The following is a 56314-nucleotide window of genomic DNA, read 5'->3' on the forward strand; positions in this document are numbered from 1 at the left end:
GACGCGCCGCGGCCGCTGGCCGGCGACCGCCGCGAGGGCCCGCGCGCCGACACGCCGCGCAGCCGCCGCGAGGACCTGGCGGAGGATCTGGCCGAGGACCTGCGCGCCGACATGCGAGCCGCCGCTCCCGCCGAGGCGGATGCGGACGAGGCCGGCGCCAAGGGCGGCGGCAGGCTGTTTTCCGCCGGTGGCCGCCGCGCCGTGATGCTGGCCGCCGCCGCCGTCATCATCGCCGTCGGCGCCCTGCAGATCTTCAAGCTGGTCTCGCCGGGTGACCGCGACGTTGCGGCGCTCGCCTCTCCGCCGGCCATCGAGACGACGGCCGAGGCCCCCGCCGCCATCGCCGCCGACAAGCCGGCTGCGCAGATCGCGAGCGCCGAGGTGCTGGCGCGCGCGGCAACCGAGACATCGCCACCGAACGAGACGCCCGCTGCCCGTAGCGCCATGCCGCAGGCCGAGGCGCCCGCCGACGCGGACAGGCCGGCGGCGGCGGACGGCAGCGGCATTGCCGGCGAGCCGACGCCCGATTTCGCCTTCGCGCCTCCCGCACTGTCGGGCGACGGGTTTTCGGCCGCGCCCGGCGCGCTTGCCGCGCCGCTTCCCGGGTCGCAATTCCAGGCGCCGGGCAGCGCTCCGGCCTCGCTCGACATCGCGGCGCTGCCGCCCGCTTCGGTGCCGGGCGCTGCCATCGGCGGCATCCCCGCGGAAGCCGGCCCGATCGCGCTGCGCCAGGCGGCGGCCAGCGGCGATCCGGCCGCGCTCTTCGCCATCGCCGTCAACTACACGGAAGGCACCGGCGTGCAGCCGGACCTGAAACTGGCTGCCAGCTACTATCGCAAGGCCGCCGATGCAGGCCTTGCCCCCGCCCAGTACCGTCTCGGCAGCCTCTACGAGAAGGGGCGCGGGGTGGAGAAGAACCTGGAGACGGCGCGCGACTGGTATCGCCGCGCCGCCGAGCAGGGCAACGCCAAGGCCGCGCACAACCTCGCCGTGCTCTATGCCGAGGGACCGTCCGGCACGCCGGAGTTCAACGACGCCGCCTACTGGTTCAAGAAGGCCGCCAATTTCGGCCTGGCCGACAGCCAGTACAATCTCGGCATCCTCTATGCCCGGGGGCTCGGCCTCGAGAAGAACCTGGTGGAAAGCTACAAGTGGTTCGCCCTTGCCGCGCGCCAGGGCGACCGGGACGCCGGCAACAAGCGCGACGAACTGGCCAACATGCTCTCGCGCGAGCAACTGGCCGAGGCGCGCATCGCCGTCGAGACCTGGAAGGAAGCGCCCCGCGCCATGTCGGCCAACCAGGTGGAGTTCAACCCGGCCTGGAGCGTGCCGGCGGAGACCGAGGCCCCGCGCGCCAGCGTTGCGGCCGACCCGCGCGAACTGGTGATGAGCGTGCAGAAGCTGCTGGCCGAGCGGGGCTACGATCCGGGCACGCCGGACGGCCAGGCCGGACCGCGCACCCGAGAGGCGGTGCGCGCGTTCCAGGAGGCCAGCGGCCTGCCGGTGACCGGCACGATCTCGCCGGAACTGGTGAAGGCGCTGGCCGGGGAATCGATCTGATCCGGCACCTCCCGCCGCATCCAGGCGGGAGACCGGACGGGGACGGGAAAGGGTGCGGCGCGCTTTTGCCCGTTTCACGTTGACACAAGGGAAGGTCGCAGGCTTTATCCTCTGGAAAAGCATGGGCTTCCGGGGGGCTGCGCGTTTGCCTGCCACGGGCAGCGGACGCAGCGGGTCATTTCGTCAATCTTCACGCCGCCGGTCGGGGACGGGCGGCCAATCCGCCGGTGTGCCGTGCAAGTTTACCTGCCCATCGCCGAATTGCCGATCAACATGTTCATGGTGTTCGGGATGGGCGGCGCCGTGGGGTTCCTGTCGGGCCTGTTCGGCATCGGCGGCGGCTTCCTGCTCACCCCGCTGCTGATCTTCTCAGGCATACCGCCGGCCATCTCCGTCGCCACCGTCGCCAGCCAGATCGTCGCCTCGTCGACCTCCGGGGTCGTCGCCTATTGGCGGCGCCAGATGATCGACTTCAAGCTCGCCTGGGTGCTGCTGATCGGCGGTGTGCTGGGCTCGGCGTTCGGCGTCTGGCTGTTCGGCATCCTGCAGACGGTCGGCCAGCTCGACCTTGTCATCTCGCTGTCCTACGTCACCTTCCTCAGCACCATCGGCGGGCTGATGCTGTTCGAGTCGCTGCGCGCCATGGCCCGGCGGCGCTCGGGCGCCATCGTGACGGCGCGCCGGCCCGGCCAGCACAACTGGGTGCACGGCCTGCCGCTGAAGATGCGGTTCTACCGCTCGCGCCTCTATGTCAGCGTCATCCCGATCATCGGGCTCGGCGCGATCATCGGCTTCCTCGGCGCGGTGCTCGGCATCGGCGGCGGCTTCATGATGGTGCCGGCGCTGATCTATCTTCTGCGGGTGCCGACCAACATCGTCATCGGCACCTCGCTGCTGCAGGTCCTGGTGACCATGGCGGCGGCGACCGTGCTGCATGCGATGTCGACCCAGTCGGTCGATATCGTGCTGGCCTTGCTGCTGATGGTCGGCGGCGTCATCGGCGCCCAGTTCGGCGCGCGCATGGGCCAGAAGCTGCGCGGCGACCAGTTGCGCCTGCTGCTGGCGCTGCTGGTGCTGAGCGTCGGTGTCCGCTTCGCGGTGAACCTGCTGGTCGAGCCCGACGAGCTCTATGCGGTCGATGCGGCCCCGATCCTGGAGCCGGCGAAATGACCGGCCGCCGCCTCGCCCTGCCGCGCTTCGTCCTGCGCCTGGTTCCTGCGCTTGCAGTGCTGGCGGCGGCGCTGGCGCTGGCGGGCGGCGCCGTGCGGGCGGAGAGCCTGGTCTCGGCCCTGTCGGCCGATGTGGTGCGCATCGAGTCCAACTATACCGGTACCAACATCGTCGTCTTCGGCGAGATCGCCCGCGACGCGGCGACCGTCGGCCGGCCGGATGCCTACGACATCGCGGTGATCGTCTCCGGTCCGGAAACCGATGTCACGACCCGCCGCAAGGGGCGCTTTCTCGGCATCTGGGTGAACCGGGATTCGGAGGTCTTCGCCGACGTGCCGAGCTTCCTCGCCGTGCACACGACCCGGCCCGCCCATGAACTGGCGCCGCGTCCGCTGCTGGAGGAGCACCGCATCGGCCTGCGCTACCTCAACCTGCGGATCGCGCGCGCCTCCAATGTGCCGATCGGCGACCGCAGCAATTTCCGCGCCGCCTTCCTGCGCCTGCGCCTTGCCAGCGGGCTTTATGCGGAACGCTATGGCGTCATCGATTTCCTGAGCGAGTCGCTGTTCCGCACGTCGGTGCCGCTGCCGGCCAACATCCCGGTCGGCGACTACAGGGTGACGGTCTATCTGCTGCAGGGCGGTACCCTGCTGGCCGAGCAGGAACTGCCGCTGCGCGTCGCCAAGACCGGCTTCGAGCAGCACACCCACTGGTTCGCGCACCAGTATTCGGCGGCCTACGGCCTGCTGGCCGTGCTGCTGGCGGTGTTCACCGGCTGGCTGGCCGGAGTGATCTTCCGCCGCGATTGACGCGTATCCGCAGACAGGTGCCTTGAGCATATTCTCGTCGTTCAGGTCTTTCCACCTGATCGATAAGAAAGCGCTCTAGGGCAACGCGAATGTGCGGAGGCGAACGTGGCAGGGAGCAAACCCGATCTCACCCGCTTTGCGGCCCAGCCAGGTCCGGCCGTCGCCGTGCGGCTCGGCTATGCCGGGCTGCTCCCCTTCGTCTTCGGGGCCGCCTATCTCGGCCTTTCGGCCATTCCGGGCACCGAACTCCCGTTCGCCCGGACGGTCGCCTACGCCACCGCTGTCTATGGCGCGGTCATCCTGTCGTTTCTCGGCGGAGTGCGCTGGGGGATCGCAATGGCGGGGCGTCAGCGCGGCATGCGGGAATTCGCATATTCCGTGCTGCCGTCGCTGGTGGGATGGGTCGCCGCCCTGCTGCCGCCGGTGGTGGCGATGGCGGTGCTGGCAGGCGGCTTCCTGATGCAGGGGGGCGGAGACCAGAGAGCCGCGGCCAAAGGGGCACTGCCGCTATGGTACGCCGCCTTGCGACGGCGGCTGAGCGTGGCGGTGACGCTGTCCCTGCTGGTCGCGGCTGCCGGCCTGCTGCTCGGCGGCATTGCGTAACCGCTCAGTCGGCGACGAGGCGGGTGGCGGTGAAGGGGTAGAGCCGGCCTTCGCCGAGCATGAAGACCGAGAATTCGCGGGCCGGGAAATACGGCCCCCAAGCCTCGTCGAGGACGTTGAGGCCGCCGGTGAAGACGCCGAAGGCGGGCAGCACCAGCCGGGTGCCGTCGGTGGCGAAGCACGGCCGGCGCACGCTGCGGCCATAGCGGCGGATGCGGGCGGCCGGGTGCAGATGTCCGGCGATCTCGCCCAGCGGCGAGTCGCCGTGAGGTTCGTGGCGGAAGACAAGCCCGCCGAGCGCGACCTCGTCCACCGTCTCGCCGCACAGGCCGACCGGGGCGATGGGGTCGTGATTGCCGGTCACCCAGATCCACTCCCGCCCGAGCTGCAATGTCGTCAGCATCGCCCGGTAGGCGACCGGAAGCCGGTCGGAGCCTTCCCGGTCGTGGAAGCTGTCGCCGAGGGCGATCACCCGCGTCGGCTGGAAGGCATCGATGGCCTCGGCCAGTTTTTCCAGCGTCGCGGCCGTGTCGTAGGGGGGAAGCATCAGCCCCTTGCGGGCGAAGGAGGAGCCTTTCTCGAAGTGCAGATCGGCGACGACGAGCGTGTGCTCGTCCGGCCACCACATGGCACCGCTGTCGTGAAGGCCGACGATTTCGCCCGCGATGGAGATGTCGTGACACACGGGTGCAAAGCGTCGCGCTTCGTTGCGGGCAAGAAACGGCCTCACTCCATAGCCTCCTTGACCAGATCGCCAGCGGCCCCTGCGAGAAGCGCTTCCTGCGCCTCGCCGAACACGGGTTCCTTGCCGATCTCCAGCATCACCGGAACGGCAAGCGGCGAAACCCGCGCAAGCGGAGTATGCGCGATTCGCCCCCGAATTCGGGCAAGAAGTTCGCCCAATCTGGAGATATCCAGAAGTCCTGTCGCCGCGTCCGCGAAGGTCGCCTGCAGCAGGATGTGGTCCGGCTCGTGCCGACGCAGCACGTCATAGATCAGATCGGCGGAGACCGTAACCTGCCGGCCGCTCTTTTCCTGGCCCGGATGGCGCCGCTCGATCAGCCCGGCGATCACCGCGCAGGTGCGGAAGGTGCGCTTCATCAGGCTCGATTCCGCCAGCCAGGCGTCGAGATCGTCGCCCAGCATGTCCTCGTCGAAAAGCTGGTCGAGCGACAATTGGCCGCGTGCGATCAGGGCGTCGAGATCGGCCAGCCCCCACACGGCCAGCGCGTAGTCATTGGCGACGAACCCCATGGGTTGGGCGCCGATCCGCTCCAGCCGCCGGGTCAGCAGCATGCCGAGCGTCTGGTGGGCGAGCCGCCCCTCGAACGGATAGCAGACGAGATAGTGCTTGTCCGCGCGCGGGAAGGTCTCGACCAGCAGCCCGTAGGGCTGCGGCAGGGCCGAGCGCAGCTTCTGGATCTCCAGCCACTCGCGCACCTGGTCCGGCAACTCCCGCCAGCTCGCCGGGTCGGCGAGCATCGCCCGCACCCCGGCGGCGAGATAGGTGGAGAGCGGAAACTTGCCGCCCTGGTAGGACGGGATCTTCGGCGCCTCGGCGCGGGCGCGCGAGACATAGGCCTCGTTCTCGCGCAGGCCCTCGAAACGCAGGATCTCGCCGGCGAAGAGGAAGGTGTCGCCGAGGGCGAGCTGTTCGACGAACCATTCCTCGATCTCGCCGAGCATGCGCCCGCCGCGGCCGATCGGCGTGCGCCGGCCTTCCGACTTCGAGCGCACCAGGCGGACCTTGAGCATCGGCGCCTCGACGATGGTGCCGACATTGAGCCGGTATTGCTGGGCGACCTTGGGGTGCGACAGGCGAAAGCGCCCGTCCGGCTGCCGCTTCAGCCTTGCGTAGCGGTCATAGGTCCTGAGCGCATAGCCGCCGGTGGCGACGAAATCGACCACCTGCTCGAAGCGCTCCCAGGAAAGGTCGCGATAGGTCTCGGCCGAGCGGATCTCGTCGAACAGCTCCAGCGGGTCGAACGGGCCGGCGCAGGCGCAGCCGAGCACGTGCTGGGCAAGCACGTCGAGCGCGCCCTTGCGCAAGGGGGGCGTGTCCTGCTTGCCGGCGCGCGAGGCATCGAGCGCGGCCTTGCACTCCAGCACCTCGAACCGGTTGGCCGGCACCAGGATGGCGCGCGAGGGCTCGTCCATGCGGTGATTGGCGCGGCCGATGCGCTGGGCAAGGCGGCTTGCCCCCTTGGGCGCGCCGACATTGATGACGAGATCGACATCGCCCCAGTCGATGCCAAGGTCGAGCGAGGAGGTGCAGACGATGGCGCGCAGGGCGCCGGAGGCCATCGCCGCCTCGACCTTGCGCCGCTGGCCGACATCGAGCGAGCCGTGATGCAGGGCGATCGGCAGGTTGTCCTCGTTGGCGTGCCACAGCGCCTGGAACAGCATTTCCGCCTGCGAGCGCGTGTTGACGAAGACCAGCGAGGTCCGGTGCCGCGCGATGATCCGGTAGATGTCGGGCACCGCATGGCGGGCCGAGTGTCCCGACCAGGGCAGCCGCTCGTCGCTGTCGAGGATGGTGATGTCGGGCTCGGCCCCGCCCGCCACCGTGACGAGGTCGGAGAGCGCGCGGGGCGCGCCCTCGCGCTGCGGCACCAGCCAGGCGCGCAGGTCGTCCGGCTCGGCAACGGTCGCCGACAGGCCGATTGAGCGCAGGGACGGGGCGATCCGGCGCAGCGCCGCAAGCCCGAGGGCAAGCAGGTCGCCGCGCTTGGAGGTGACCAGCGCATGCAATTCGTCGAGGATCACCGTGTCGACGCTAGCCAGTATCTCGCGCCCCTGCGCATCCGACAGCAGCAGAGCGATCTGCTCCGGCGTCGTCAGCAGGATGTCGGGCGGGACCTGTTTCTGCCGCTGCCGCTTGTGCGCGGGCGTGTCGCCGGTGCGGGTCTCGATGCGGATGTCGAGGCCGATCCCGGCGACGGGAGCCTCCAGGTTGCGGGCGATATCCACCGCCAGCGCCTTCAGCGGCGAGATATAGAGCGTGTGGACGCCTTGCCGCGCGCCGGCCGAGCCGGGCTTGCGGCGCGGGCGCTGCGACAGGGCGACGAGGCTGGGCAGGAAGCCGGCCAGCGTCTTGCCGGCGCCGGTCGGGGCGATCAGGAGCACCGAGTGCCGCGTGCGCGCGGTTTCCAGAAGCTCGAGCTGATGCGCGCGCGGGCTCCAGCCGCGGCTTTCGAACCAGCGGGAGAAACGTTCCGGCAGCAGGGGCGGCGCGGTGGCATCCATCGGCTTCAGAGATAGTTGTTCCGTGTCTGTTCGTCGAGCCACGATCCATTCCCAACCGGCCCGAACGCCCCTACATAGGAAAGATGATGCGTGAGGCTTCCTCTTCCGCCGGGACCGCCGGTGGCGACGTGCTGACCCTGACGGCGGAAGGGCTCTACTGTCCGGCCGGCGGGTTTCACATCGACCCGGTGCGTCCCGTCGAGCGCGCGCTGGTGACCCATGGCCATGCCGACCATGCGCGCCCGGGCAATGGCGCCGTCTTGGCCTCGCGCGAGACGCTGGACATCATGGCGATCCGCTATGGCGAGGACTTCGCCGGCAGGCGCCAGCAAGCCCGGCCGGGCGAGGTCCTGCGCATCGGCGAGGTGCGCGTCTCCTTTCATCCGGCCGGCCATGTGCTCGGCTCCATGCAGGTGAGGATCGAGACGGCGCAGGGCATGCGCACCGTCGTCTCCGGCGACTACAAGCGCCAGGCCGACCCGACCTGCGCCCCCTTCGAACTGCTGGCCTGCGAGGTCTTCGTCACCGAGGCGACCTTCGGCCTGCCGGTGTTCCGTCATCCGCCGGCCGCCGAGGAGATCGGCAAGCTGCTGAAGAGCCTGTCGCTGTTTCCGGAGCGGACGCATCTCGTCGGCGCCTATTCGCTGGGCAAGGCGCAGCGGGTGATTGCCGAACTGCGCGCTGCCGGTTACGGGCGCACGATCTACCTGCACGGGGCGCTGGAGCGGCTTTGTGCCTATTATCAGGCGCAAGGGATCGACCTCGGCAGCCTCGAGCCGGTCGGGCGGCAGGCGAAGGAACTGGCCGGAGAGATCGTGCTGTGCCCGCCGGGGCAGCTTGCCGACCGCTGGGCCCGGCGCTTCGGCGACCCGGTGACGGCGGTGGCCAGCGGCTGGGTGCGGGTGCGGGCGCGCGCCCGCCAGCGCGGCGCCGAACTGCCGCTGGTGATCTCCGATCATGCGGACTGGGACGGCCTGCGGGAGACGGTGGCGCAGACCGGGGCCGGCGAGATATGGGTTACGCATGGCGCCGAGGACGCTCTCGTCCACTGGTGCCGGCAGCAGGGGCTGGCCGCCCGTCCGCTCAACCTCCTCGGCTATGGCGACGAGGGCGATGCGGCGGAGCCGGCAGGCAAGGGCAAGGCGGCGGAAACGGCCGCCGGGATCGGGAGCGAGACATGAGCGAAGAGCAGCGGGAACCGGACGGTCTGGCGGAGCCGGACGAGGGTTACGACGAGGATCTTCTCGATCTGTTCGACGACTATCGCGAGTCCTTCGAGGACTACGACGCGGAAGGGGTGGCCGACTGCTTCGCCTATCCGGCGGTGATCTGGCAGTTCGGCAAGGGCAATGTCTTCCAGGACGAGGAGGAACTGCTCGAGAATATCGAGACGCTGTTCGCCGCGCTGGAAAAGGAAGGGGTGGTGACCTCGGCCTTCGACATTCTCTCCGCCCATGTGGAGGGCGATGCCGCCATGGCGACGCTCACCTGGACCCAGTCGGACGCCGACGGCGAGCCGGTGATCGAGTTCACCTGCCACTACCATCTGATCTATGACGGCGATGCCTGGCGCATCGCCATGATCGTCAACGAGCCCTGAGGCGCTCCGGCGAGGGACGATGCAGCGTTTCGCCGCCCTGCTGGACAGGCTGTCCTTCGAGCCGCGCCGGTCCGCCAAGCTCGCGCTGATGGCGGACTATTTCCGCAGCGAGAGCGATCCGGCGCGGGGCCTGGCGCTCGCCGCGCTGACCGGCGGTCTCAGCTTCCGCCATGCCAAGCCGGCGATGCTGCGGGCGCTGGTGGCCGAGCGGGTCGATCCGCATCTGTTCGAGCTCTCCTACGACTTCGTCGGCGACCTTTCGGAGACCATCGCGCTGATCTGGCCGGCGGCGGAAGGTGGGGAGATCGCGCCGCCGGAATTGCCCGAGGTGGTGCAGCGGCTGCAGCAGGCCGGGCGCGGCGAGGCGCCCGGCATGATCGCCGGATGGCTCGATGCGCTCGACGAGACCGGCCGCTGGGCGCTGCTGAAGCTGGTGACCGGGGGCCTGCGCGTCGGCGTCTCCGCGCGCCTTGCCAAGACGGCGGTCGCCGCGCTCGGCCCATTGCAGGCGGACGATATCGAACAGGTCTGGCATGGGATGTCGCCGCCCTATGACGGCCTGTTCGCCTGGGCGCTGGGCGAGGGGGAGCCGCCGCAAACCGACGATCCGGTGCCGTTCCGCCCGGCGATGCTGGCGCATCCGCTGGAGCCGCGCGACATCGAGGCGCTGGATACGGCCGACTTCGCAGCCGAGTGGAAATGGGACGGCATCCGCGTGCAGGCCGCCGCGTCGAAGGGGCAGGACGGGCGCCTGCGCCGGCGGCTCTACAGCCGGACGGGCGACGACATTTCGGCCGCCTTTCCGGATCTGGTGGAGACGCTCGACTTCGATGCCGCGCTCGACGGCGAACTGCTGGTGGTGATCGACGGCATCGCCCAGAGCTTCAACGCCCTGCAGCAGCGCCTCAACCGCAAGACCGTCTCGGCGAAGCTGATGCGCGAACTGCCGGCGGCGATCCGGGCCTATGATCTGCTGGCGCTCGGCGGCGAAGATCTGCGCGAGCGGCCCTTCCGCGAGCGCCGGGCGCTGCTGGAGCGGTTTCTCGGGCAACTTGACCATCCGCGCATCGATCTGTCGCCGCTGGTGCCCTCGCCGGACTGGGAGGCATTGGCCAAAGCCCGCGAGGCGCCGGCCGACCATCACGAGGGCGAGGATGCGGCGGCGATCGAAGGCCTGATGCTGAAGCGCTGGGACGCAGCCTATGTGCCGGGCCGGCCCAAGGGCCAGTGGTACAAGTGGAAGCGCGACCCCTTCCGCGTCGATGCGGTGCTGATGTATGCGCAGCGCGGCCACGGCAAGCGTTCCTCCTATTATTCCGACTACACGTTCGGGGTCTGGCGGGAGGGGGAGGAGGGGGCCGAGCTCGTGCCGGTCGGCAAGGCCTATTTCGGCTTCACCGACGAGGAACTGCTGGAGATCGACCGCTTCGTGCGCCAGAACACGATCAACCGCTTCGGCCCGGTGCGCGAGGTTCGCCACGAGCCGCAGGCGGGGCTGGTGATCGAGGTCGCCTTCGAAGGGCTCAACCGCCCCCCCCGCCACAAGTCCGGCCTGGCGATGCGCTTTCCCCGCGTGGCGCGGCTGCGCTGGGACAAGCCGCCGGCGGAAGCCGACCGGATCGAGACGCTGCTGGCCCTGCTGCCGCAGGACGAGGTCTCTGCCGCAACTTGATATTCCCGCGGCGTGGCCCGAGGTCACTTGATTGCCGGACCGTCCCGTCGCAGGGTGCCTCGCAACGAGTCCCGAGCGAGGTCCGCAGCGCATGCAACGTGTCATCGACTATTACTACACCCACGCCTCTCCCTGGGCCTATCTGGGCCACACGACCTTTCTGGAGATGGCGGACAGGCTCGGCCATGCGGTGCGCTTTCGGCCGGTGTCGCTGGCTGCCGTCTTTCCCGAGAGCGGCGGCCTGCCGCTGGCCCGGCGCCACCCGATGCGACAGGCCTACCGGCTCATCGAACTGCAGCGCTGGCGCGCCCATCGCAAGCTGCCGCTGACGCTGCAGCCGGCGTATTTTCCGGTCAACCCGGAGCTAGCCGACAGGATTGCCGTGGCGCTGGCCGTCGATGGCGGGCCGGTTGCCGCCTATTCGCAGGCCGCGTTCGAAGCGCTGTGGGTGAACGAGAAGGACATTGCCGAGGAAGCGGTGCATGTCGAGATTCTCGCCGGCCTCGGGCTCGATCCGGAGCGGGTGATCGGCCAGGCGGGCGAGAAGACGACCGTCGAGCGCTATGAAGCGCACCATGCCCAGGCCCTTGCCGAGGGCGTGTTCGGGTCGCCGAGCTATGTGCTGAACGGCGAAGTGTTCTGGGGACAGGACCGGCTGGGCCTGCTGGAGGAGGCCCTGGAGAGCGGCCGGCCGCCCTTCGAACTGCCGTGATCGCGCGGCCTGCTGCCGCGCTTTCGCCATGCCGGTCCGCTACCACGCTACTCGGTTCCGACCCGCGGAGAGCGATATGAAGAGGATAGCATTCTGCCTGGCATTCGGTTTCGCCGTCAGTCCTCTTGTGGCGCTGGCGCAGTCCGGTGACCGGCCCGATGTCGACCCCGACCGCTACGTGCTGTCGCCGGCCGGCGACAGCTTCCTGCGGCTCGACCGCCAGAGCGGGCGCATCGCCCAATGCCTCAAGCGCGAGGAGGGCTGGCGCTGCGTTCTGGTGCCCGATGCCCAGATCGTTCTGGAACAGGAGATCGCGCGCCTGTCCGACGAGGTGGCGAGCCTGCGCGCGGAAAACCGGCGCCTGGCCGAAAAGGCCGGCGAGCCGGCGCTGGAGGAGGGCAAGCCACGCGCGGCCCCCGGCGGCAGCGGCAGACACGCCCTGACCCCGGAGGAGGAGAAGGAGATCGACCGGGCGATGGACTTCACCGAACGGGCGATGCGCCGCTTCTTCGGGCTGATGAAGACCCTGCGCGAGGAATATGACAGCTTCGCCCGATGAAGCGGCCGCGGAGGCGGCCGCGCCATCGTCGGGCCGTCATCTCTTCATCGCGTCCTTGACGATGGCGCCGCGCACCTGATCCTCGAGCCGGACGGCCCGCCGCGTCTTCAGGCTCATGGTCAGCGCGACCACGTCGCAGATCAGTGCCAGCCGGTTTGTGCGCGCCTCGAACAGATAGTGGCGGAACGAGAAGGTCGAGGCCGCCGCGCCGGTGACCCCGCTGAGCGTCATCACCGTGTCGCCGAGCTTCAGCGGGCTGGTCCAGACGAGCTTCATCTCGACGGCGACGCGGCCGAGGTCGCGCGCCTCGAGCCAGGCCTCGGTCATCGGCGTGCGGTTCCACAGATGCGGGGCGGCCTCGCTGAAGCAGGCGAGGGCAAAGGCGTCCTCGGCGCGTCCGTCCGGCCCGATATGGCGCGGCAGAACCGTCGCCCGATGGGTGAGGGCGCCGCCGGCGGCCTCGACCTGGCGGGCGGTGAGCGAGGTCGCCTCGGGCGTCGTCGCCAGGCCGCGCGGCAGGGCGGCATCGGGCATCGGCGCGGCGGCGGCGTCGAAGCGTTTGCGCAACTCGCGCGCCATCTGGTCTGATGGAGCATAGCCGTCGACCGCGGTTGCCGCGAGGGCACCGTCGATGGTGCGCCGCAATTCGTGCACCACCGTGAGCATGTAGGGGCCATCGAAGGCAATGTGGCTGGTCATGACCAGCGTGTCGCCGGAATAGAGTTCTGCGTGATAGCGCACATGCCGGGCGCGGCGGACGCCGGCGAGCGCGTCGCTCAAGCCCGTCAGCAGGCGAAACTGGCGGTCGGCCTCATCGAAGCGCGCCAGGTAGAACTGGACGTTGAGATGGTCGTTCTCATCGCATTCCCAGCAGTTCACGAAAGAAAACAATGTCTCGAAGGCAGGCATGATCGGCTCCTCGGGAGCATGTGGGACTGGATGGAAAGGGGTCAGGCCAGGGCAAGGCTGCGGACGAGGAAGTCCTCGACCGCCCGGTTGCTCGCCCGGGCGATCTCCAGATCGAAATGCTGGAAGACGTGGCAGCCTCCCGGATGGACGGCGAGTTCGGCCGGGTTGCCGGCCGCCGTCCAGCGGGCCTGCATGAACAGCGTGTCGTCGAGCAGGGGATCGGCGCTGCCGACGACGAAATGCGCCGGCATCAGCCCGGACAGATCGGCGAGCAGCGGCGAGATGTCGGGATCCGCCGGGTCGTCGCCCTGCGCCAGATAGTGGCGGACGAACATCTTCAGGTCGCGGGTGTTGAGCACCAGCTTGTCGTCGCCCCAGGCGCGGGCGCTCGGTGTCAGCCGCAGGTCGAAGCAGCCGCAGGCGAACACGGCGGCACCGAAGCGCGAGGGCAGGCCGGTGTGTCCGCGCAGCCGCAGCAGCACGGTGGCGGCAAGGTGCGCGCCGGCCGATTCGCCGCCGATGGCAAAGCGGTTGCCGCCGAACAGCTTTTCTCCCTCGCGCAGCAGCCAGGCCGCCGCCGCCTCGCAGTCGTCCGGCCCTTGCGGATAGGGGTGCTCCGGCGCCAGCCGGTAGTCGCAGGAGACGGCGGTGAGGCCCGTCGCCTCGGCGATCTCGGCAAGGCGCGGGTCCTGCTCGTCGGCCGCGCCCAAGGTCCAGCCGCCGCCATGCAGGTGCAGATAGGCGCCGGTGGACGGACGCGTCCTCGGCTCCAGGATGCGCAGGCGCACCTCGCCATGGGGACCGGGAATCGCGATGTCGCGCGCATGCGGCGAGCGGGGCGGCCGCGGGAAGGGGCCAAGCCCTTCCGCCCGTCGTTCGCGGATCACCGAGGGCGGGTAGGACCATTGGTCCGGCAACAGGCTCAGGCGCCGCAGCAGGTCGCGGTTGAAGGCCCGCGTCTGCTCGGAGACCTCTCCGAAGGGCGTGGTGCAAGATTGGTCTGCGGCCATGTCGCCTGGCGCCCCGTCTGCCTGTCGTGCCTGAAGGAAGATTCCAACGCGCAGGCTACTGGCATGACACCCCCCTGCCAAGCCCCAACCCGTTAAAGCCATTGATCTATCGGCAGGTCCGACGAGAGAGGGGGCGGCTACCGCCGATTTGCCCGCCTTGCGTGCGACAGGCACTGACTGCATACTCCGTCCCCGTGGTGAGGCAGGCGGAACCATGCGGCAGAGCTATCGCAACCCGACCTTTGAAACCTGGACCTTCGAGGACGACGGGCTCGACCTGCGCCAGCGCATGGGGCGGCTGATGGTGGCGACCACGGGACAGCGCTTCTACGGCATCGGCCGCAGCCTCGGAGCCTGGCTGGCCGAGCAGAATGCCCGCGACGGCGAGCTGTCGGTGTTTCTCCGGCACACCTCGGCCTCTCTGACCATCCAGGAGAACGCCGATCCGGACGTGCAGGCCGACCTGCTCGACGCCTTGGCGCGCCTTGCCCCGGAGGATGCCGGCTGGCGTCACCGCTCGGAAGGACCCGACGACATGCCGGCGCATGTGAAGACCATGCTGACCGGCGTCAGCCTGCGGGTGCCGGTGGTGGCCGGGCGGCTGGACCTCGGCACCTGGCAGGAGGTCTATCTGGTGGAGCACCGGCGCGACAGCCAGCAGCGCAGCCTGACGCTGCGCTACCTGGGCACCTGAGCCGGCTCCGCCGTCAACCGTCCGCGAACTTGCGGCAAGCCTCGACCAGGGCCGCGACGATGCCCGGCTCGCTGGCCGCGTGGCCCGCATCCTCGATGATCTTCAATTCCGCCTCGGGCCAGACGGCGGCAAGGTCGACGGCATTCTTCGCCGGCGTCACCACGTCATGCCGGCCGTGCACGATGACCGCCGGAATATGGCGGATCCGCCCGACATCGCGCAGCAACTGGTCGTCATGGGTCAGGAAGCCGCCATTGACGAAGTAATGCGTCTCGATGCGGGCGAAGGCATGGGCATAGTGCGGTTCGGAGAAGGCCGCCTCGCGCGCCGGGTCGCGCAGGACCGAGAGGGTGGAGCCCTCCCAGCGGGCCCAGCGTGTCGCCGCCTCGAATTGCATCGCCTCGTCCGGACCGGTGAGGCGCCGGTGATAGGCGGAGATCATGTCGTTGCGCTCGTCCTCGGGGATCAGATCGCGGAACGGCGCGAACAGGTCCGGATAGAGCCAGCTTGCGCCCTCCTGGTAGAACCACAGCAATTCCGCCCTGCGGAGCAGGAAGATGCCGCGCAGAACCAGCGAGGTGACCCGCTCGGGATGGGTCTGCGCATAGGCGAGTGCCAGCGTCGATCCCCAGGAGCCGCCGAACACCTGCCAGCGGTCGATGCCCAGATGCTCGCGCAGCTTCTCGATATCGGCGACGAGATCCCAGGTGGTGTTCTCGCGCAGCTCCGAATGCGGCGTCGAACGGCCGCAGCCGCGCTGGTCGAACAGGACGATCCGGTAGCGGGAGGGATCGTGAAAGCGGCGCATGATCTCGCCTGCGCCCCCACCGGGCCCGCCATGCAGCATCACCACGGGGATGCCCTGCGGATTGCCGCATTCCTCGAAATACAGCGTGTGCAGCTCGCTGACGGCAAGCTGTCCGGTGCGATAGGGGTCGATGGGCGGAAAAAGCGCGTCGGTCATGGTCGGGTCCGTCTGCACGGGTCGTGTGGGGAGGGGAAGGTAGCGCGAAGTCCTGCGGCTGTCGCCTGTGGCATGGGGTGGCCTCGGCACTGTCCCCCGGAACTCGCCGGGGCGCTGGAGCTTACGGCGCGCCGTCAAGCATTCCCGGGCGGCCGGCGGGCTTGCGGAACTCCTCCACCATCGCCTGGACGTGGCGCGAGGGGGCGGGGGTGAGCAGGCTGACGAGGATGGTGACCGCGAAGCCGACCGGCAGGCCGAAGATCGCCGCCGACGTGTTGCGGATGCCGAACCACTCGGCCATGCCGCCATATTGCGTCAGCACCAGATAGGCGAGCGTCAGGCCGAACCCGGCGAGCATGCCGCTGACCGCGCCCGCCGCCGTGCAGCGCTTCCACCAGATGCCGAGCACCAGGGCCGGGAAGAACCCGGCGGCGGCCAGCGAGAAGGCCCAGGCGACCATCGACAGCAGGTCCGAGGGGCGGCTCGCGGCAAGGACGGCTGCCAGGGTGGCGGATGCCAGCAGGAACAGGCGAGCGACCAGCAGGCGGCGGCTCGCCGGGGCGCGGGCATCGACCACCCGGTAATAGACGTCGTGGCCGAGCGCGTTGCCGATCGCCAGCAGCAGCCCGTTGGCGGTGGACAAGGTGGCGGCCAGCGCGCCGGCGGCGACGAGCCCGGCGATCACATAGGGCAGCCCGGCGATCTCCGGCAGCGCCAGCACGATGACGTCGCGGTCGATGGCAAGGTCGCCGAGGCGCAGCACGCCGGTGTTCTCCGGCATGGCGGCGCAGGCCTCGCGCACCGCCGCCGCCGAGGCTGCGGCGCGGCCGCAGATCTCGACAAGCCCGAGCCGGCCATAGCTGTAGATCCAGTCGGGCAGCGCCTGCAGGCCGGCGCCGATGACATTCTGGTAGACCTCCAGCTTGGCGAAGGCCGCATAGGCCGGCGCGGTCAGATAGAGCAGGAGGATGAAGCCGAGGCTCCAGCCGGCGGAACGGCGGGCATCGCGCACGCTCGACGTGGTGAGGAAGCGCATCAGCAGATGCGGCAGGGAGGCGGTGCCGATCATCAGGCAGACGATGAGGGCGGTGAAGTTCAGCCGGTCGAGCGCCTCTCCCGGCACGAGGTGCCGCACCAGCGTGGCGGGATCGGCAAGGCCGCTGGCGAGCATCTGCTGTTCCAGCGCGGCGATCCGCGCCAGCGCCTCGCCATAGGCGAACTGGACCACCGGCACGCCGAAATGCTGGGCGGACAGGATCGCCACCGGCAGCATGAAGGCAATGATCAGCACCAGATACTGGGCGGCCTGGGTCCAGGTGACCGACCGCATGCCGCCGAGCAGCGAGCACACCAGCACCGTGCCGAGGCCGACATAGACGCCGGTCTCGAAGGAGATGCCGAGGAAGCGCGAGGCGATCAGGCCGGTGGCATAGAACTGCGCCACCACATAGGTGAAGGAACAGGCGAACAGCACGACGACGCCGGTGAGCCGTGCCGCGTGGCCGCCGAAGCGCGCCGCCAGGAAGTCGGGAATGGTGAAGGCGCCGAACTTGCGCAGATAGGGCGCGATGAGCACGGCGATGAGGACGAAGCCGCCGACCCAGCCGAGCAGGTAGGCGAGGCCGTCGAAGCCGAGCATGTAGAGCGTGCCGGCAAGGCCGATGAACGAGGCGCCGCTCATCCAGTCGGCGGCGGTCGCCATGCCGTTGTAGAGCGCGGGAACCTGGCGCCCCGCCACATAGTAGTCGGCAACGTGCACCGTGCGGCTGGCGACAGCGATGCCGGCATAGAGCGCAAGGGTCGCGGTCACCAGCAGGAAGCCGATGATCGGGCCGGGGACGCCGATCTGCTCCAGGACGATCAGCCCGGCGATGAAGACGGCCAGCAGGGCGGCAATGATCCCGTAGAGCTGCCCGGCATGGCTTGCGAACTTGTCCGTCCTCACCGGATATCCTCCCCGGCGTCGAACGGTTCGGGCTCGGCAACGCCTCCCTCGCGGTCGAGGCGTTCCTGGCGGAAAATGAACCAGACGGTCAGCAGCAGGACGAGGAGGAGCGAGCCTTGCGCCGCCATGAAATAGCCGAGCGGAAAGCCGGCGATGACCACGGCGTTGAGGCGGTCGGCAAAGGCGGGCACGACGAGAACGAGAACCGCGAGCAGGACGATCGTGACGGCCGCAAGGCCGACCGTGCGCCGCCAGCGGCGCGCCGGCAGGTCCCTTGCCTGCTTTCCGTATCCGATCATTCGAGCCCTCCGGCGCCGCGACAGGCGTTCGCTTCTGGATATGCGATTCGTGGGGCGGCCGGTATGGGCGCCCCGACATCTTGCAGGATTGCCCGTGGACCGCAAAAGCGCCAGCGGCAAACGCTGTTTGCAGGTGTCCGCAACCGTCGCTTGATGCGGAGCGGGCCTGTGGCGATAATGTCCGTGAATGCCGGTCAGCCGCAGGCGCCGGTCGGGGGGAGCGGTGCCGCGATCTCGCTGGAGGAAAGTGGCGCGCCCATCGGGTCGAGGAGGGCCTGACGGGGGCGATGCACGATGACTCGCGGTCAGCGTTTATGGAGGAAACCGGCGTGCCGGACAACGCGACGTATCACTTCGTGGTTGCGGACGATCATCCCTTGTTTCGCGGCGCGCTGCGCCAGACCATCGAGCTTCTGTATCCCGGAGCGGGGATCGCCGAGGTGGGAACGCTCGAGGATGCGGCCGCCGAACTCGAACGCCACGGCGAGGTCGACCTGCTGCTGCTTGACCTCGCGATGCCGGGCATGCGCGGATTTTCCGGGCTGATGTACCTGCGCGCGCAATACCAGAGCGTGCCCGTGGTCGTCGTCTCCGCCAGCGAGGATGCGGGAACGATCCGCCGCTGCATGGAACTGGGCGCGTCCGGGTTCATCCCGAAATCGCTCGGCATCGAGGTGATCCGCGAGGCGGTGTCGCAGGTGATGGCCGGCGGAAGCTGGACGCCGCCCGACGTGGATCTCGGTGAGGCCGACAGCGAGGCCAGCGCCATGGCGCAGCGCCTGTCGACCCTGACGCCGCAGCAGGTCCGTGTGCTGATGATGCTCTCCGAAGGGCTGCTGAACAAGCAGATCGCCTATGAACTCGCCGTCTCCGAGGCGACGGTAAAGGCGCATGTCTCGGCGATCCTGCAGAAGCTCGGCGTCGAAAGCCGGACGCAGGCGGTTATTGCGGCGGCCAAGATCGAGCAGGGACAGTGGCTGACGGCGGAGGCGCGGTGACGGGTCCGGCAGGGCAATCCTGGCGGGGCGGGCCGCAGTTCAGGGCGTGACGCGGGCCCTGGGACTCGGATAGCCGACCCCGCCCTGATGGCCGTAGCTCTTCTGATGGCAGTCGCTGCAGGCGGAGATCACGTCCATCGCCATCGGCGATCCGTTCGGCGAGACCGCCATGTAGAACCAGTCGTCGGTTTGCGGCGAGCGGCCCGCCTCGACCTTTTCCATCAGGAAGAGTGGTCCGGGCTGGGTGCGGCCCTGCTCGTCGATGGCGAAGGATTCCAGGGCAAGCAAGCTGCCGGCGGGCATGACCACACCCGTTTCCTTGAACTGCAGGTATTCGTCCGCGCCGATCTCGTTCACATAGGTGACGAGCAGGCGCTCGCCGTGAAAGCCGGACGCGGCCGGATAGGCGCTGGCGGGGACCCAGGACCGGTAGGTTTCGACATAGTCGGCAGGGATCCAGCGCTTGTCGCCCTGCCGGTAGCCTTCGAGCAGGGCGTCCTTGAGACAGTCATAGACATCGGCCAACTCCTCCGGGCTCAGAGCCCGTCCGGCCTTGCCCGCCTCGCAGGCCGCCTGCGCGGCCGCGCCGGCCAAGAGCAGGGCCGTTGCAGCGAGCAGGGGCGTCAGCAGTCTCGTCATCTGGGTCTTCCTCATGCGTTCCCGGGGGGGCGGACCGGGGCCCCTGGTGCCGGGCCGGGAGCAACCTGCAGCCACAATATCGGCGTGGATGAGGCAAGCCTTTGCACGGATGCAGGAGCGCGGGCGTGACGCGGATCACTCGGCGGCGGCCGGACGCCCGGCGCTGCGCACGCGAGACAGAAAGGCCCTGAGGGCCGCCGGCTTCACCGGCTTGTTGAGCATCTCGATGTCCTTGCCCGCCGCTTCCGCGCGCACGCCCTGGCTCCGGTCGGCGGTGACCAGTAGGGCCGGGATCTCGATGCCGAAGCGCCAGCGAAGCTGCACGACGGCTTCGACGCCCGTGCCCTCGTCCAGGTGATAGTCGACGACCAGCACGTCGGGCCGCTCGCCCGCCTCGAAGGTCTTGCGGGCGGCCTCGCGCGCGTCGAGCGCCGTCGTCACCTTGCAGCCCCAGCCGGTGAGCAGCACCCGCATGCCGTCGAGGATCTGCGGCTCGTTGTCGATCGCCAGCACATGCAGCCCCTGGAGCGGAGCGTTCTGCGGGGCGGGAGCAGGGTGGGACGCCAGTGCGGGAACGGTGGCGGCCATCGGCAGTTCGATGGAGAAGCGCGAGCCGCGCCCGGCATCGGACACCAGCGCCACCGGATGGTCGAGCACCCGCGCGATGCGCTCGACGATCGACAGGCCGAGACCGAGGCCGCGTGCCTCGCGGGCGCCGTCGTCGAGCCGGTGAAACTCCATGAAGATCAGCTTCTGCTTCGATTGCGGAATGCCGATGCCGGTGTCGAACACCTCCAGTACCACCTTGCCGCGCCGGCGCCTGACGCCCACCAGCACCTTGCCGCTGCGGGTGTATTTGATCGCGTTTGAGATGAGGTTCTGGAGCAGCCGGCGCAGCAGCCGGCGGTCGGAGCGGACGCTGAGGCTGGTCGGAAGGACCACGAGGCGCAGGTTCTTCTCCTCCGCCACCGGCTCGAATTCGGTGCGCAGCGGGCTGAGGATTTCCTCCAGCCGGAAGACCGTGATCTCCGGCTTCAGGGCGCCGGTGTCGAGACGCGAGATGTCGAGCACAGCGCCGATGATCTCCTCCACCGATTCCAGCGAGGCGCCGACATTCTGAACGAGATGCTTGAGTTCGCCTTCCGTGAAGCGCTCCGTCAGGCTGGAGGCATAGAGCCGGGCGGCGTTGAGCGGCTGCAGGATGTCGTGGCCGGCGGCGGCGAGGAAGCGGGTCTTGCCGATATTGGCTTCCTCGGCCAGCGCCTTCGCCTGGGTCAGTTCCTCGTTGACGCGGGTGAGTTCGAGCGTGCGCTCGCGCACCCGCCGCTCCAGCGTCTCGTTGGCCTTTGCCAGCGCCTCCTCGCCGAGCACCCGTTCGGTGATGTCGGTATAGGTGGTGACGATGCCCCCGTCCGGCATCGGGCTGGTGCGCACTTCCAGCACGAGACTGCTACCGGTCAGGTGCTCCTGGAAGGTCTCGTGCCGCACCGCCAGCTTGTCGAGGCGGTCGCCGACGATCACTTCCACGGGATCGCTGCCGAACTCGCCGCGCTTTGCATTGAAGCGGATGATCGCATCGAGCGGCGTGCCGACCTGGCCGTATTCCGCCGGCAGGCCGAGCAGCTCGCGGAACTGCCGGTTCCAGCAGATCAGCCTGAGGTCGCGGTCGAACACCGAGATGCCCTGGCGCACCTGGTCGAGCGCGGTCTGCAACAGGTCGCGGTTGTACTGGATGGCGACGGTGGCATCGTCGAGCAGCTTCAGCGCGCCCTTGCCGCTGGGGTCGCGGCGCTTGACCAGCAGCGACAGGACCAGCCGCGAGGAGGCGGCGCCGATGGCACTGGCCAGCAGTTGTTCGGAAAACCGCAGGATCTGCGCGTCAGCGGTGGCGTTGGGGTCGAAGTCGCGGCCGCGCTCGCGGGCGAAGCTCTGGAACGAGCGGTCGGTGCGCTCCTCCCCCAGATAGCGCGCGATCGTCGATTTCAGGTCGCCGACGGTGACCGACGTGCGCCACAGGCGCAGGCCCGGCGTCGGCGACAGCTCGGACGGCACGAAGATATTGGCCTGCAGCCGCTCGACCGGTTCGGGCGCGCGGGCCAGCGAGACGATGACATAGGCGGCGATATTGGCCGCAAGGCTCCAGAACACGCCATGGGTGAGCGGGTCGAAGGCGAGCGAGAACAGCGCCTGCGGCCGCAGCAGCCAGATGCCGAAGGGACCGTCGTTGATCAGCGTGACCGGGATCAGGCCCGACTGAGCGAAGGTCGGCAGCAGCAGGGTATAGACCCACAGGGCGAAGCCCGACAGCATGCCGGCGATGGCGCCGCGCGCAGTCCCCCGCCGCCAGACGAGCCCGCCGAAGAAGGCCGGGGCGAACTGGGCGATGGCCGCGAAGGACAGCAGGCCGATGGAGGTCAGCGCCGCCGTGTCTCCGGCCGCCCGGTAGTAGGCATAGGCGAGAAGCAGGGTCACGAAGATCGCCGCGCGGCGGGTGAGCAGCAGCAGCCGGCTCATGTCCTCGCCATGCGAGGCGATGATCGAATCCTCGCTGGAGCGGCGCAGCACCATCGGCATGACGAGGTCGTTGGAGATCATGATGGCGAGCGCGACGCTGGCGACGATCACCATGGCGGTCGCCGCCGACAGGCCGCCGATGAAGGCGAAGAGCGCCAGCCAGGGGTGGTGGCCGGCCAGCGGCAGGGCGAGCACGTAGGAGTCCGGGTTGACCGACGGATCCAGCATGATCATGCCGGCGGCGGCGATCGGCACGACGAACAGGTTGATCGCGACCAGGTAGAGCGGGAACAGCCAGGTGGCGCGGCGCAGCTCCGCGCTGGAATTGTTCTCGGTCACCGTGACGTGAAACTGCCGCGGCAGCAGAATGACGGCGATGCTCGACAGCAGCGTCATCACCACCCAGTTGCCGCCGGACAGCTCGCCGGACATGGCCTCCACCACCCTGGGATCGGCCGCCATTGCGGCGAACAGGTCGCCCGGTCCGTCATAGAGCGAATAGGTGACCCAGACCCCGACCGCGAGGAAGGCCACCAGCTTGACCACCGCTTCGGCGGCAATGGCGAGCATCAGGCCTTCCTGGTGCTCCGTCGCGTCGATATGCCGGGTGCCGAAGGCCCAGGCGAAGATCACCATGCCGATGGCGATCATCAAGGTGATGTCGTTGAAGAAGGGCAGGCCCGTCTCGCCGGTCTTGAGGTCGAGATGGGAGATCAGCGTGGTCACCGACAGCGACACCGCCTTCAACTGCAGCGCGATATAGGGGACGATGCCGACGACCGCGATGATCGCGACGACGGCGGCGACCGGCTGGCTCTTGCCGTAGCGCGCGCCGATGAAGTCGGCGACGGAGGTGATGCGCTCGCTCTTGGCGAGCCGGATGATCCGCCGCAGCAGCGGATAGCCGAGCGCGAAGACCAGGATCGGGCCGATATAGATCGTCAGGAATTCCAGTCCGCTGCGGGTCGCCGTCCCGACCGAGCCGAAGAAGGTCCAGGACGTGCAGTAGACCGAGATCGACAGGGCATAGATCATCGGCCGGCCATTGCCGGATGCGGTGAAGCGCGCCTTGCGGTCGCCATAGCTGGCAATGGCGAACAGCAGAAGCACGTAGCCGAGCGCCGCGACGACGACGACCCACCCTTCGACCATGCGGTGCATTCCTCCCAATCTGCTGCGCCGATCCGATCATGTTTGCCGGCTGCTGTCCATTGACCGCTTGTCGGGGACGCCTCGGCCGGCGCGCCGGCAATACGGAGATTTCCGGGGGCGGCGGGCCGTGCTAAACCGACTGCTGCAACCTGACACGCCTCGGCCGCCGCTTCCGCGGTGCCGGCAGCCACGGGATGGAGCCAGCATGCTGAAGGAATTCAAGGAGTTCGCCGTCAAGGGGAACATGATCGACATGGCGGTGGGCATCGTCATCGGCGCGGCCTTCGGAGCGATCGTGTCCTCGCTCGTCGACGACGTGATCATGCCGCCGATCGGCCTGCTGATCGGCGGCGTCGATTTCTCCCAGCTTTTCCTGGTCTTGAGCGAGGGCGCGGCGCCCGGACCCTATCTGACCATCGAGGCCGCCACGGCGGCCGGCGCGGTGACCTGGAACCTCGGCCTCTTCATCAACGCCATCATCAAGTTCCTGATCATCGCCTTTGCCCTGTTCATGGTGGTCAAGGTGGTCAACCGGCTGCGCAACGAGAAGCCCGCCGCACCGCCGGAGCCGCCGGCACCGAGCCGCGAGGAAGTGCTGCTGACCGAGATCCGCGACCTGCTGAAGACGCGCTGACACCCCGGGCGGGCGCGCAGGCGCCCGCCGTCCCCTTTCCGGAAGAGACTGATCCCGTCATGATCGATGCGATGTCCGCGCTGCGGCCGGAGGCGCGCGAGGCGCCCGAAAGCGGCATTGTCGAGGTGGTGAATTTCGCGCGCGAGCGCGGCGACCTGATCCCGCTCTGGGTCGGCGAGGGCGACCTGCCGACGCCGGACTTCATTCGCGTGGCCGCCAACGCCTCGCTGGCACGGGGCGAAACCTTCTACACCTATCAGCGCGGCATCCCGGCCCTGCGCGAGGCGCTGGCCCGCTATCACCTGCGGCATTTCGGGCGCGACTGGGGCGCGGAGCGCCATTTCGTCACCGGTTCGGGGATGCAGGCGATCCAACTGGCGGTGCAGGCGGTGGCCGGCGCCGGCGACGAGGTGATCTATCCCGAGCCGGCCTGGCCCAATTTTCCGGCGGCGATCGGCATCATGGGAGCCCGGGCGATCCCGGTGCCGCTCGACTTCTCGCCCAACGGCTGGACGCTCGACATCGACCGGCTGTTTGCCGCGGTCACCCCGCGCACCCGGGCGATCTACCTGAATTCGCCGTCCAATCCGACCGGCTGGATGGCCGACAAGGAGACGCTTGCCGCCATCCTCGAAGAAGCCCGCCGCCGTGGCCTGTGGATCGTCGCCGACGAGGTCTACAGCCGCTTCGTCGAGGGGGAGGCTGCACGCGCGCCGTCCTTCATGGACGTGTCGGACCCGGACGATCTGATCCTCTACGTCAACACCTTCTCCAAGAACTGGGCGATGACCGGCTGGCGAATCGGCTGGCTGTCCGCACCGCCCGCGATGGGCCAGGTGGTGGAGAACCTGATCCAGTATTCCACCTCGGGCGTTGCCCAGTTCATGCAGCATGCGGCGCTCGCAGCGCTCGACGAGGGCGAGGAGTTCCTGGCGTTGCAGCGCCAGCGCGCCAGCGCCGGCCGGGCCATCGTCGAGGCGCGGCTGGCGGCGACCGGGCGTATCCGCTACGCCCCGCCGCAAGGGGCGTTCTACCTGTTCTTCGGCATCGATGGACAGTCCGACAGCCGCGACACGGCGAAGCGGATCGTTGCCGAGACCGGTGTCGGCCTGGCACCGGGGATTGCCTTCGGCGCGGCAGGCGAGGGCTTCCTGCGGCTCTGCTTCGCCCGCTCCGCGCGGCAGTTGGAGACCGCCGCCGACCGACTCGCCGACTGGATAGCGCGTTGACGACACACGCGACTCTGCGCTACGGATTTTTGCGTAGCAGATCGGAAACGGTCACATCTGGTTCGCCTCCCGGGTCGGACACCGCGTCGTATCGGGCCGGACATGCATGAAGAGCATAATCCCAGGGTATTAGCAGTGCCCAGTGTATCCGAGGCGCGCCTTGAGAGCGTGCTGGGCACCGCGGTGGACGGCATCGTCGTGATGGACGAGCGCGCCCGGATCCTGCTTTTCAACAAGGCCTGCGAAACCCTGTTCGGCTACAGCGCCGAGGAGGTGCGTGGGCGCAACGTCAAGGTGCTGATGCCGGCCGACTACGCGCACGCCCATGACGGCTATGTCCACAACTACCTGGAGACCGGAGAGAAGCGCATCATCGGCATCGGCCGCGAGGTGCGCGGCATGCATCGCGACGGCACCGAGTTTCCCATCGAGCTCTCCGTCGGCGAGGCGGCGACCCCGGAAGGGCGCCAGTTCATCGGCATCATCCGCGACCTGCGCCAGCGCAAGGCGGTGGAACGGCGGCTGGCCGAGGCGCAGGCGCAACTGGTCAGCATGACCCGGATCAGCGCGCTGGACGAAATGGGCGCGGCGATCGCCCATGAGCTGAACCAGCCGCTGACCGCGATCATGCTCTATCTGCAGGCGGCCAAGCGCAAGGTCGGCGACGACCATCGCGACACCAAGCTGATCGAGATCGTCGACAAGGGCGTGCGCGAGGCGGAGCGGGCCAGCCAGATCATCCAGCGCATGCGGCGCTTCGTGGAAAAGCGCGATCCGGAGCGGCGTCCGGTATGTGTCTCGCGGCTGGTCGGCGAGTGCCTCGAACTGGTGACGCTCGGCATCGACTGCCGGGACGTCGAGATCGTGAATGAAGTCGGCGAGGACCTCCCGGACCTCAGCGTCGATCCTGTGCAGATCCAGCAGATCCTGGTCAATCTGATAAGGAATGCGCTCGACGCGGTGCGACAGGCTCCGGTAAAGCGTGTCGGGATAACGGCGGCTGCGGCCGGCGAGGACATGCTGATTCGGATCACCGATTCCGGTGGCGGCGTTCCGGCGGAAGTCGTGCCGACCCTGTTCAGGGCGTTTTCCGGCGCCAAGAAGGGTGGGTTGGGCCTCGGCCTGACGATCTCCCGCTCGATCGCTCAGAATCACGGCGGCGATCTTGCCGTCGAACCCAATGGTGGAGAAGGGGGAGCTGCCTTCGTGTTGCGCCTGCCGGTAGTCACGCCACCGCGTGATGGCCAGGCGGACGCGCCCCCTGGCAGAAGAGGACAGACGGCATGAGTGCCACTGCGCATCTGATCCATATCGTCGACGACGATCCGGCGATTCGTGACGCGTTGACTCTCGTCTTCGAGTTGGAAGGCTACAGCGTGGCCTCGTTCGAGACCGGCGAGGCGTTCCTGGATCAGGTCGCGCGACCGAGCTCCCGGCCCGGATGCGTGATCCTCGATGTGCACATGCCCGGACAGTCCGGCATCGAGATCCTGCGCCGTCTCCATGCGGAGCGGTTCGCCCCCCCGGTCTTCGTGATCTCCGGCCAGGGCGACATCCCCATGGCGGTCGAGGCGATCAAGCAGGGCGCGCACGATTTCATCGAGAAGCCGTTCGATGCCGAGACCGTGGTGACGCGGGTTCGCGAGGCGATCGAAGTGAGCGAGCGCAAGCAGGCGGACGCCGGCAGCCCGCCGCTGCGCAGCTTTCCGGGCAACGAGACGCTGACCCCCCGCGAACGGGAGGTGCTGGAGGAGATCACCGCCGGCGCCTCCAACAAGGAGGCGGGCCGCACGCTGGGCATCAGCCCGCGGACCATCGAGGTGCACCGGGCCCGCATCATGGAGAAGCTCGGCGCGCGCAACGCAGCCGATCTGGTGCGCATCGTTCTCTCCCACGAATAGCTTGCCCGAACAGACAGGGGACTTGGCCGCGGCGCTTCCGTATTCCGCCGGAGTTTCGCCAAGCCCCTGAAGAACTATAGTCGCCCATCGGCGGCTCATTCCGGGCCGCGTATCGGAGCTGCCAGGGCGGCGGGAATGGACCGGTGACTATCCATATCGTCGAAGACGATCCGGGGGTGGGCGATTCGCTCGCAATGCTGCTCAGGGAGATCGGGCACCAGGTGGAGGTGTATCCGGACGCCGAGAGCTTTTTCGAGCACACCCCTCCGGGACCGCAGGACACCGTCATCGTCGACCTCGTCCTGCCGGGCGTGAGTGGCGTCCAGCTCATTCGCTGGCTTGCGCGCCTGGCGACACCGCCGAGGTTGATCGCCATCAGCGGGCAGTCGCGCCGCGCCATCGATGATCTGTTCGGCAACGACCTGCCCCCTGTGTTGCTGCGCAAGCCGCTGACGGAAGAATCTCTCGTCGCGCTGCTTTAGGGGCCTGACCTAAGATTTCGGGGCAAGGTTTTCTGGCCGATGGAATGCGTTGTTTTGTCGCTGGTTCGGAGCGGCTGTGACGTTTTCTCCCCTTTGCGGCAGTCGTCCGGCTCGACGAAAAATCCAAAATATCGATTGAAATCAGGTATTTTCCGTAGGTTCTCTTGAGTTTTACGGAAACTTTCGGACTTTCACGCCAGGCTGTAAATGTCGGCGCCGAGCCTCTAGGTACAACGTCGTACGAAAACCACCGAAGTTTCCCCCGGCAGCCGCCGCATCTAGATTTTCTCCAAGTTGACGGAGAGCTGTTTTCGGACGGAACACGGCTCCGGTTGGCCGGGCGGACGGGCCCGCGAACCGAAATCCCACCGGCAACGCGAGGCAGCAGGAGGAGGGGGCGATGGCCTACCTGGATCGGACTTCCGAGACTATAGGGCAGCAGCGGGTCACGGGACGCGCTGTGCGCGAGGTCGCCAAGACGCCGACGGCGCGTGTGCAGCGGCACGAACAGCACCATGTCATTTTCTATGAGGGCGATCAGGCCGAGCGGATCTTCGAGCTGCAGGACGGTATCGTCATGCTCTACAAGCTTCTGCCGGACGGTCGCCGTCAGGTGGTCGAGATCCTCAACCGCGGCATGATCTTCGGGACGGCGGGGGGCGAGCGCTACGACTGCTCGGCCGAGACGCTGACGCCCGTGCGGCTGGCGGTTCACGACCGCCGCGAGGTCGACGCCTCGGCCGTGCTGCAGAGCCATGTGGCGAAGTGCCTGATGTCGCAGATGGAGCGCCTGCACGAGCATGCGATGCTGCTCGGCCGCAAGTCCGCGATGGAGCGGGTCGCCAGCTATCTCATCCGCATGGTGCCGAACCGCGGCGGCGAGGGCTGCACCGGCCCGCTCTCCGAGACCTGCGACCCGCACGACCTGGTGCTCACCATGACGCGCCAGGAAATCGCCGACTATCTCGGCCTGACCATCGAGACGGTCAGCCGGGTGATCTCCGAATTGAAGCGTCGCGGTGTGATCCGCCTGGAGCGGCAGGACCGTATTCATGTGACCCGTGTCTGCGGCCTGTGCCAGTTGACCGGAATCCACTGACGCCTGCACCGATGTCGGCGGGCTCCTGCCGACGAACGGTCCGTTGTCCTCCCACACGGACCTCATAGCCCCGGGCTTCGCCAGCCCGGGGCCTTTTTGTTCGCCCTCGCTCTGAAGGGCGAGGGGAGGCGTCAGACGGCCACCGAATGGCGGGCCAGCCCGCTCTGCAGGTAGATGTCGAACGCGGCGGCCGCGATCCGGGCATACGGTGCCCCGCGCGGCGTCACCCGGATGCGGGCGCCGTCGATCTCCACCAGCCCGTCCTCGACCAATTCGCCAAGATCGGCCATGCTGCCGGAGAAATGCGCCAGCGGCAGGCCGTGGGCGGCCGCGATCTCGCCGATATCGGCCGCATGCTCGGTCATCAGCCGTTCGATGATGTCGGCGCGGGCGCGGTCGTCGGCATCGAGAGCGATGCCGCGCGCCACCGGCAGCAGTCCGTCGGCGATCGCCCGGCTCCAACCGCCGGTGTCCGGCATGTTCTGGATGTATCCCTGGGGCAGGCGGCCGATCGAGGAGGCGCCGAAGCCGATCAGCGTGTCGGCGGTGTCGGTGGTGTAGCCCTGGAAGTTGCGGCGCAGGCGGCCGGCATCGAGCGCCTGTGCCATCGTGTCGTCGGGCATGGCGAAATGATCGAGGCCGATGGCCCTGTAGCCGGCCTCGATCAGGTGGGCGCGGGCGTGATCGGCCATGGCGATGCGCTCGCGCGAGTCCGGCAGCCGGCTCTCGTCGATCAGCCGCTGGTGCTTCTTCATCCAGGGCACATGGGCATAGCCGAACAGGGCGATGCGTCCCGGCGCGAGATCCCGCGTCAGCCGGATCGTCTCGGTGACCGTTTCCAGCGTCTGGAACGGCAGGCCGTACATCAGGTCGAAATTCAGTGCGTCGATGCCGACCGCGCGCAACCGCTCGACGGCGCTTGCCACCTGCTCGAACGGCTGCACCCGGCCGATGGCCTTCTGCACCACCGGGTCGAAGTCCTGCACGCCGAGGCTGGCGCGGGTGATGCCGGCCTCGCGCAGCGTCTCCGCCAGTTCCTCCGTCACCGTGCGCGGGTCGAGCTCGATCGCGTGCTCGTGGGCGGGATCGAAGACGAAATGTCTATGCAGCCGCTCGACCACGGACAGGAACTGGGCGCGCGGAAGCAGGCTCGGCGTGCCGCCGCCCCAGTGGATGTGCACGGTCCGGCTGCGCTGCGGCAGCCGCTCGGCGACCAGGTCGATTTCCGCCAGCAGCGCGTCCGTATAGTCGAGCAGCGGCTCGTCGCGCCGCGCCGCCTTGGTGTGGCAGCCGCAATAGGAGCAGATCACCCGGCAATAGGGGACATGCAGATAGAGGGACAGCGGCGTATCGGCTGGCAGTCCCGCCAGCCAGTCGCCATAGGTCGCCCCGGTGACGCCGGCATGGAAATGCGGCGCGGTCGGGTAGCTGGTGTAGCGCGGCACGGAACGTGTCGCATAGCGGTGGTCAAGGTTGCTCATGCGGCGACCTTGCCAGCTTCGCGCCGGGCGAACCTTGATCCTGCTCAACGTCGCGGACATGCGATTATGCATGGCAGGCTTGCAGAGAACGCATGCCGGCCCGACGCGTTTCTTGGTCTATTGCCCAATCACTCACCCAGTTTCCGGATCCGCTCGGGTCCGCGGCGGATTCCCATGCACACACTGCGGCAGGTCCTCACGACGCTGGCGATCGGCGCTCTCGGCGGCGGCGCGTTTCATCTCGTGGGCCTGCCGGCGGCGTGGCTGGCCGGCGCGATGGTCGCCACCGCCGCCGCCGTCCTGTCCGGTGTGTCCTGCAAGGTTCCCGACCGCTTCCGCGACCTGCTCTTCGTGATTCTCGGCCTGACCATGGGCGCCGGCGTGACGCCGGAAACGGTGGATCGGATCGGCGAGTGGCCGCTCACCATGGCACTGGTTCTCGTCTCCGTGGCCGCCGTGCTCGGCGCCACCTATCTGTTCCAGCGCCGGATCGCCGGCTGGGACCGCCACACGGCCTATTTCGCCGCGATTCCCGGCGCCCTGTCCTATGTGATGATCCTCTCGCTCTCCTATCCGCGCGCCGACACGATGCGGGTGGCGATCGCCCAGACGCTGAGGGTGTTCATCCTGGTCTCGCTGCTGCCGCCGATCATCGCGGGGAGCGACCCCGGCGGGGGTGGCGCCGTTGCCTCGGCCGTGCCGCTCGAATTGCTGCCGGTCTCTCTCGTGGCGGGCGTCGGGCTCGTCGCCGGCTACCTGTTCCAGCGGCTCGGCGTGCCGGCCGGCTGGCTGACCGGCCCGTTCTTCGTCAGCGCCGCGCTCAACGCCAGCGGCGCGCTGGTGGTGCAGTTGCCGGACTGGCTGATCGTGCCCGCGCTCATCGGCCTCGGCTGTCTGATCGGCTGCCGTTTCACCAATATCGGGCTGCGCGATCTGCTGCGCCTGCTTCTGGTCAGTCTCGGCGCCTTTGCCGTCGGCATGAGCATCGCCGTCGCCATCTCGCTGCTGGCCTGGGGCGTGCTCGGTCTGCCGCTCGGCCAGTTGCTGCTGGCCTATGCGCCCGGCGGGCTGGAGGCGATGACCCTGCTTGCCTTCCTGCTCGACCTCGATCCGGCCTTTGTCGCCGCGCACCAGCTCGCCCGCTATATCGGCATGGTGCTGATCCTGCCCTTCGTCACGCGCCGCATTCTCGGGCCGCCGGACAGGACCGTCTGAGAGGCGGATACGGCCGGTCTCCAAGGCTCGACGGCCTCGGTATGGCGGCTCGGGGCGGCCGGAAAAGGGGTGCAACGGCAGGAAAATCCAAAAACAAAACGTCGCAGACGTGCTTTTGCGGATGTTCTTGTCGCGACTTTCCCGCAAGCTGTGTTGACCTGGATCAAGGCGGCTTCGAGCCAATCGGCGATACCTGCGCCTTGACCCTGTGGGGTTTGGATCATCAAGAGACTCGGGGCGCGCACCAATGGCTCAAGCTCAAGCCAAGTACATCACGATGGAGGAAGGCTTCTTCGCCGCATTCCTCGTTGTGATTGCCTTCGCCTGTCTGATCATCGCCGGCAAGACGTATGATCAGGTCATGGCCTTCCACACCGCAATCGGCTCGCTCGCTGCAGCCGTTGGCGCCTTCCTTATCTTCAAGAAGTTCTTCGAGGGCCGCGCACCGGTCCCGCAGGAAATCAACGGCAAGCCGAACTACAACCTCGGCCCGATCAAGTTCGGCGCCTGGGCGGCGGTGTTCTGGGGCGTCGCCGGGTTCACCGTCGGCCTTATCATCGCGCTGCAGCTTGCCTATCCGGTGCTGAATTTCGACCTTCCCTGGACGAATTTCGGCCGGCTGCGCCCGCTGCACACCTCGGCCGTGATCTTCGCCTTCGGCGGCAACGTGCTGCTCGCCACGTCCTTCTACGTGGTCCAGCGCACCAGCCGCGCCCGCATGCCGGGCACGATCGCACCCTGGTTCGTGATACTCGGCTACAACATGTTCATCGTCATCGCCGGCACGGGCTACCTGCTGGGTGCAACCCAGTCGAAGGAATATGCCGAGCCGGAGTGGTACGCCGATCTGTGGCTGACCATCGTCTGGGTAGCCTACCTGCTGGTCTTCCTCGGGACTTTGTGGAAGCGCAAGGAACCGCACATCTACGTGGCCAACTGGTTCTACCTGGCCTTCATCGTCACCATCGCGATGCTGCACATCGTCAACAACCTGACGGTTCCGGTGACGATCTATGGCACCAAGTCCTACATCCTGTGGGCGGGTGTCCAGGACGCCATGGTGCAGTGGTGGTACGGCCACAACGCGGTCGGCTTCTTCCTGACCGCCGGCTTCCTCGCCATCATGTACTACTTCGTGCCCAAGCGCGCCGAGCGGCCGGTCTATTCCTACCGCCTGTCGATCGTGCACTTCTGGGCGCTGATCTTCCTGTACATCTGGGCCGGTCCGCATCACCTCCACTACACGGCGCTGCCGCAATGGGCCTCGACGCTGGGTGCCACCTTCTCGATCATCCTGTGGATGCCTTCGTGGGGCGGCATGATCAACGGCCTGATGACCCTGTCGGGCGCCTGGGACAAGCTCCGCACCGATCCGGTGCTGCGCATGATGGTTGTCTCCATCGCCTTCTACGGCATGTCGACCTTCGAAGGTCCGTTGATGAGCCTGCGTGCCGTCAACTCGCTGTCGCACTACACGGACTGGACCATCGGTCACGTCCACTCGGGTGCGCTCGGCTGGGTCGGCTACATCTCCTTCGGCGCCCTCTACTGCCTGATCCCCTGGCTGTGGAACAAGAAGCAGGTCTACTCGCTGAAGCTGGTGAACTGGCACTTCTGGATCTCCACGATCGGCATCGTGCTCTACATCTGCGCGATGTGGGTGTCCGGCATCATGCAGGGCCTGATGTGGCGTGCCTATGACAGCATGGGCTTCCTCGAGTACTCGTTCATCGAGACCGTCGAGGCGATGCATCCCTTCTATGTCATCCGCGCCCTTGGCGGTGCCCTCTTCGTCGCGGGCTCGCTGATCATGGCCTACAACCTCTGGATGACCGTACGGCATGGCGAGGCTGAAGAGGCCGAAACCGCTCCCGTCGGCACCATGGCTCCGGCCGAGTAAGGGGAGAGCAAGATGTCCATTTGGAAAAAACACGAAATCCTCGAGAAGCGCTCCCTGGTTCTCGTCATCGCAATTCTGGTCGTTGTCTCCATCGGCGGCATCGTCGAGATTGCCCCGCTCTTCTACCTGAAGAGCACCATCGAGAAGGTGGAGGGCATGCGGCCCTACACCCCGCTCGAACTGGCCGGGCGCAACATCTACATCCGCGAGGGCTGCTACCTGTGCCATTCGCAGATGGTGCGCCCGATGCGGGACGAACTGGAGCGCTATGGTCACTTCAGCCTGGCGGCCGAGAGCATGTATGACCACCCGTTCCAATGGGGGTCGAAGCGGACCGGACCGGATCTCGCCCGCGTCGGCGGCAAGTATTCGGACGAGTGGCACCGCGACCACCTGGTCGATCCGCGGTCGGTGGTGCCGGAATCGATCATGCCCGGCTACCCCTTCCTGCTCAACGCCAGGGTGGAGACCCGGGGCATCTCGGATCACCTGAAGGCCAATGCCATCGTCGGCGTGCCGTATGACGAGGCGCAGATTTCGGAGGCTGCACGCGATCTGATCGCCCAGGCCACGCCCGACAGCGATGCGGTCGACAGCTTCCTGGAACGTTACCCCAACGCCATCGTCCGCGACTTCGACGGCGATCCGAGCAAGGTGACGGAGATGGACGCCCTGATCGCCTATCTCCAGATGCTCGGCACCCTTGTCGACTTCTCGATCTACGACAACAAGGCCAACCTGCGCTGAGGAGGCGGTGATGAACGAGACATACGAGGCCGTCGCCAGCTTCGCCCAGACATGGGGGCTGATCTACTTCGTGGTGCTTTTCGCAGGTGTCGTCGCCTATGCGCTGTGGCCCAAAAATGCCAAGCGCTTCGACGACGCGGCACAGATCCCCTTGCGGGAGGATTGAGACATGGCTGACGGGTACAAGAAAGAGGTCGACCACATCTCCGGCGTCGAAACGACCGGGCACGAGTGGGATGGTCTGAAGGAACTGAACAATCCGCTGCCGAAGTGGTGGCTCTACATCTTCTACGCCACGATCGTCTGGGCGATCGGCTACTGGGTGGTCTATCCGTCCTGGCCGCTGATTTCCGGCTACACCGCCGGTGTCCTCGGCGACAGCCAGCGCGCCAATGCGCTGGCCGCCTACGAGGCCGGCATGGCAGAGCGGGCACAGATCGGCGAGAAGCTGATCGACGCCTCGCTGGAAGAGATCGAGTCGACCCAGTCCCTGCTGGAATTCGCCATGGCCAACGGCCGTGCGGCCTTCGGCGACAACTGCGCTCCGTGCCATGGTACCGGCGCGGTGGGTGGCGTCGGCTATCCCAACCTGCAGGACGACAACTGGATCTGGGGCGGGTCGCTCGAAGACATCCATCTGACGCTGCAGTACGGCATCCGCTCGGGTCATGACGAGACCCGCGTCGGCGACATGCCGTCCTTCGGCACCGATGGCCTGCTCGACAAGGAGCAGATCATCCAGGTGGCGAACTTCGTCGGCAGCCGTGTCGGCCTCGAGCCGGAGGCGGGCGTCGATCTTGCGGCCGGCGAGGAAGTCTATGCCGAGAACTGTGCCTCCTGCCACGGCGACGACCTGAAGGGGATGCGGGAGGTCGGCGCTCCCGATCTGACCGCCAACAACTACCTTTACGGCAAGTCGATCCAGGCGATCGCGGCGCAGGTGACCAATGCCCGCAACAGCGTGATGCCCGCCTGGGCGCCGCGTCTCGATCCGGCGACGGTGAAGTCGCTCGCGGTCTATGTCCACGCCCTTGGCGGCGGCGAATGAGCCGCTGAACAGGCAAGGACTGAGCTTCGAAAGGCGCCCCTAGCGGGCGCCTTTCCCGTTTCAGGCCGGAGTGCGGTCGCCGCCGCGAACCTCCTGCCGATCCCCGCTCGCTTCCGGATCGTGGGGCCTGCTGCGGACCTGCGAGGGCGTCTGCCCGGTCAGCCGGCGAAAGGCGCGAGAAAACGCGCCCTGGTCGTCGTAGCCGAGGCGCCAGGCAATCTCGCCGACGGCAAGCGTGGTGCGTCGCAGCGCCCAGAGCGCATAGTCGAGGCGCGCCTCTTCCGCCATCGCCCGGAAGGTCGAGCCCTCGCCATCCAGCAGCCGGCGCAGGCTGCGTCCCGACATGCCGAGATCGGCGGCGATGTCGCCTTGCGAGAACGGACCCTGCCCGACGCGCCGGCGGATCGCCTCGGCGATGTCATGGCCTGGGGCGCGGTCGCCGCGCGGCGGCTGCGGGGGCGTCTGTGGCGCGGCCGCGGGCATCAGCGCGCCCGGGTCGACGATACGGTCGAGAAGCCGGGCCGGGAAGGCAAGCATGTTGAGCGGCTGGCCGTAGAGCGGCACGCTGCGCGCCTGTCGCGACAGCGCGGCGCTGCTGCCGTCCTGTTCGTGCTCCAGCGTCAGGTGCGCCGGCAGGTCCGGTCCGGCGGAACGCTCGACGATCGCATGCAGAAAGCCGAGGGTGAACTCCGCATCGCGCGAGCGCGGCCAGATCCGCGGATCATGGATGCGGTAGGCGAGGATGCAGGTGTCGTCCTGCACCCGGCACTCGAAGGTCGTCCCCTCCTGCATGGCCTGCAGGTCGCAGAGCACCCCGGCGAGGAGCCCGCCGAGCCGGGCCTCGCCGAGGCCGGAGGGAAACAGCGTGGCCAGTGCCGGCTCGGCGATCCGCCGGCCGCAGGACCACAGGCAGGCGTCGTTCGCGGCCTGGAGGCCGGCGTTTTGCAGCAGCGCGGTGAAGCGGTCGAGCGGGATCGGCTGCGCGCCGGGACGGGACGGGCTCAGGCCGGTCTCGGCCAGCGCGCGCGACACATCGAGCCCGGCCTCGTCGAAGACGTCGCAGATCAGCGGCAGGGTCGCGGCGGAGATCGTCGCTTTGAACATGAGCGAAGCGGGAGCCGATGCGCAGGAGGATGTGGGGGCCGCCGGGGAGGGGCGATGTGGGGGCAGGGCGCGTGGCGTGGCATGGGGCAGGGCATCCATGGCCGTCTCCGGATCCGTCGCCCGATGGTGGGCGGCGGATCCGGGACTGTCAATCACGGGTGCGGACCGCGCTATTCCGGCAGGCGGATCGTGAGTGCCGGATTGTAGGGGAAGAAGTTGAAGGGGCGCAGTGTGAAGCCCTTCCACATGGTCGACATCACCGGCCAGTCTTCCATGTGCGGTACATGGTGGAAGCCCATCGTGTACCAGGTGACAATGTCGGTGTTGTCGATCGGCCGGTCCTGTCTCGTCCAGGCCGCCAGCGTGTCGGACCCGTCGCTCTGGAAGGCAAACCGGCCGCCCGCATAACGCTCACCAGCGTTGTAGGGCGTGTTCCACAGCGTGTACTCGACATAGGCGTTGCGCTTCATCGGCATGTCGCCCTCATAGTCGAAGGGCGCGTAGGCGACGCTGTTGCCCGGCACGATCATGTAGCCGGGATGATGGCCGAGCGGGCCGTGCGCGTCCATGTTCATCACATGATACATGGCCGGCGTGGCGGGGGTGATCTTGTAGCGCCCTTCCAGCTCCGTCCTTGCCGTCGTGTTCTCGGTGACCCAGAACGAGCGTCGCGGCGCGCCGTCTTCCGGCTTGCCCGGAACGAGCGCCGTACGCATGAAGCTGTTCGCCTGGCCGTCGATGTCGAAGTCGAGGCGGAAGTTGAAATAGTGGTCGTGATTGGGGGCGATCAGGTTGGGCGCGACCAGCGTGCCGTAGCGTGTTTCCTCGGCCGCGCCCTCGTCATGCATCGACTTGATGGCGGCGCCTTTCACTGCGTCGAGGCCCGTCGAGCCGACCATCACGTCGATCCGGCCATCCTGATGGAAGACATAGTCGACGAGGTAGTCGTAGTTGCCGACTTCGGAGGCCGAGCGAAGGACGAGCTGCGTCGCCGGGCGTCCCTCGGCCGGGACCTGCTCGTTTTCGCCTTGCGCGAAGATCTCGAAATGCCGCCAGGCGGGATCGCCGATGCTGCGCTCGAAGATACAGATCGCGTCGGGAATTGAGAGGGGCGCGCCCTCGTCGGTATGCACCACCGCCGGCAGGAAGGTGGCATGGGCCGGGCAGTCGACGCCCGCGCGCAGCGGCGACAGGAAGATGCCGAAGCCGTACTCGCCGCTGTCCATGTAGGTGCGCCAGTACCAGCCGTCGTCCGGATCCATATACGGAACGAAGACCTCGGACAGATGCGCCTGGTAGAGGACGGACCGCCAGCGGTCGCGGTCGCGCACCTCGATATTGGACAGCACCACGCCCGGACGTTTGTCGACGCGGGCGCGGAAGCGCCAGATGTCCCAGGAGATCAGCCCGTTCTCGATGGTGATGTTGGTGCCGCCGGGCTGCGACAAGGTGACCGGATTGCCTCTGGGGCGCAGCGCGCCGGTGCGCGCCTCGACCTCGGCTTCCGTATAGCCCCAGCCGTCCTCGGGGATCGGCCGCACGCCGGTGTCGAACACCTGGACCACCGCTCCGGCATTGAGGTCGACGACCGCGTAGAGCCCCTCGATCGGCTTGGCATAGAAGTTGGAGCCCTCGGGCAGCACGTAGCAGGGCACTTTCATCAGCCTGCGGCCGTCTTCCTCGGGCAGGCCGAAGCGCCCGGCGGTGAGCGGCAGGCAGAAGACCTGTTCGGCCGTCAGTCCGCGCTTTTCGAGGCCGGCGACGAAGTCCGGATCCGATGTCGCGAGATCCATCGCGGTCATGAATTCGGCGACCAGGATCATCGTCTCGGCGGGAGCCGGCTCGACCGAGACGACCGCCCCGCCGGCAAGGTCGACCTCGGCGATGAAGACCCCGTCCCCCGTCTTGAAATGCACCTCGACGGCACGGGGCTCCGGATCGCCCTCGCGCCAGCCGAGGACCACGGATTTTTCCGGCTCTTTCAGCGAGATATAGGGAAAGAGCGTGCCGTCGCCGGCATGGCCGGCCTGGGTCAGCAGCGCCACTGCCTCGGTGATTTCCGCCTCGGTCAAGGCATCGAGCGGATGGCTTGCGGCCGGCATCGCGGCGGATGCCAGCAGCCCGGCGGCCACGCAGGCGGCCGCCACGGATCGAATATGCGACATGGAAGTGTCCCTCCTCGAAGTCTACCCGTCTGGAAGCGGTGCCGGATCTGCCGTCCGGTCGTGCCCGCCGATCGGAAAGGATAGCGGCGGGCGGCGGAAGAGGTTGTGCAATTGTGGCCAGAGGCGCAGGATCGAGGACGGTTTTCCGGCGCCGCATCGCTTGACGCCGATCAAGGCGGCGGGCTGCCGCGTCGGATAGTGTCGTCGGCACAGGCTGCGGAGCCGGTCCCGGCTGCCGGCGGCGGATTGTCGCGGAGCTGACGTGTCGCAATCCGCTCGTTGGCGGCGGGCGGTAGACTCGCGCCGAAACGGGCGCCTCCGCCGGAACCCGACAGCATCCCGAATTCGGGACGGCGGAACCCATAGAGATGGGAGCCCACTGAGATGGACGGAACAATGCGCGCAGAATCGGATCCCTCCGGCGCCGGTGGACAGCCGGAAGAATGGTTCGCCTCGGCCAAGAAGATCTACCCGATGGCGGTGCACGGCACCTTCCGCAAGATCAAGTGGGCGGTGCTCTTCGCAACCCTTGGCATCTACTACTTCCTGCCCTTCCTGCGCTGGGACCGTGGACCCGATGCTCCGGACCAGGCGGTGCTGATCGATCTTGCCGGCCGGCGCGCGTATTTCTTCTTCATCGAGATCTGGCCGCAGGAGGTCTATTACCTCACCGGTCTCCTGATCCTCGCGGCGATGGTGCTGTTCCTGATGAACGCGGTCGCCGGCCGCATCTGGTGCGGCTATCTCTGTCCGCAGACCGTGTGGACCGACCTGTTCCTGTGGGTCGAGCGGGTGGTCGAGGGCGACCGGCGCGAGCGGATCCTGCTCGACGCCGAGCCCTGGACCGCCACCAAGGTCATGCAGAAATTCTCCAAACACACGCTGTGGCTGATGATTGCCTGGTGGACGGGCGGCGCCTGGGTGCTCTACTTCGCCGACGCGCCGAGCCTGGTGAAGTCGCTGGCGACCGGCGAGGCGCCATTCTCCGCCTATCTGTGGATCGGCATCCTCACCTTCACCACCTATGCCCTTGCCGGCCACATGCGCGAGCAGGTCTGCATCTTCCTGTGCCCGTGGCCGCGCATCCAGGCGGCGCTGACCGACGAGGAGGCGCTCAACGTCACCTATCGCTACGACCGCGGCGAGCCGCGCGGCTCGCTGAAGCAGAACCGCAAGCGCGAGGAGGAGGGGCTGCCGGCGGGCGATTGCATCGACTGCCAATTGTGCGTCCACGCCTGCCCGACCGGCGTCGACATCCGTCAGGGCACCCAGCTCGGCTGCATCCAGTGCGGATTGTGCATCGACGCCTGCGACACGGTGATGGACAAGGTCGGCAAGCCGCACGGGCTGATCGCCTACGATACCGACGAGAACATCAAGCGGCGCATGGAGGGCCGGGAGACCGTGGTGCGGATGATCCGGCCGCGCACCATCATCTATGCCTGTATCATCGTCGCGGTCACCGCGATCATGGCCTATGCGCTGGTGACCCGCGAACACGAGGGCATGAGCGTTCTGCACGACCGCAACCCGATCTATGTGGAACTGTCCGACGGCAGCGTGCGCAACGGCTACACCATCCGGATGCTGAACAAGCGCCTGGCCGCGCGCGAGTTCGCCCTGTCGGTGGAAGGCATGCCGGAGGGCACCCGCATCGAGGTGGTCGGCATCAGCGAGGCGGTGGAGGGCCATCCCCTGGTGCCGATCGGTCCGGACACCACCCGCGAGTTGCGCGTGCTGGTGTTTTCGCCGGTCGGTGCGGAGCTTGCAAAGTCGACCCCCGTCACCTTCCGCCTGCGCGACATGGCAAGCGGCGACATGGCGACGTCGAGCGACTTCTTCAAGGCGCCGTAAGCAGCGGCTGTCGACACGTACTAACCCGGATCGGAGGCTTGCGGCTGTCGCGAGCCTCCCCCATCCGTTAAAATCGCCCCCAATGGAAACAGCATCGACCAGGAGTTGAAGATGGCCGGAACCGCCGCTGGAGCGCAGCACCAGACAACCGAGCGCAAGATGACCGGGCGAACGGTCCTTGCATGGCTTGGCGGTTTCTTCTTCGTGATGCTGGTCGCCAACATCTTCTTCGTCTATTTCGCCCTGAGCACCTTCCCCGGCGTGGTGACGGACCGCGTCTACGAGGCGGGACAGGCCTATAACGGGGAAATCGCGGCCTCCCGTGCCCAGAAAGCGCTGAACTGGGATGTTGCCGGCAATGTCACCCGCGACGACAACGGCGTCGCGCGGATCGAGGTGACGGCGCGCGACAGCAATGGTGCGCCGCTGTCGGGGCTGGCGGTCGAGGCGACGCTGCAGCGCCCCGCGAGCCCGGAGCCGGCCCGCAAGCTGGTGCTGAGCGAAGGCGAACTTGGCCGTTATTCGGCCGAGGCGGAAGAAATCGCGCCGGGCCGCTGGATACTGCAACTCGACGCAAGGTCCGGAGAGGACGGGGAGGCCTTCCGTTCGCAGAACCGGATCTTCTTTGCCGAATAGACGGCGGGAAGAGGAGGAGCGGCGACCGACATGACCGTGCATGAGCGCGACTGGGATGCCTTCGTCACCCTGAAGGACGACGGCAAGGCCCATATGGATCTCGCCGTCGAGGGGGTGACCTGTGCCGCCTGCATGGTGGAGATCGAGCAGGGGCTCGGCCTGGAGCCGGGCGTCGAACGGGCCCGCCTCAACCTGACCAGCCACCGGCTTGCCGTGGAGTGGTGCCAGGAGACGACGAGCGCCGAGCGGATCATCGAGGTGCTGACGCAGCTCGGCTACCGGGCCCATCCCTTCGATCCGGCGGATGTGCGCGAGCGCTCCGACGCGGCCGGGCGGGAGCTCTTGCGCGCGCTGGCCGTCTCCGGCTTCGCGATGATGAACATCATGCTGCTGTCTGTCTCGGTCTGGTCGGGCAATGTCAGCGGCATTGATGCCGAGACGCGCGACTTCTTCCACTGGGTGTCTGCCCTGATCGCGCTGCCGGCCGCCGTCTATGCCGGCCGGCCGTTCCTGCGTTCGGCCTTTGCGGCGCTGCGGGCGGGGCGGCTCAACATGGACGTGCCGATCGTCATCGGCGTGACGCTGGCCCTGTTCCTGTCGGTGATGCAGACGGTCCAGTCGGCCCACCACGCCTATTTCGAATCCGCCGTCATGCTGCTGTTCTTCCTGCTGATCGGCCGCTATCTCGATCATATGATGCGCCGCCGCACCCGGGCCTTCGCCGAGAACATCGCGGCGCTGAAGGCGGAGACGGCGGTGATCCAGCGCCCGGACGGATCCTTGCGCGAGGTGCCGCTGTCGCGGGTCGAGCCGGGCGCCCTGATCCATGTGCGCGCCGGCGAGCGCGTGCCGCTCGACGGGCGCGTCGTCGCCGGCCATTCGGAGATCGACCAGAGCCTGGTGACCGGCGAGACCGCGCTCGCCGGCGTCGGGCCGGGAGATGCGGTCTATGCGGGCACGACCAACGCCTCCGCCAGCCTGACCGTGCAGGTGACCGTCGCCTCCGGCGCGACGCTGCTGGACGAGGTGACGCGCTTGCTGGAAACCGCCGCCCAGGCCCGCTCGCGCTATGTCCAACTCGCCGACCGGGTCGCCAAGCACTATTCGCCGGTGGTGCATCTGGCCGCCCTGCTGACCTTCGCCGGCTGGTATCTGGCCGGCAGCGGCTGGCAGCCGGCGCTGGTGATTTCCATCTCCGTGCTGATCATCACCTGCCCCTGCGCGCTCGGCCTTGCGGTGCCGGCGGTGCAGGTGGTGACCTCCGGCCTGTTGTTCCGCGCCGGCGTTCTGCTGCATTCGGGCGATGCCATCGAGCGCCTCGCCGAGGCCGACACCATCGTCTTCGACAAGACCGGCACGCTGACGCTGCCGTTGCCGGAAGTCGCCGGGGCCAGCGATATCGCCCCCGACACCCTGCATCTGGCCGGCCGGCTGGCACTGGCAAGTCGCCACCCGCTGGCGACCGCGCTGGCGCGCGCCGCCGATGCCGCGGTGCCGTTGGACGAGGTGCGCGAGACGCCGGGCGAGGGCATCGCCGCCCTGTTCGAGGGGCGCGAATTGCGGCTCGGCAGCGCCCGTTTCTGCGGGATGGACGAGGCCGAGGTGGCGGCCTTCGCCGCGCGGCATCCGGGCAGTTCGCTGATCGCCTTCCGCGATGGCGATGCCCCGGCGGTACCGTTCGCGGTCGGCCAGCGGCTGCGGCCGGATGCGGTGGAGACGGTGGCGCGGCTGCGCCGCGACGGCTACCGGCTGGCCATCCTGTCCGGCGACCGCACGGCTCCGGTCGAGCAGGTTGCGCGGGACCTCGGCATCGACGACTGGTCGGCCGAACTCACCCCGACGGCCAAGATCGCCCGGCTGGAGCATCTGGCCGGCGAGGGGCGCAAGGTGCTGATGGCCGGCGACGGGCTCAACGATGCGCCGGCGCTGGCCGCCGCCCATGTGTCGATCTCGCCGGTGACGGCGGTGCATGTCGCGCAGGCCGCGGCCGATGCCGTCTTCCTCGGCGACAAGCTGGCGCCGGTCGCCGACGCGCTCGGTCATGCCCGGCGGGCGCACCGGGCGATGGTGCAGAACCTGCGCTTTTCGGTGCTCTACAATTTCGTCGCCGTTCCCTTCGCGGTGGCCGGCTTCGTCACCCCGCTCTGGGCGGCGCTGGCGATGTCCTCGTCTTCGCTGGTGGTGACGCTGAACGCGCTGCGGCTGCGGCTTGGCGATCCGCATGCGGCGCAGGCCCATTCCGCGCCCGCCCCGGCGCCCGCTTCCCCGAAGCGGGACCGCGGCGCGGCCCGGCCGGCAGTGGAGGCCGCCTGATGGACGTCCTGATCTATCTCATTCCGGCGGCGCTGGCGCTCGGGCTGCTCGGTCTGATCGGGTTCCTCTGGTCGCTGAAGTCCGGCCAGTACGAGGACCTGGAGGGCGCCAAGTACCGGATCCTGCAGGATGACGACCTGCCGGAGGATGAGCGAAAAAACGATCGGCCGGGCTAACCGATATTTCAGATTTCCCGTGCCATATGAAGGGGCACCGGAGGTTCAACGTGTCGCTTGATCTGGCATCCCTGACCTTTCTTCTCGTCGAGGACAGCGCTTACATGCGCACCATCCTGCGCACGATGCTGCAGGGATTCGGCGCGCGGCGTATCGTCGAGGCGGAAGATGGCGCCTCGGGCCTCGAGGCCATGGAACGCGCCAATCCGGACATCCTGATCCTCGACTGGGTGATGCCGATCCTCGACGGCGCCGACATGGTGCGGATGATCCGCAATCCGCATAATCCCTTCGCCTATATCCCGATCATCATGGTGACGGGCCACACCGAACGCAGCCGCATCATCGAGGCGCGCCGGCTCGGCGTGCACGAACTGCTGTCCAAGCCGATTTCCGCCAAGGCGCTCTATCAGCGGGTCAGCAGCGTCATCATGCAGCCGCGCGATTTCGTCAAGACGCCGAGCTATTTCGGTCCCGCGCCGCGCGAGATCCGCAACCGGCAGAAGATCTGGCAGGGCATGGACAACGGCGAGAACGGCAAGGCCGCCTGAGCCCATCGGGACCGCCTGAGCCGGCCGTCATCGCCGCAATTTCCACCTCTTTCCGCCGTCCCCGCAACGCCCCTGGAACTCGTCAGGCCTGACCCTCGATCAGTCCTCGTCGGGCCCCCGCACGGACGGGCCGGCCGGATCCTCGGCATCATGGTCCTCGGACGGGGCGGGGTCGCGCTGTGCCGCCGCCTTGCGCCGGCGAAGGTTGGCGCGCAGGGCCGCGGCCAGACGCGCCGCGCGGTCTTCCTCGCGGTTGGCCGACTTGCCGCTCCTGGCGGTGTCGCTGCCAGAGACGCTGCCAGAGACGCTGCCAGAGACGCTGCCGGCGTTCTTGCCGCTGTCGGGCGCTGCGCTCTTGCTGATGTGTCGCGGACGATCCGTCACGCCAATCCCCGTGCATGGTGAGGCTTGTCGACGCGCCGCGCTGGGGATTTGCCTGCCCGGTGCGCGGTGCGGCTTTCAGGATATGCCGCAAAACCGGGGCGGATCGCAAGGACTCCGAGGGCGCGCCGGGACGGCCGCGCCTGGCCGTTGCCGGCCTGGCGGAGCGGGACGTGGATTGCGATGTCAAAACCCGTGAACCCCTCTTGACCATGCCGGAATTTGCGCATACACCCGCGCTCATCGCTGCCGTAGCTCAGGGGTAGAGCACTCCCTTGGTAAGGGAGAGGTCGAGAGTTCAAATCTCTCCGGCAGCACCATCCATCCCCTTGAAATCGTTATTCTCCCTTGCTTTTTGGCCGCTGTTCGCAAGTCTCCAGTCGATCTGCGTGCAGGAACACGCAGATCGACTGGAGACTTGCGAACAGCTGCGGGATCTGGCGCCAGTTTATGCCCGGATTGGTGCAGGTGACGGGTAGGTGGCCGATGTGAAGGCGATTGCCGTCGGCGCCGCCAATGATCTCGTCTGCGCTGACTGGGGTCGTGTTGCTCAGTCGATTGCTGCGATCGGAAAGCGTTGCTTCCTGTCGGTGCGGCTCGGCTCACGCTGCCCAACGGCCTCAAGATCCGTGCCTTGCAAGCAAGATGCAGCACCGATCAGGCTGTGATGCCGCAATAGTATGCAAGTCCTGCGGTCAAGGCTCGATGGCGGCAGGCAAAATTTACCCTTTACGATGACCCACCTTTGACTGACATCAAATGGTTGTGCACGCGGGTGCCCTAAGCGTGCATTATGCAAAGCATGATCGGCGCTGTGCAGGCGCAGGCCGACATGACGCCATGCATTTTCTGTTTGCAAGGGACTTTCGATGAAGTGGAAACAGGTCATCGCCGTGACGGCTCTGATCGCGGCCGTCGCGGGCGGGTTCTATCTGTGGCGCACGATGAACACCGAGACGCTGCCCCACGGCATCGCCGCTTCGAACGGCAGGATCGAAGCCGAGCGCGTCGACGTTGCCACCAAGATGGCCGGGCGCGTGACGGAGGTCCTGGTCAGCGAGGGCGAGATGGTCGAGGCAGGGCAACTCGTCGCGCGCATGGATGTGTCGGAACTCAACGCCCGGCTCGCCCAGGCCCGCGCCACGGTCGCCCAGGCCGAGCAGGGTCTGCGCCAGTCCGAAGCGCAGGTCGCCTTGTACGAGGCCAAGCGCGACCTCGCCGAAAAGGAGCATCAGCGCACCGTCGCGCTGGTTGAGCGGCAGGTGAGCTCGCAGGAGCTGGCCGACCAGCGGCGCACCGCGTTCGACACCGCCGTGGCGGGGGTGGAAGCGGCCAAGGCCGGCGTCGGACTTGCCAAGGCCACCATCGAGTCGGCCAAGGCAGCAGTCGCCCAGCTCGAAGCCATTCTCGACGACACCCAGTTGCGCGCGCCCCGCGGCGGCCGGGTCCAGTACCTTTTGGCCCGCGAAGGCGAGGTGCTCGGCGCCGGCGGCAAGGTGCTCACCCTCACCGATCTGACCGACATCTACATGACCATTTTCCTGCCGGCACGCGATGCCGGTCTGCTGCAGGTCGGCAGCGAAGCGCGCCTGATCCTCGACCCCATTCCCGACTACGTCATCCCGGCGAATGTCACCTTCGTCGCCAGCAATGCCCAGTTCACACCGAAGTCGGTGGAAACGTCGGATGAGCGCGAGAACCTGATGTTCCGGGTGAAGCTGTCCATCCCGAAGGATCTTCTGACCCGGTACCAGGACCGCGCCAAGGCCGGTGTCGCAGGCGTCGGTTATGTGCGGACCGACCCTGCCATCGCCTGGCCGGGCTTCCTGGAGGTCAAGCTGCCGCAATGACGGGAGAACCGGCCGCCAGGCTGCAGGGCGTCACGCATCGCTATGGCGAGGTCGCAGCCCTCTGCGATGTCACGCTCGACATTCCGGCCGGCTGCATGGCCGGCCTGATCGGCCCGGACGGGGTTGGCAAGTCGACCCTGCTGGCGATCGTCTCCGGCGTGCGCCGCATCCAGTCGGGTTCGGTAACGGTGTTCGGCGGCGATATGGCCAGCGCGGCCCATCGCCGGGCCTGCAGCCGGCGCGTCGCCTATATGCCGCAGGGGCTCGGCCGCAACCTCTACCCAACCCTGTCGGTCCGCGAGAATCTCGATTTCTTCGGACGTCTGTTCGCACAGTCGGAGGCGGAGCGCGCGGAGCGGATCCACGCGCTGCTGGAAGCCACCGGCCTTGCGCCGTTTCCCGATCGCCCGGCCGGCAAGCTTTCCGGCGGCATGAAGCAGAAATTGTCGCTCTGCTCCGCCCTCATCCACGATCCGGACCTTCTGATCCTTGATGAACCCACCACCGGCATCGATCCGCTCTCGCGCGAGCAGTTCTGGGAGCTGATCGCCAGCATCCGGCGCGACCGCCCGCACATGAGCGTCATCGTCGCCACCGCCTATATGGAGGAGGCCGAACGCTTCGACTGGCTGGCCGCCATGATGGATGGGCGGATCATCGCTGAGGGCACGCCCGAGGCGCTGCGGCAGGCTGCCGGCGTCTCGACGCTGGAAGCTGCGTTCGTTGCCATGCTGCCGGAAGCCGAGCGGCGCGGACACCGTGCCGTCGAGGTGCCGCCGCGCGTGCCGATGGAGGGACCGCCGGCGATCGAGGCGCACGGCCTGACCTGCCGCTTCGGCGACTTCACCGCCGTCGACCATGTGAGTTTCGAAATCGAGCGCGGCGAAATCTTCGGTTTTCTGGGATCGAATGGCTGCGGCAAGTCGACCACGATGAAGATGCTGACCGGGCTTTTGCCGGCAAGCGAGGGCGATGCGCTGCTGTTCGGCGAGACGCTGAACGCCAACGACATGGCCACCCGGCGCCGCGTCGGCTACATGTCGCAGTCCTTCTCGCTCTATTCCGAGCTGACGGTGCGCCAGAACCTGGAGCTGCACGCAGCCCTCTACCGTCTCGCCCCCGAAACGCGCGCGGCCCGCATCGAGGAAATGCTGAGCACCTTCGACCTGCGGGGCGAGGCGGACATGCGGCCAAACGGGCTGCCGCTCGGCATCAGGCAGCGGCTGCAGCTTGCCGTGGCGCTGATCCACAAGCCGGAAGTGCTTATTCTCGATGAGCCGACCTCCGGCGTCGATCCGGTCGCACGGGACATTTTCTGGCAGTACCTGATCGACCTGTCGCGCAATCAGGGCGTGACGATCTTCATCTCGACCCATTTCATGAACGAGGCGGAGCGGTGCGACCGCATCTCGCTGATGCATGCGGGCAGGGTGCTGGCCGTCGGCGCGCCCGACGAACTGACCCGCAGCAAGGGCGCGGCCAGCCTGAACGACGCCTTCATCGAGATTCTGCGCGAGGCGTCCGGGCAGGACGTCTCACCCGAACCGGTCAGGGCAGCTCCGGTTTCGGAACCCGAAGTTCCAGCCCCGCGGCCGGCTCCGGCGTCCATCGCGGATACAGGCGGATTTTTCAGCCCGTCGCGCCTTTGGGCGTTTGCCCGCCGCGAGACGATGGAACTGCTGCGCGATCCCATGCGGCTGGTCTTTGCCTTTCTCGGACCGGTCATCCTCATGCTGACCTTCGGTTACGGCATTTCGCTGGACGTCCAGAACCTGCCCTATGCCGTGCTGGACCGCGACCGGTCCATGGAGAGCAGGACGCTGCTGGAGAGCTTCTCCGGCTCTCGCTATTTCGAGGAGCACGCGCCGGCGACCGGCAGGCGGGATCTGCAACAGCGCATGGTCGACGGCGAAATCAGCATCGGCATCGAGATTCCGCCCGGGTTTGGGCGCCAGCTCCTGCGCGGCGATACCCCGGAGATCGATGTGCTGATCGACGGTGCGATGCCGTTCCGTGCAGAGACGGCGCGCGGCTATCTGCAGGGCCTGGCCCTTGGCTATTACACTGACCAGATCGAGCGGCAGTATGGCGAGGTGATCTCGCCCTATGCCACCGAGGTGGTCACCCGTTTCCGCTACAATCAGTCCTTCAAGAGCGTGTTCGCCATCGTGCCCTCGGTGATGATGCTGATGCTCGTCCTCATCCCCGCCATCATGACGGCAATGGGCGTGGTGCGCGAAAAGGAAACCGGTTCGATCGCCAATTTCCGCTCGACGCCGGTCACGCGCAGCGAGTTCCTGCTCGGCAAGCAGCTTCCCTATGTCGTCATCGCCCTGATCAGCTTCGCCAGCCTCGTCGCCATCGGCTATGTGGTGTTCGGTGTTCCCCTGAAGGGCTCTGCTCCGGCGCTCATTGTCGGAACCCTGTTCTACATCCTGGCAACAACGGCCTTCGGCCTTTTGGTGTCGACCTTCACCAGGACGCAGGTGGCCGCCACCTTCGCCGCCGCGATCATCGCCATCATTCCCGCCGTCAACTTTTCCGGCCTGATCGTGCCGGTCTCCTCGCTGTCGGGGAGCGGCCGCCTGCTTGGCCTGGCCTTCCCGTCCTCCTGGTATCAGCAGGTCAGCGTGGGCACCTTCACCAAGGGGCTGGGGTTCGCCGAGCTTTGGCACAATCACCTGGCGCTGGCCGGTTTCGCGCTGTTCTTCACCGTCCTGTCGATCGCCATTCTGGACAAGCAGGAGACATAGAATGCTTCTGTGGCTCGCCAATGTCTATCGCCTGGGGGTCAAGGAACTCAGAAGCCTCGTCTTCGATCCCGTCCTGCTGCTGCTGATCGTCTATGTCTTCACGCTGGCGATCTATGCCGTTGCGACAGGCGCCAAGCTCGAGGTGCTGAACGCGTCCGTCGCCTATGTCGACGAGGACCGTTCCGCCCTGTCCGGACGCATCATCAGCGCCATTCTGCCGCCGGAATTCGATACCCCCGTCGAGATCTCCGCCGACCGGATCGACGCGAGCATGAACAGCGGCGCCTTTGTTTTCGTGCTGCGCTTTCCGCCGAATTTCGAAGCCGATCTGCTGGCCGGTCGCAAGTCCGAGATCCAGCTCAATGTCGACGCGACCGCCATGGCCCAGGCGGGCAACGGTACGGTGTTCCTGCAGTCGATCATCCAGGCCGAGACCGCGAAGTTCCTGAGCGGCAACGAAAACGCCGCGGCGCTGCCGATCAACCTCGTCGTCCGTGCCATGTTCAACCCGAACCTCGACTCGAGCTGGTTCAACGCGGTGATGCAGGTGATCAACAACGTCACCCTCCTGTCGGTGCTTCTGACCGGGGCCGCGCTGATCCGCGAACGCGAGCACGGCACCATCGAGCATCTTCTGGTGATGCCGGTGAAGCCCTCCGAGATCATGGTGGCGAAGATCTGGGCGAACGGACTGGTCATCGTACTGGCCGCCGTTCTGTCGCTGGTCTTCGTGGTGCAGGGTCTGCTCGGCGTGCCGATCCACGGGTCGATTGCCCTGTTCGTCTTCGGGGCCCTGATCTACATGATCTCGGTAACGGGGCTCGGCATCCTGATCGCCACCTTCACGACCTCGATGCCGCAGTTCGGCCTTCTCGCACTGCCGGTTCTGGTCATCATGAACCTGCTTTCCGGCAGCACCACGCCGATGGAAAGCATGCCCGCATGGCTTCAGGCGATCATGCAGGCATCGCCCTCGACCCATTTCGTTGCCTTTGCCCAGGCCATTCTCTACCGCGGCGCAGGGCTGACGACCGTGTGGCCGTCACTCGTCGCGATGTCGGTTCTGAGCGCGGTTTTCTTCGTCATTGCCCTGTCGCGCTTCCGCACGACCATGGCCGGTGCGCGCTGACCGCAACGCCAGAGTGGGCAGGGAGTTCAAGTCTCTCCAACGGCACCATTCTCCTGCATTTTCCGATGGTTCAGCGCCTCTTCGCCCGGCACTCGGCTTTCGTGCCGGGCGAGGTGCCGCTCTGCCGCATCTCGCAGGATCGCACAAAGGTCAGCTGCGGCTGATGTGGGGGCCTCCGCGCTGAGCAGTCTCACCTCTATCGGCGGCAGAGGGGGCAATCCGTGCGCGTGAGGGTCGATCTCCCGCAGGTCGTCAGGGATGCGGTGCCGTGTCCGCGCCGTGAGCCCATGGCCGGTGCGCAGCGCCGCCCACAGCCCTGGGAGGCTCGGCGTGGTCAACGCCAGCCGCCAGGCTCGCCCCGCCTCGTCGAGGCCGCGCAGCGCCGACCGGCGAAACAGGCAGGGATGGTCGAACAGCGCCAGCGGCAACGGATCTTCGATCGCTTGCGCCGCACCCGTGCCGATCCACACCAGCGGCAGGGTGGCGATGCGCTCGCCGTGCCCGTCCGAGCCGGCCGGAAAGAAGGCGAGGGCGGCATCCAGCCGCCCGGCGCGCACCTCCTGCGCCAGCACGTGGTTGCGGCCCGCGCGCACCTCCGCATGGGTGCCGGGATGCCGTTTGGCGAAGGCCCGCAGCGCGTCCGGCATCACGTCCTCGAAGAAGTCCTGCGGCAGTCCGAGCCGGACCGCGGCCGGCTGCGCCGCGGCGCCCAGCCGGTCGAGCGCCGCGTCGTTCAGCGCCAGGATGCGCCTTGCATGGCCGAGCAGCGTCTCGCCGGCCTCGGTCGGCACCAGGCCGCGGCCGCTGCGCCGGAACAGGACCTGGCCGGTCTGCTGCTCCAGCTTTTTCAGATGCATGCTGATCGCCGATTGCGAACGGCCGAGCTGGGAGGCGGCCCGGGCGAAGCTGCCGAGTTCGATGCCGGCGACCATGCTGCGCAGCGCGTCCATGTCGAGATTGGCTCTGATCATCCCGAAATCCTGAAGTCGATATCCTGAATTATCCGATATTCGAAAGATCATGGCCGCGCTAGCCTTCGCGCAGGTCCGACAAAGGAGGGTGGGAATGCGTATCGGGTTCATCGGTCTTGGCGTGATGGGGCAGCCGATGGCGCTCAATCTGGCGCGGGCGGGCGCCGATCTGCTGGTGTGGAACCGCACGGCCGAGCGCTGCGAACCCTTGCGCGAGGCCGGCGCGAGCGTTGCGGCGAGCGCGGCCGAGGTGTTTCGGAACGCGCAGGTGGTCATCCTGATGATGGCGAACGGGGCGGCCAGCGATGCGGTGCTCGGCCGCGGCACGGAGCGCTTCGCCGCCAATGTCGGCGGGCGGCTGATCGTGTCGATGGGCACCAGCGCGCCGGAGTGGTCGCGCGGGCTGGACGCCGACATCCGCGCGACCGGAGGGCGCTATGTCGAGGCGCCGGTCTCCGGCTCCCGCGTGCCGGCGGAGGAAGGGCAGCTCGTCGGCATGCTGGCGGGCGCTGCCGACGATGTCGCGATGCTGCGCGAGCTGCTGCGGCCGGTCTGCCGCGAGACGGTTGCCTGCGGCGCGGTGCCGGGCGCCCTCACCATGAAACTGTCGGTCAATCTGTTCCTGGTCACCATGGTCGCGGGCCTTGCCGAGGCCTTCCATTTCGCCGAGCGACAGGGCGCGGATCTGCAGTGTTTTCAAGCGGTTCTGGACGCCGGGCCGATGGCCAGCGCCGTCTCCCGGATCAAGCTCGCCAAGCTGTGCGCCAGCGACTTCTCGGTGCAGGCGGCGATCTCCGACGTGAAGATGAACAGCCGGCTGATCGCCGAGGCGGCGCGCGGCGCCGGGATCGCCGCGCCGCTGCTCGATGTCGCGGACGCGCTGTTCGGCGAGGCGGAGGGGCTGGGCCTCGGGACGCAGGACATGGCCGCCGTGGTCAAGGCGATCGCGGCCCGCAGCGACGGCGGGCCGCACGGCGCCTGATCAGGTGCCGGAATAGGCCGGCACCCGCCGCTCGATCCAGGCATCGAGCCCTTCGTGGATGTCGTTCGTCGCGACCATCCGGGCGAACTGCTCGCCCTCCGCGACCAGGCCTTCGGCGATGGTCATGTTGAGGCCGCGGGTGACGGCTGCGATGATGCCGGCGGCCGCCAGCGGCGAGTGGCGCAGGATCCGGCGGGCAAGGGCGCGGGCGCGGTCCATCACCTCGCCGGGCGGCACGACGGCGTTGATGAGGCCCAGTTCCAGCGCCCGCTCGGGGGTGAAGGGATCGCCGGTCAGGAGCAGCTCCAAAGCGCGTTTTCGCCCGGAAAGCCTAGGCAAACGCTGGGTTCCGCCGAAGGTCGGCGGGATGCCGATGGCGATTTCCGGCTTGGCGAAACGGGCCTCCGAACTGGCGACGGCGAGATGCGCGGCCTCGGTGATCTCGCAGCCGCCGCCATAGGCAAGGCCGTTGACGGCGACGATCACCGGCTTCGGAAAGGCCTCCAGCCGGGCGGTCATCGCCTGGCCGCGGCGGACGAAATCGCGCACCGCGCGGGCCGGGCCGAGCCGGACGCTCTCGCGGAACTGCGGAATGTCGCCGCCGGCGGAGAAGGCGCGCTCGCCGGCGCCGGTCAGGATCACCGCGCCAACGCGGGCGTCGAACTCGATCTCCTCCAGCCGTTCGAGCAGCCGGTCGGCCATCTCGTAATTGATCGCGTTGAGCTTGTCAGGCCGGTTCAGGGTCAAGGTGGCGATGCCGCCGTCGATCTCGCAAAGCACGGTGTCGGACATGGGGGTCTCCTCGTCGGTCCAGTCACGCCATGCTGGCCCGATGACCTGCCGGACACAAACGAGGAAACCTCGCCTCAAGTGAACAGAATTCATGTTCGGAAAACCGAGCTCTCGCCCTTCAGCCAGCGCAGGAAGGCAGCGATCTCGCGCCGCGGCTCGTGGCCGGAGGGCAGCAGGGCCCAATAGCCGGTGCGCACCGGCACGGGCGGGCAGCCGGCCAGCGGCGAGAGGACGGGGGAGGCAGGAGAAGACGGGGCGGGGGTGGCAGGAGCAGGAGAGGAGGGCGTGGGAGAGGAAGCTGCGGAAGGCGGGGACGCGGGCGAAGAAGACGCCGGGGAAGCGAGCGCGCCGGCACAGAGCGGCAGGCGGGCAAGGGCGACGCCGAGCCCCTGCGCGGCGGCTTCCAGCGCCAGATCGACCGTATCGACATGCAGCCCCCGGCCGGGCGGCGGCAGCGTCTTGCCCGTCGCCGACGCTGCGGCCGCGACCCACGCCGCCCAGTCGTTCTCGACCGACGCCACATGAATGAGCGGCGCGCGCGCCCAGTCGATCCGCCCGTCGCGCCGGGGCAGGCGGGCGGCAAGGTCGGGATGCGCGACCGGCTGCAACGCCTCGCGGAACAGCAGTTCGGAGCGCGCCGACGGCCAGGGCGCCGGCCCCATGCGGATGGCGAGATCGACGCCGTCGAGCGGAAACACCGCCTGCCGGTGGCTGGTGTCGATATGCAGGTCGATCTCCGGATGGCGGCCGGCAAACCGGCCGAGCCGCGGCACCAGCCAGCGGCGGGCGAAGGTCGGGGCGACGCTGACGCGGATGCGGCGGGCGCCGAGCAGCGGCGACACCCGGTGCGCGCCGGTGGCGATCATCGACAGGCCCTCGCTGACATAAGGCAGCAGATCCTCGCCGGCGGCGGTCAGCGTCACCGCACGGCCCGAGCGGTCGAACAGCGGCGCGCCGAGCCAGGTCTCCAGCGTGTCGATGCCGTGGCTGACGGCCGACGGGGTGAGGCCAAGCTCCTCGGCCGCCAGCTTGAAACTGGCATGGCGGGCGGCGGCCTCGAACAGGCGGAGCGAGGCAAGCGGCGGCAGGCGCAGGCTCATCGGCGGGTCCCCATGAAATGAGTTTTGCTCTTTTAAACGCGGAAAACGGGTGCCGGGCAAAGCAAAATCGGCGGGGCCGGCCCGCCGTGCCGGCCGGGTCCTCCGGCGGCCTTGTCCCCGGTTGCGAGACTTGCGACGGATTTTGCGAAATTCCGTCTCAATTTCCGCGAAAATTGACGCAAGGCGTCGCAATTTCGCGAAATCGTCGCGCCGCCCGGTCGGCGGGGTAGGGGCGCTGCTCAACCCATGCCAATCGGACGGTATCTCGTAAAAAATAACCGGGGTGAGCCGCGTCGCCGAAAGACCCGACGCCGGGCCGGTACCATGGCGCGCCGGGTGCGCCCGCAAAACCGGGGATAAGGTTTTTGGGGAGGGGCGGCGCTGTCAGGCGATCAGGCAGGCAGGAAAGCCGTTTGTCCGCACGGCTGATCGCCCCACAATCCTCGACCGTCAAGCCTGGTCTTCGTGGGTCTTGCCGGCAAGGGTCCGGTTCGCGAAAGGCCGGCGCCTTTCGCGAACCGCAATGGCGAGGTCAGGCGCAGCCGCCGCCCGGCGTCCGCGCCTCGGCCGAGGGCGTGCAGCAGGCCGCCGCGGCCATATGGGCCTCCGACACGGCGGCAGTGCCGCAGCAGGCCGCCTGCTCGCCCGGCGCCCGTGCGGCGGCACTGCGTTCGGCCGGCTTGCACACCGCCCGCGTCTCGTTGAGGCGCAGCACCAGGCGGCCATCCTCGGCCTGCGGGGCATCGGGAAGCATCAGGCGCAGGCCCCGGTTGCCAGGGGCGAACTCCACGATCACCGGTGCCTGCGCCAGCGCGGGCAGCGCCTTCAGGCTCCTTTCGAGAATGCCGACAAACTTGCCGGCCGGCATGTGGGTGCGGCCCGTCCCGTCGAGCAGTTGCAGGCGCACCTCGGGCCAGGCCTCGATGGTGCCGCCGCAATCGATGCCGGTCGAGGCGGAATGGCGCAGTTCGGTGACGTGATATCCAGGGCCGATGTCGCCGGCCTCGCTGGCGAAGACCAGCGGCATGTCGTCAGGATGGGCGCGCAGCAGGGCGATGAGGTCGGGAAGGGTGATCATGGTCGGGCCTTTCATTTCAAACTATGTTGAAATAATATCTGCCACAGCGACTCTGACATTTCAAGAGGAATTGAATTGTGAACGAGCAGGAAGCTGCCACGCTTTTCGGGGCCCTGTCGAATGACGACCGGTTGCGGGTGATCAGGGCCTTGGTGCGGGCGGGGCCGGCGGGCCTTGCCGCCGGAGAGATTGCCGAGGCGATCGGCGCCAGCCCGTCGCGCGCCTCGTTCCATCTTTCGACATTGTCGGAAGCCGGCTTCGTCCATGCCGAGCGGCAGGCGCGCAGCCTGCGCTACCGGGTCGACTTCGACCGGATCGGCGCGCTGATGCGCTTCCTTCTGGAGGAGTGCTGCGCCGGCCACCCGGACCTGCGGTCGTGCTGCGGGTCGTGATCAAGGTGGGGCCAACACCCACCGCGCGGCTGATCTAATCCTCGTCCTCGCGGCCGAGGCCGAACGCCATGGATTCCGACAGGGCCGAGATTGTCACGCACCCGGTCCTGGATTATCGCCTCATCCGCGCTTGTGCGCGCCCAGCCGCCGGCGCAGCGGGTAGAGGCCGATGATCGTCAGACCGGAGAAGGCGGCGCCGGCGAGGAAGGTGCCTTGCGGGCCGACACTGTCCCACAGCGCGCCGGCGATGACGCTGGCCGCGAGCAGGGCGATGCCGGTGACGAGATTGAACATGCCAAAGGCGGTCCCGCGCAGTTCGGCCGGCGCCGCATCGGCGATCAGCGTCGCCAGCAGACCCTGCGTGAACCCCATATGCAGGCCCCACAGCACGACGCCGCAGGCGATGCCGAAAAGGCCGGGGGCGAAGGCGAGGACGAGGTCGGCGGCGATGAGCAACCCCAGGCCGATAACGAGGATGGTGACACGGTCCATCCGGTCCGAGAGCGCGCCGGCGGGATAGGCCGACAGGGCGTAGGCGACATTCATCACCACCAGGACGGCGGGCACCAGCATCAGCGGCAGGCCGGTGCCTTCGGCGCGCAGGATCAGAAATGCTTCGCTGAACCGGGCGAGCGTGAAGACCGCCGCAACGGCGACCACCCACCAGTAGGTCGTCCCCAGCAGTGCCAGTTCGCGCCGGCTCAGCGGATTGCGTACCTGCCGAAGCCCCTCCTGGCGCTTGGGTTCGCGAACGGCGAAGACGATCAGCCCGAAGGCGAGGAAAGCCGGGATCACGGCGACCCAGAAGACCGAGACGAAATCGTCGGCGAAGAGCCACATCAGGCCGATCGCCAGCAGCGGGCCGAGGAAGGCGCCGACCGTGTCGAGGGACTGGCGCAGGCCGAAGCTCGCACCGCGCAACTCGGGCGGGCTGATGTCGGCAACCAGCGCATCCCTCGGCGCGCCGCGAATGCCCTTGCCGATCCGGTCGACGAAGCGGGCGGTGACCAGCCAGCCGACGGTCGGCGCCAGCGGGAAGATCGGCTTGGTGACGGCGGCGAGCCCATAGCCGAGCGCCGCCAGCTCCTTGCGCCGGCCGATCCGGTCGCTGAGCGCCCCGGAGAAGATCTTGGTGATCGAGGCTGTCGCCTCGGCGATGCCCTCGATGATGCCGACGGTGAGCGCGGTGGCGCCGAGCCCGACGACCAGATAGACCGGCAGCAGGGCATGGATCATCTCGGACGAAACATCCATCAGCAGCGAGACGAAGCCGAGTGCCCAGATGCCGGAGGGAAT

General features: G+C 67.9%; 50 protein-coding genes and 1 tRNA gene (1 of these 51 cut by a window edge). 33 read left to right on the forward strand and 18 right to left on the reverse strand.

The window, feature by feature from the left end; all coding sequences use genetic code 11:
- From TSB10P1A_RS00005 to TSB10P1A_RS00020, 4 genes are all read left to right on the forward strand, one after another.
- Window positions 1–1560: SEL1-like repeat protein (locus TSB10P1A_RS00005; protein WP_186385849.1), on the forward strand; the 1560-nt coding region annotated here is incomplete at its 5' end.
- 234 nt (window positions 1561–1794) lie between these two features.
- Window positions 1795–2730: a sulfite exporter TauE/SafE family protein gene (locus TSB10P1A_RS00010; protein ID WP_186385850.1), complete on the forward strand. Its 936-nt coding sequence runs from the start codon at window positions 1795–1797 to the stop codon at window positions 2728–2730.
- Entirely contained in the window at window positions 2727–3539 is an 813-nt protein-coding gene (locus TSB10P1A_RS00015) for a TIGR02186 family protein (protein WP_186385851.1), read from the forward strand. The genes TSB10P1A_RS00010 and TSB10P1A_RS00015 overlap by 4 nt, the downstream gene beginning before the upstream one ends.
- A 105-nt stretch (window positions 3540–3644) precedes the next feature.
- A complete protein-coding gene (locus TSB10P1A_RS00020; RefSeq protein WP_186385852.1) occupies window positions 3645–4142 on the forward strand; it encodes a DUF3429 domain-containing protein in 498 nt (165 codons plus the stop codon).
- A 4-nt stretch (window positions 4143–4146) separates the two neighbouring features.
- Here TSB10P1A_RS00020 and pdeM read toward each other — a convergent pair whose 3' ends face one another.
- Together pdeM and TSB10P1A_RS00030 are read right to left on the reverse strand one after the other, a co-directional pair.
- On the reverse strand, window positions 4147–4872 hold the full coding sequence (gene pdeM / locus TSB10P1A_RS00025; protein ID WP_244292863.1) for a ligase-associated DNA damage response endonuclease PdeM: 726 nt from the start codon (window positions 4870–4872) through the stop codon (window positions 4147–4149).
- On the reverse strand, window positions 4869–7397 hold the full coding sequence (locus TSB10P1A_RS00030) for a ligase-associated DNA damage response DEXH box helicase (protein WP_186385895.1): 2529 nt from the start codon (window positions 7395–7397) through the stop codon (window positions 4869–4871). The genes pdeM and TSB10P1A_RS00030 overlap by 4 nt, the downstream gene beginning before the upstream one ends.
- Window positions 7398–7474: 77 nt before the next feature.
- On the opposite strand from TSB10P1A_RS00030, the gene TSB10P1A_RS00035 reads away from it, so the two are divergent.
- The 5 genes from TSB10P1A_RS00035 to TSB10P1A_RS00055 all read left to right on the forward strand — a co-directional run bounded on the left by TSB10P1A_RS00035 (window position 7475) and on the right by TSB10P1A_RS00055 (window position 11931).
- Entirely contained in the window at window positions 7475–8569 is a 1095-nt protein-coding gene (locus TSB10P1A_RS00035; protein WP_186385853.1) for a ligase-associated DNA damage response exonuclease, read from the forward strand.
- Window positions 8566–8988 (forward strand): DUF4440 domain-containing protein, encoded by a 423-nt coding sequence (locus TSB10P1A_RS00040; RefSeq protein ID WP_186385854.1) that lies wholly within the window; start codon window positions 8566–8568, stop codon window positions 8986–8988. The genes TSB10P1A_RS00035 and TSB10P1A_RS00040 overlap by 4 nt, the downstream gene beginning before the upstream one ends.
- Before the next feature lie 19 nt (window positions 8989–9007).
- A complete protein-coding gene (locus tag TSB10P1A_RS00045) occupies window positions 9008–10660 on the forward strand; it encodes a cisplatin damage response ATP-dependent DNA ligase (RefSeq protein ID WP_186385855.1) in 1653 nt (550 codons plus the stop codon).
- A gap of 91 nt (window positions 10661–10751) precedes the next feature.
- Window positions 10752–11372 carry a 2-hydroxychromene-2-carboxylate isomerase gene (locus TSB10P1A_RS00050; RefSeq protein ID WP_186385856.1) on the forward strand — a complete coding sequence of 207 codons (621 nt, stop codon included), beginning with the start codon at window positions 10752–10754 and terminating at the stop codon, window positions 11370–11372.
- Window positions 11373–11448: 76 nt separating this feature from the next.
- Complete coding sequence (locus tag TSB10P1A_RS00055) at window positions 11449–11931, forward strand: hypothetical protein (protein ID WP_186385857.1); 483 nt, start codon at window positions 11449–11451, stop codon at window positions 11929–11931.
- A 36-nt stretch (window positions 11932–11967) separates the two neighbouring features.
- Here TSB10P1A_RS00055 and TSB10P1A_RS00060 read toward each other — a convergent pair whose 3' ends face one another.
- Together TSB10P1A_RS00060 and TSB10P1A_RS00065 are read right to left on the reverse strand one after the other, a co-directional pair.
- The gene (locus tag TSB10P1A_RS00060) at window positions 11968–12840 is read right to left on the reverse strand and encodes a thioesterase family protein (protein WP_186385858.1); all 873 of its coding nucleotides are present in this window, start codon (window positions 12838–12840) and stop codon (window positions 11968–11970) included.
- Between the two features lie 41 nt (window positions 12841–12881).
- Window positions 12882–13850 (reverse strand): alpha/beta hydrolase, encoded by a 969-nt coding sequence (locus TSB10P1A_RS00065; protein WP_186385859.1) that lies wholly within the window; start codon window positions 13848–13850, stop codon window positions 12882–12884.
- Window positions 13851–14064: 214 nt separating this feature from the next.
- On the opposite strand from TSB10P1A_RS00065, the gene TSB10P1A_RS00070 reads away from it, so the two are divergent.
- Window positions 14065–14544 (forward strand): secondary thiamine-phosphate synthase enzyme YjbQ, encoded by a 480-nt coding sequence (locus tag TSB10P1A_RS00070; RefSeq protein ID WP_244292864.1) that lies wholly within the window; start codon window positions 14065–14067, stop codon window positions 14542–14544.
- Window positions 14545–14557: 13 nt separating this feature from the next.
- Here TSB10P1A_RS00070 and pip read toward each other — a convergent pair whose 3' ends face one another.
- From pip to TSB10P1A_RS00085, 3 genes are all read right to left on the reverse strand, one after another.
- Complete coding sequence (gene pip, locus TSB10P1A_RS00075) at window positions 14558–15508, reverse strand: prolyl aminopeptidase (RefSeq protein WP_186385860.1); 951 nt, start codon at window positions 15506–15508, stop codon at window positions 14558–14560.
- Between the two features lie 121 nt (window positions 15509–15629).
- On the reverse strand, window positions 15630–17453 hold the full coding sequence (locus TSB10P1A_RS00080) for a sodium:solute symporter family protein (protein WP_186385861.1): 1824 nt from the start codon (window positions 17451–17453) through the stop codon (window positions 15630–15632).
- On the reverse strand, window positions 17450–17752 hold the full coding sequence (locus tag TSB10P1A_RS00085) for a DUF4212 domain-containing protein (protein ID WP_186385862.1): 303 nt from the start codon (window positions 17750–17752) through the stop codon (window positions 17450–17452). The genes TSB10P1A_RS00080 and TSB10P1A_RS00085 overlap by 4 nt, the downstream gene beginning before the upstream one ends.
- A gap of 314 nt (window positions 17753–18066) precedes the next feature.
- On the opposite strand from TSB10P1A_RS00085, the gene TSB10P1A_RS00090 reads away from it, so the two are divergent.
- Entirely contained in the window at window positions 18067–18750 is a 684-nt protein-coding gene (locus TSB10P1A_RS00090; protein WP_186385863.1) for a response regulator, read from the forward strand.
- A gap of 39 nt (window positions 18751–18789) precedes the next feature.
- Here TSB10P1A_RS00090 and TSB10P1A_RS00095 read toward each other — a convergent pair whose 3' ends face one another.
- Window positions 18790–19389, reverse strand: a complete 600-nt coding sequence (locus TSB10P1A_RS00095) for a hypothetical protein (RefSeq protein ID WP_186385864.1) — start codon at window positions 19387–19389, stop codon at window positions 18790–18792.
- A 135-nt stretch (window positions 19390–19524) separates the two neighbouring features.
- A complete protein-coding gene (locus TSB10P1A_RS00100) occupies window positions 19525–23055 on the reverse strand; it encodes a PAS domain-containing hybrid sensor histidine kinase/response regulator (RefSeq protein ID WP_186385865.1) in 3531 nt (1176 codons plus the stop codon).
- Between the two features lie 205 nt (window positions 23056–23260).
- Between TSB10P1A_RS00100 and mscL the strand changes: the two genes are divergently transcribed.
- From mscL to TSB10P1A_RS00130, 6 genes are all read left to right on the forward strand, one after another.
- Window positions 23261–23689 carry a large-conductance mechanosensitive channel protein MscL gene (gene mscL / locus TSB10P1A_RS00105; RefSeq protein ID WP_186385866.1) on the forward strand — a complete coding sequence of 143 codons (429 nt, stop codon included), beginning with the start codon at window positions 23261–23263 and terminating at the stop codon, window positions 23687–23689.
- A gap of 62 nt (window positions 23690–23751) precedes the next feature.
- Entirely contained in the window at window positions 23752–24918 is a 1167-nt protein-coding gene (locus TSB10P1A_RS00110; RefSeq protein ID WP_371515059.1) for a pyridoxal phosphate-dependent aminotransferase, read from the forward strand.
- Between the two features lie 135 nt (window positions 24919–25053).
- On the forward strand, window positions 25054–26205 hold the full coding sequence (locus tag TSB10P1A_RS00115) for a PAS domain S-box protein (RefSeq protein ID WP_244292868.1): 1152 nt from the start codon (window positions 25054–25056) through the stop codon (window positions 26203–26205).
- A complete protein-coding gene (locus TSB10P1A_RS00120) occupies window positions 26202–26819 on the forward strand; it encodes a response regulator transcription factor (protein ID WP_186385868.1) in 618 nt (205 codons plus the stop codon). The genes TSB10P1A_RS00115 and TSB10P1A_RS00120 overlap by 4 nt, the downstream gene beginning before the upstream one ends.
- A gap of 143 nt (window positions 26820–26962) precedes the next feature.
- Window positions 26963–27301, forward strand: a complete 339-nt coding sequence (locus tag TSB10P1A_RS00125; RefSeq protein WP_186385869.1) for a response regulator — start codon at window positions 26963–26965, stop codon at window positions 27299–27301.
- Window positions 27302–27701: 400 nt separating this feature from the next.
- Complete coding sequence (locus TSB10P1A_RS00130; protein ID WP_186385870.1) at window positions 27702–28400, forward strand: Crp/Fnr family transcriptional regulator; 699 nt, start codon at window positions 27702–27704, stop codon at window positions 28398–28400.
- Window positions 28401–28531: 131 nt separating this feature from the next.
- Here TSB10P1A_RS00130 and hemN read toward each other — a convergent pair whose 3' ends face one another.
- Window positions 28532–29881 carry an oxygen-independent coproporphyrinogen III oxidase gene (hemN, locus tag TSB10P1A_RS00135; protein ID WP_186385871.1) on the reverse strand — a complete coding sequence of 450 codons (1350 nt, stop codon included), beginning with the start codon at window positions 29879–29881 and terminating at the stop codon, window positions 28532–28534.
- A 174-nt stretch (window positions 29882–30055) separates the two neighbouring features.
- Here hemN and TSB10P1A_RS00140 point away from each other — a divergent pair, with 174 nt between their 5' ends.
- The 5 genes from TSB10P1A_RS00140 (at window position 30056) to ccoP (ending at window position 34791) form a co-directional block, all read left to right on the forward strand.
- Complete coding sequence (locus TSB10P1A_RS00140; protein ID WP_186385872.1) at window positions 30056–31096, forward strand: AbrB family transcriptional regulator; 1041 nt, start codon at window positions 30056–30058, stop codon at window positions 31094–31096.
- A 247-nt stretch (window positions 31097–31343) separates the two neighbouring features.
- Complete coding sequence (gene ccoN, locus TSB10P1A_RS00145; RefSeq protein ID WP_186385873.1) at window positions 31344–32996, forward strand: cytochrome-c oxidase, cbb3-type subunit I; 1653 nt, start codon at window positions 31344–31346, stop codon at window positions 32994–32996.
- A gap of 12 nt (window positions 32997–33008) precedes the next feature.
- Complete coding sequence (gene ccoO, locus TSB10P1A_RS00150; RefSeq protein WP_186385874.1) at window positions 33009–33743, forward strand: cytochrome-c oxidase, cbb3-type subunit II; 735 nt, start codon at window positions 33009–33011, stop codon at window positions 33741–33743.
- 10 nt (window positions 33744–33753) lie between these two features.
- Window positions 33754–33909: a cbb3-type cytochrome c oxidase subunit 3 gene (locus TSB10P1A_RS00155; RefSeq protein WP_186385875.1), complete on the forward strand. Its 156-nt coding sequence runs from the start codon at window positions 33754–33756 to the stop codon at window positions 33907–33909.
- Window positions 33910–33912: 3 nt separating this feature from the next.
- The gene (ccoP, locus tag TSB10P1A_RS00160; RefSeq protein ID WP_186385876.1) at window positions 33913–34791 is read left to right on the forward strand and encodes a cytochrome-c oxidase, cbb3-type subunit III; all 879 of its coding nucleotides are present in this window, start codon (window positions 33913–33915) and stop codon (window positions 34789–34791) included.
- A 60-nt stretch (window positions 34792–34851) separates the two neighbouring features.
- Here ccoP and TSB10P1A_RS00165 read toward each other — a convergent pair whose 3' ends face one another.
- Window positions 34852–35895: an AraC family transcriptional regulator gene (locus TSB10P1A_RS00165; protein WP_186385877.1), complete on the reverse strand. Its 1044-nt coding sequence runs from the start codon at window positions 35893–35895 to the stop codon at window positions 34852–34854.
- Window positions 35896–36065: 170 nt separating this feature from the next.
- On the reverse strand, window positions 36066–38060 hold the full coding sequence (locus TSB10P1A_RS00170) for a tyramine oxidase (protein ID WP_186385878.1): 1995 nt from the start codon (window positions 38058–38060) through the stop codon (window positions 36066–36068).
- A gap of 396 nt (window positions 38061–38456) precedes the next feature.
- Here TSB10P1A_RS00170 and ccoG point away from each other — a divergent pair, with 396 nt between their 5' ends.
- From ccoG to TSB10P1A_RS00195, 5 genes are all read left to right on the forward strand, one after another.
- Complete coding sequence (gene ccoG / locus TSB10P1A_RS00175) at window positions 38457–39914, forward strand: cytochrome c oxidase accessory protein CcoG (protein ID WP_208985342.1); 1458 nt, start codon at window positions 38457–38459, stop codon at window positions 39912–39914.
- 111 nt (window positions 39915–40025) lie between these two features.
- A complete protein-coding gene (locus TSB10P1A_RS00180; RefSeq protein ID WP_186385879.1) occupies window positions 40026–40550 on the forward strand; it encodes a FixH family protein in 525 nt (174 codons plus the stop codon).
- A gap of 30 nt (window positions 40551–40580) precedes the next feature.
- On the forward strand, window positions 40581–42863 hold the full coding sequence (locus TSB10P1A_RS00185) for a heavy metal translocating P-type ATPase (protein ID WP_186385880.1): 2283 nt from the start codon (window positions 40581–40583) through the stop codon (window positions 42861–42863).
- Complete coding sequence (gene ccoS, locus TSB10P1A_RS00190) at window positions 42863–43039, forward strand: cbb3-type cytochrome oxidase assembly protein CcoS (RefSeq protein ID WP_186385881.1); 177 nt, start codon at window positions 42863–42865, stop codon at window positions 43037–43039. The genes TSB10P1A_RS00185 and ccoS overlap by 1 nt, the downstream gene beginning before the upstream one ends.
- 50 nt (window positions 43040–43089) lie before the next feature.
- On the forward strand, window positions 43090–43590 hold the full coding sequence (locus TSB10P1A_RS00195; RefSeq protein WP_208984886.1) for a response regulator: 501 nt from the start codon (window positions 43090–43092) through the stop codon (window positions 43588–43590).
- A 99-nt stretch (window positions 43591–43689) separates the two neighbouring features.
- Here TSB10P1A_RS00195 and TSB10P1A_RS00200 read toward each other — a convergent pair whose 3' ends face one another.
- The gene (locus TSB10P1A_RS00200; protein WP_186385901.1) at window positions 43690–43974 is read right to left on the reverse strand and encodes a hypothetical protein; all 285 of its coding nucleotides are present in this window, start codon (window positions 43972–43974) and stop codon (window positions 43690–43692) included.
- Between the two features lie 242 nt (window positions 43975–44216).
- On the opposite strand from TSB10P1A_RS00200, the gene TSB10P1A_RS00205 reads away from it, so the two are divergent.
- The 4 genes from TSB10P1A_RS00205 to TSB10P1A_RS00220 all read left to right on the forward strand — a co-directional run bounded on the left by TSB10P1A_RS00205 (window position 44217) and on the right by TSB10P1A_RS00220 (window position 49703).
- Window positions 44217–44291 (forward strand) — tRNA-Thr (locus TSB10P1A_RS00205).
- Between the two features lie 549 nt (window positions 44292–44840).
- Complete coding sequence (locus tag TSB10P1A_RS00210; protein ID WP_186385883.1) at window positions 44841–45821, forward strand: HlyD family secretion protein; 981 nt, start codon at window positions 44841–44843, stop codon at window positions 45819–45821.
- Complete coding sequence (gene rbbA / locus TSB10P1A_RS00215; RefSeq protein ID WP_186385884.1) at window positions 45818–48574, forward strand: ribosome-associated ATPase/putative transporter RbbA; 2757 nt, start codon at window positions 45818–45820, stop codon at window positions 48572–48574. The genes TSB10P1A_RS00210 and rbbA overlap by 4 nt, the downstream gene beginning before the upstream one ends.
- A 1-nt stretch (window position 48575) precedes the next feature.
- The gene (locus TSB10P1A_RS00220) at window positions 48576–49703 is read left to right on the forward strand and encodes an ABC transporter permease (RefSeq protein ID WP_186385885.1); all 1128 of its coding nucleotides are present in this window, start codon (window positions 48576–48578) and stop codon (window positions 49701–49703) included.
- Between the two features lie 26 nt (window positions 49704–49729).
- On the opposite strand, the gene TSB10P1A_RS00225 is transcribed toward TSB10P1A_RS00220, so the two are convergent.
- On the reverse strand, window positions 49730–50653 hold the full coding sequence (locus tag TSB10P1A_RS00225; RefSeq protein ID WP_208986977.1) for a LysR family transcriptional regulator: 924 nt from the start codon (window positions 50651–50653) through the stop codon (window positions 49730–49732).
- 115 nt (window positions 50654–50768) lie between these two features.
- Between TSB10P1A_RS00225 and TSB10P1A_RS00230 the strand changes: the two genes are divergently transcribed.
- The gene (locus tag TSB10P1A_RS00230) at window positions 50769–51656 is read left to right on the forward strand and encodes an NAD(P)-dependent oxidoreductase (RefSeq protein WP_186385886.1); all 888 of its coding nucleotides are present in this window, start codon (window positions 50769–50771) and stop codon (window positions 51654–51656) included.
- On the opposite strand, the gene TSB10P1A_RS00235 is transcribed toward TSB10P1A_RS00230, so the two are convergent.
- From TSB10P1A_RS00235 to TSB10P1A_RS00245, 3 genes are all read right to left on the reverse strand, one after another.
- Window positions 51657–52448 carry a crotonase/enoyl-CoA hydratase family protein gene (locus TSB10P1A_RS00235; protein ID WP_186385887.1) on the reverse strand — a complete coding sequence of 264 codons (792 nt, stop codon included), beginning with the start codon at window positions 52446–52448 and terminating at the stop codon, window positions 51657–51659.
- A gap of 89 nt (window positions 52449–52537) precedes the next feature.
- Window positions 52538–53548 carry a LysR substrate-binding domain-containing protein gene (locus TSB10P1A_RS00240; protein WP_186385888.1) on the reverse strand — a complete coding sequence of 337 codons (1011 nt, stop codon included), beginning with the start codon at window positions 53546–53548 and terminating at the stop codon, window positions 52538–52540.
- A 532-nt stretch (window positions 53549–54080) separates the two neighbouring features.
- Window positions 54081–54626: a DUF6428 family protein gene (locus TSB10P1A_RS00245; protein WP_186385889.1), complete on the reverse strand. Its 546-nt coding sequence runs from the start codon at window positions 54624–54626 to the stop codon at window positions 54081–54083.
- 77 nt (window positions 54627–54703) lie between these two features.
- Here TSB10P1A_RS00245 and TSB10P1A_RS00250 point away from each other — a divergent pair, with 77 nt between their 5' ends.
- Complete coding sequence (locus tag TSB10P1A_RS00250; protein WP_186385890.1) at window positions 54704–55018, forward strand: helix-turn-helix transcriptional regulator; 315 nt, start codon at window positions 54704–54706, stop codon at window positions 55016–55018.
- Window positions 55019–55138: 120 nt separating this feature from the next.
- Here the strand turns inward: TSB10P1A_RS00250 and TSB10P1A_RS00255 are convergent, their stop codons facing one another.
- On the reverse strand, window positions 55139–56314 hold the 3' portion of the coding sequence (locus TSB10P1A_RS00255; protein ID WP_186385891.1) for an MFS transporter. It continues 48 nt past the right edge of the window; only the last 1176 of its 1224 coding nucleotides appear in the window; its start codon lies beyond the right edge, outside the window; its stop codon occupies window positions 55139–55141.

The sequence above is a fragment of the Stappia sp. TSB10P1A genome (assembly GCF_900185725.1).
Taxonomy (GTDB): domain Bacteria; phylum Pseudomonadota; class Alphaproteobacteria; order Rhizobiales; family Stappiaceae; genus Stappia.

Excerpts from the sequence above, each read along its gene's own strand:
- TSB10P1A_RS00055 (WP_186385857.1), top strand. The coding sequence starts at position 11,449 with ATGAAGAGGATAGCATTCTGCCTGGCATTCGGTTTCGCCGTCAGTCCT.
- TSB10P1A_RS00065 (WP_186385859.1), bottom strand. The coding sequence starts at position 13,850 with ATGGCCGCAGACCAATCTTGCACCACGCCCTTCGGAGAGGTCTCCGAG.
- TSB10P1A_RS00100 (WP_186385865.1), bottom strand. The coding sequence starts at position 23,055 with ATGGTCGAAGGGTGGGTCGTCGTCGTCGCGGCGCTCGGCTACGTGCTT.
- ccoS (WP_186385881.1), top strand. The coding sequence starts at position 42,863 with ATGGACGTCCTGATCTATCTCATTCCGGCGGCGCTGGCGCTCGGGCTG.
- TSB10P1A_RS00045 (WP_186385855.1), top strand. The coding sequence starts at position 9,008 with ATGCAGCGTTTCGCCGCCCTGCTGGACAGGCTGTCCTTCGAGCCGCGC.
- hemN (WP_186385871.1), bottom strand. The coding sequence starts at position 29,881 with ATGAGCAACCTTGACCACCGCTATGCGACACGTTCCGTGCCGCGCTAC.
- TSB10P1A_RS00095 (WP_186385864.1), bottom strand. The coding sequence starts at position 19,389 with ATGACGAGACTGCTGACGCCCCTGCTCGCTGCAACGGCCCTGCTCTTG.
- ccoN (WP_186385873.1), top strand. The coding sequence starts at position 31,344 with ATGGCTCAAGCTCAAGCCAAGTACATCACGATGGAGGAAGGCTTCTTC.
- TSB10P1A_RS00070 (WP_244292864.1), top strand. The coding sequence starts at position 14,065 with ATGCGGCAGAGCTATCGCAACCCGACCTTTGAAACCTGGACCTTCGAG.
- mscL (WP_186385866.1), top strand. The coding sequence starts at position 23,261 with ATGCTGAAGGAATTCAAGGAGTTCGCCGTCAAGGGGAACATGATCGAC.
- TSB10P1A_RS00015 (WP_186385851.1), top strand. The coding sequence starts at position 2,727 with ATGACCGGCCGCCGCCTCGCCCTGCCGCGCTTCGTCCTGCGCCTGGTT.
- TSB10P1A_RS00120 (WP_186385868.1), top strand. The coding sequence starts at position 26,202 with ATGAGTGCCACTGCGCATCTGATCCATATCGTCGACGACGATCCGGCG.
- TSB10P1A_RS00090 (WP_186385863.1), top strand. The coding sequence starts at position 18,067 with ATGGAGGAAACCGGCGTGCCGGACAACGCGACGTATCACTTCGTGGTT.
- ccoO (WP_186385874.1), top strand. The coding sequence starts at position 33,009 with ATGTCCATTTGGAAAAAACACGAAATCCTCGAGAAGCGCTCCCTGGTT.
- ccoG (WP_208985342.1), top strand. The coding sequence starts at position 38,457 with ATGCGCGCAGAATCGGATCCCTCCGGCGCCGGTGGACAGCCGGAAGAA.
- TSB10P1A_RS00140 (WP_186385872.1), top strand. The coding sequence starts at position 30,056 with ATGCACACACTGCGGCAGGTCCTCACGACGCTGGCGATCGGCGCTCTC.
- ccoP (WP_186385876.1), top strand. The coding sequence starts at position 33,913 with ATGGCTGACGGGTACAAGAAAGAGGTCGACCACATCTCCGGCGTCGAA.
- rbbA (WP_186385884.1), top strand. The coding sequence starts at position 45,818 with ATGACGGGAGAACCGGCCGCCAGGCTGCAGGGCGTCACGCATCGCTAT.
- TSB10P1A_RS00185 (WP_186385880.1), top strand. The coding sequence starts at position 40,581 with ATGACCGTGCATGAGCGCGACTGGGATGCCTTCGTCACCCTGAAGGAC.
- TSB10P1A_RS00240 (WP_186385888.1), bottom strand. The coding sequence starts at position 53,548 with ATGAGCCTGCGCCTGCCGCCGCTTGCCTCGCTCCGCCTGTTCGAGGCC.
- TSB10P1A_RS00035 (WP_186385853.1), top strand. The coding sequence starts at position 7,475 with ATGCGTGAGGCTTCCTCTTCCGCCGGGACCGCCGGTGGCGACGTGCTG.
- TSB10P1A_RS00085 (WP_186385862.1), bottom strand. The coding sequence starts at position 17,752 with ATGATCGGATACGGAAAGCAGGCAAGGGACCTGCCGGCGCGCCGCTGG.
- TSB10P1A_RS00060 (WP_186385858.1), bottom strand. The coding sequence starts at position 12,840 with ATGCCTGCCTTCGAGACATTGTTTTCTTTCGTGAACTGCTGGGAATGC.
- TSB10P1A_RS00130 (WP_186385870.1), top strand. The coding sequence starts at position 27,702 with ATGGCCTACCTGGATCGGACTTCCGAGACTATAGGGCAGCAGCGGGTC.
- TSB10P1A_RS00180 (WP_186385879.1), top strand. The coding sequence starts at position 40,026 with ATGGCCGGAACCGCCGCTGGAGCGCAGCACCAGACAACCGAGCGCAAG.
- TSB10P1A_RS00170 (WP_186385878.1), bottom strand. The coding sequence starts at position 38,060 with ATGTCGCATATTCGATCCGTGGCGGCCGCCTGCGTGGCCGCCGGGCTG.
- TSB10P1A_RS00165 (WP_186385877.1), bottom strand. The coding sequence starts at position 35,895 with ATGTTCAAAGCGACGATCTCCGCCGCGACCCTGCCGCTGATCTGCGAC.
- TSB10P1A_RS00040 (WP_186385854.1), top strand. The coding sequence starts at position 8,566 with ATGAGCGAAGAGCAGCGGGAACCGGACGGTCTGGCGGAGCCGGACGAG.
- TSB10P1A_RS00210 (WP_186385883.1), top strand. The coding sequence starts at position 44,841 with ATGAAGTGGAAACAGGTCATCGCCGTGACGGCTCTGATCGCGGCCGTC.
- TSB10P1A_RS00155 (WP_186385875.1), top strand. The coding sequence starts at position 33,754 with ATGAACGAGACATACGAGGCCGTCGCCAGCTTCGCCCAGACATGGGGG.
- TSB10P1A_RS00230 (WP_186385886.1), top strand. The coding sequence starts at position 50,769 with ATGCGTATCGGGTTCATCGGTCTTGGCGTGATGGGGCAGCCGATGGCG.
- TSB10P1A_RS00235 (WP_186385887.1), bottom strand. The coding sequence starts at position 52,448 with ATGTCCGACACCGTGCTTTGCGAGATCGACGGCGGCATCGCCACCTTG.
- TSB10P1A_RS00245 (WP_186385889.1), bottom strand. The coding sequence starts at position 54,626 with ATGATCACCCTTCCCGACCTCATCGCCCTGCTGCGCGCCCATCCTGAC.
- pip (WP_186385860.1), bottom strand. The coding sequence starts at position 15,508 with ATGACCGACGCGCTTTTTCCGCCCATCGACCCCTATCGCACCGGACAG.
- TSB10P1A_RS00220 (WP_186385885.1), top strand. The coding sequence starts at position 48,576 with ATGCTTCTGTGGCTCGCCAATGTCTATCGCCTGGGGGTCAAGGAACTC.
- TSB10P1A_RS00050 (WP_186385856.1), top strand. The coding sequence starts at position 10,752 with ATGCAACGTGTCATCGACTATTACTACACCCACGCCTCTCCCTGGGCC.
- TSB10P1A_RS00225 (WP_208986977.1), bottom strand. The coding sequence starts at position 50,653 with ATGGACGCGCTGCGCAGCATGGTCGCCGGCATCGAACTCGGCAGCTTC.